The organism is Wenzhouxiangella indolica (assembly GCF_042310355.1).
GTDB lineage: Bacteria > Pseudomonadota > Gammaproteobacteria > Xanthomonadales > Wenzhouxiangellaceae > Wenzhouxiangella.
The window spans coordinates 1-57,671 of sequence record NZ_JBHJMR010000010.1 but is presented as its reverse complement, the minus strand read 5'-3'; the positions used below and the strand labels follow the sequence as shown (position 1 = coordinate 57,671).

Annotated in this window: 40 protein-coding genes and 1 tRNA gene (1 of these 41 running past the window's edge); 21 read left to right on the top strand and 20 right to left on the bottom strand. The window is 64.4% G+C overall.

What is annotated here, in order from left to right; translation table 11 throughout:
* The 12 genes from ACDC67_RS11355 to nuoN form a co-directional block, all read left to right on the top strand.
* A protein-coding gene (locus ACDC67_RS11355; RefSeq protein ID WP_376693234.1) for an NADH-quinone oxidoreductase subunit C crosses the window boundary here: on the top strand, nt 1-133 show its 3' portion. The gene continues 593 nt to the left of window position 1, outside the view; only the last 133 of its 726 coding nucleotides appear in the window; the start codon falls outside the window, past its left edge; the stop codon is at nt 131-133.
* Entirely contained in the window at nt 130-1,383 is a 1,254-nt protein-coding gene (locus tag ACDC67_RS11350) for an NADH-quinone oxidoreductase subunit D (RefSeq protein ID WP_376693232.1), read from the top strand. Before ACDC67_RS11355 ends, ACDC67_RS11350 begins: the two co-directional genes overlap by 4 nt.
* The gene (gene nuoE / locus ACDC67_RS11345) at nt 1,380-1,907 is read left to right on the top strand and encodes an NADH-quinone oxidoreductase subunit NuoE (RefSeq protein WP_376693230.1); all 528 of its coding nucleotides are present in this window, start codon (nt 1,380-1,382) and stop codon (nt 1,905-1,907) included. The genes ACDC67_RS11350 and nuoE overlap by 4 nt, the downstream gene beginning before the upstream one ends.
* A gap of 363 nt (nt 1,908-2,270) precedes the next feature.
* Complete coding sequence (gene nuoF / locus ACDC67_RS11340) at nt 2,271-3,566, top strand: NADH-quinone oxidoreductase subunit NuoF (protein WP_376693228.1); 1,296 nt, start codon at nt 2,271-2,273, stop codon at nt 3,564-3,566.
* Between the two features lie 247 nt (nt 3,567-3,813).
* Complete coding sequence (gene nuoG / locus ACDC67_RS11335) at nt 3,814-6,177, top strand: NADH-quinone oxidoreductase subunit NuoG (protein ID WP_376693226.1); 2,364 nt, start codon at nt 3,814-3,816, stop codon at nt 6,175-6,177.
* On the top strand, nt 6,174-7,193 hold the full coding sequence (gene nuoH / locus ACDC67_RS11330) for an NADH-quinone oxidoreductase subunit NuoH (RefSeq protein WP_376693224.1): 1,020 nt from the start codon (nt 6,174-6,176) through the stop codon (nt 7,191-7,193). Before nuoG ends, nuoH begins: the two co-directional genes overlap by 4 nt.
* A gap of 4 nt (nt 7,194-7,197) precedes the next feature.
* On the top strand, nt 7,198-7,686 hold the full coding sequence (gene nuoI, locus ACDC67_RS11325) for an NADH-quinone oxidoreductase subunit NuoI (RefSeq protein WP_376693222.1): 489 nt from the start codon (nt 7,198-7,200) through the stop codon (nt 7,684-7,686).
* Nucleotides 7,687-7,699: 13 nt separating this feature from the next.
* Nucleotides 7,700-8,302 carry an NADH-quinone oxidoreductase subunit J gene (locus tag ACDC67_RS11320; RefSeq protein WP_376693220.1) on the top strand — a complete coding sequence of 201 codons (603 nt, stop codon included), beginning with the start codon at nt 7,700-7,702 and terminating at the stop codon, nt 8,300-8,302.
* Complete coding sequence (gene nuoK, locus ACDC67_RS11315) at nt 8,302-8,607, top strand: NADH-quinone oxidoreductase subunit NuoK (protein WP_376693219.1); 306 nt, start codon at nt 8,302-8,304, stop codon at nt 8,605-8,607. The genes ACDC67_RS11320 and nuoK overlap by 1 nt, the downstream gene beginning before the upstream one ends.
* A gap of 200 nt (nt 8,608-8,807) precedes the next feature.
* On the top strand, nt 8,808-10,769 hold the full coding sequence (nuoL, locus tag ACDC67_RS11310; protein WP_376693349.1) for an NADH-quinone oxidoreductase subunit L: 1,962 nt from the start codon (nt 8,808-8,810) through the stop codon (nt 10,767-10,769).
* Between the two features lie 11 nt (nt 10,770-10,780).
* Nucleotides 10,781-12,292 carry an NADH-quinone oxidoreductase subunit M gene (locus ACDC67_RS11305; RefSeq protein ID WP_376693217.1) on the top strand — a complete coding sequence of 504 codons (1,512 nt, stop codon included), beginning with the start codon at nt 10,781-10,783 and terminating at the stop codon, nt 12,290-12,292.
* A gap of 170 nt (nt 12,293-12,462) precedes the next feature.
* Nucleotides 12,463-13,899, top strand: a complete 1,437-nt coding sequence (nuoN, locus tag ACDC67_RS11300; protein WP_376693215.1) for an NADH-quinone oxidoreductase subunit NuoN — start codon at nt 12,463-12,465, stop codon at nt 13,897-13,899.
* A 271-nt stretch (nt 13,900-14,170) separates the two neighbouring features.
* Here the strand turns inward: nuoN and ACDC67_RS11295 are convergent, their stop codons facing one another.
* The gene (locus ACDC67_RS11295; protein WP_376693213.1) at nt 14,171-14,665 is read right to left on the bottom strand and encodes a DUF456 domain-containing protein; all 495 of its coding nucleotides are present in this window, start codon (nt 14,663-14,665) and stop codon (nt 14,171-14,173) included.
* A 98-nt stretch (nt 14,666-14,763) separates the two neighbouring features.
* Here ACDC67_RS11295 and ACDC67_RS11290 point away from each other — a divergent pair, with 98 nt between their 5' ends.
* Nucleotides 14,764-16,080 (top strand): sensor histidine kinase, encoded by a 1,317-nt coding sequence (locus ACDC67_RS11290; protein WP_376693211.1) that lies wholly within the window; start codon nt 14,764-14,766, stop codon nt 16,078-16,080.
* 2 nt (nt 16,081-16,082) lie between these two features.
* Here ACDC67_RS11290 and ACDC67_RS11285 read toward each other — a convergent pair whose 3' ends face one another.
* Both ACDC67_RS11285 and ACDC67_RS11280 read right to left on the bottom strand, forming a co-directional pair.
* Complete coding sequence (locus tag ACDC67_RS11285) at nt 16,083-16,739, bottom strand: response regulator transcription factor (RefSeq protein WP_376693210.1); 657 nt, start codon at nt 16,737-16,739, stop codon at nt 16,083-16,085.
* Between the two features lie 4 nt (nt 16,740-16,743).
* Nucleotides 16,744-17,436: an HvfX family Cu-binding RiPP maturation protein gene (locus ACDC67_RS11280; protein ID WP_376693208.1), complete on the bottom strand. Its 693-nt coding sequence runs from the start codon at nt 17,434-17,436 to the stop codon at nt 16,744-16,746.
* Between the two features lie 736 nt (nt 17,437-18,172).
* On the opposite strand from ACDC67_RS11280, the gene ACDC67_RS11275 reads away from it, so the two are divergent.
* Complete coding sequence (locus ACDC67_RS11275) at nt 18,173-19,378, top strand: ATP-binding protein (RefSeq protein WP_376693206.1); 1,206 nt, start codon at nt 18,173-18,175, stop codon at nt 19,376-19,378.
* Nucleotides 19,379-19,450: 72 nt separating this feature from the next.
* Here the strand turns inward: ACDC67_RS11275 and ACDC67_RS11270 are convergent.
* Nucleotides 19,451-19,525: transfer RNA gene (locus ACDC67_RS11270), tRNA-Val, on the bottom strand.
* A gap of 142 nt (nt 19,526-19,667) precedes the next feature.
* Here ACDC67_RS11270 and ACDC67_RS11265 point away from each other — a divergent pair.
* Nucleotides 19,668-20,372, top strand: coding sequence for a YkgJ family cysteine cluster protein (locus tag ACDC67_RS11265; RefSeq protein WP_376693204.1), 705 nt, complete (start codon nt 19,668-19,670; stop codon nt 20,370-20,372).
* Between the two features lie 214 nt (nt 20,373-20,586).
* On the opposite strand, the gene ACDC67_RS11260 is transcribed toward ACDC67_RS11265, so the two are convergent.
* The 4 genes from ACDC67_RS11260 to ACDC67_RS11245 form a co-directional block, all read right to left on the bottom strand.
* On the bottom strand, nt 20,587-21,885 hold the full coding sequence (locus tag ACDC67_RS11260; RefSeq protein ID WP_376693202.1) for a YVTN family beta-propeller repeat protein: 1,299 nt from the start codon (nt 21,883-21,885) through the stop codon (nt 20,587-20,589).
* A complete protein-coding gene (locus tag ACDC67_RS11255; protein ID WP_376693200.1) occupies nt 21,878-23,485 on the bottom strand; it encodes a choice-of-anchor Q domain-containing protein in 1,608 nt (535 codons plus the stop codon). Before ACDC67_RS11255 ends, ACDC67_RS11260 begins: the two co-directional genes overlap by 8 nt.
* Before the next feature lie 286 nt (nt 23,486-23,771).
* Nucleotides 23,772-25,691, bottom strand: coding sequence for a choice-of-anchor Q domain-containing protein (locus ACDC67_RS11250; RefSeq protein WP_376693198.1), 1,920 nt, complete (start codon nt 25,689-25,691; stop codon nt 23,772-23,774).
* A 34-nt stretch (nt 25,692-25,725) separates the two neighbouring features.
* Nucleotides 25,726-27,441, bottom strand: coding sequence for a choice-of-anchor Q domain-containing protein (locus ACDC67_RS11245; protein WP_376693197.1), 1,716 nt, complete (start codon nt 27,439-27,441; stop codon nt 25,726-25,728).
* A 385-nt stretch (nt 27,442-27,826) separates the two neighbouring features.
* On the opposite strand from ACDC67_RS11245, the gene ACDC67_RS11240 reads away from it, so the two are divergent.
* Both ACDC67_RS11240 and ACDC67_RS11235 read left to right on the top strand, forming a co-directional pair.
* A complete protein-coding gene (locus ACDC67_RS11240) occupies nt 27,827-31,891 on the top strand; it encodes an ATP-binding protein (RefSeq protein WP_376693195.1) in 4,065 nt (1,354 codons plus the stop codon).
* Nucleotides 31,892-32,132: 241 nt separating this feature from the next.
* A complete protein-coding gene (locus tag ACDC67_RS11235; RefSeq protein WP_376693193.1) occupies nt 32,133-32,531 on the top strand; it encodes a hypothetical protein in 399 nt (132 codons plus the stop codon).
* Between the two features lie 12 nt (nt 32,532-32,543).
* Here ACDC67_RS11235 and ACDC67_RS11230 read toward each other — a convergent pair whose 3' ends face one another.
* From ACDC67_RS11230 to ACDC67_RS11220, 3 genes are read right to left on the bottom strand one after another with little or no spacing between them, the layout of a single operon-like run.
* Nucleotides 32,544-35,540, bottom strand: a complete 2,997-nt coding sequence (locus ACDC67_RS11230; RefSeq protein ID WP_376693191.1) for an efflux RND transporter permease subunit — start codon at nt 35,538-35,540, stop codon at nt 32,544-32,546.
* A 5-nt stretch (nt 35,541-35,545) separates the two neighbouring features.
* Nucleotides 35,546-36,679, bottom strand: coding sequence for an efflux RND transporter periplasmic adaptor subunit (locus ACDC67_RS11225; RefSeq protein ID WP_376693190.1), 1,134 nt, complete (start codon nt 36,677-36,679; stop codon nt 35,546-35,548).
* 12 nt (nt 36,680-36,691) lie between these two features.
* Nucleotides 36,692-37,318: a TetR/AcrR family transcriptional regulator gene (locus ACDC67_RS11220; protein WP_376693188.1), complete on the bottom strand. Its 627-nt coding sequence runs from the start codon at nt 37,316-37,318 to the stop codon at nt 36,692-36,694.
* Nucleotides 37,319-37,483: 165 nt separating this feature from the next.
* On the opposite strand from ACDC67_RS11220, the gene ACDC67_RS11215 reads away from it, so the two are divergent.
* Both ACDC67_RS11215 and ACDC67_RS11210 read left to right on the top strand, forming a co-directional pair.
* Nucleotides 37,484-39,742, top strand: coding sequence for a choice-of-anchor Q domain-containing protein (locus tag ACDC67_RS11215; protein WP_376693187.1), 2,259 nt, complete (start codon nt 37,484-37,486; stop codon nt 39,740-39,742).
* An 81-nt stretch (nt 39,743-39,823) separates the two neighbouring features.
* Nucleotides 39,824-40,573 (top strand): Spy/CpxP family protein refolding chaperone, encoded by a 750-nt coding sequence (locus ACDC67_RS11210; protein WP_376693185.1) that lies wholly within the window; start codon nt 39,824-39,826, stop codon nt 40,571-40,573.
* Between the two features lie 9 nt (nt 40,574-40,582).
* On the opposite strand, the gene ACDC67_RS11205 is transcribed toward ACDC67_RS11210, so the two are convergent.
* Together ACDC67_RS11205 and ACDC67_RS11200 are read right to left on the bottom strand one after the other, a co-directional pair.
* The gene (locus ACDC67_RS11205; protein WP_376693184.1) at nt 40,583-41,236 is read right to left on the bottom strand and encodes a 2OG-Fe(II) oxygenase; all 654 of its coding nucleotides are present in this window, start codon (nt 41,234-41,236) and stop codon (nt 40,583-40,585) included.
* The gene (locus ACDC67_RS11200; protein ID WP_376693183.1) at nt 41,229-42,227 is read right to left on the bottom strand and encodes a serine/threonine protein kinase; all 999 of its coding nucleotides are present in this window, start codon (nt 42,225-42,227) and stop codon (nt 41,229-41,231) included. The genes ACDC67_RS11205 and ACDC67_RS11200 overlap by 8 nt, the downstream gene beginning before the upstream one ends.
* 119 nt (nt 42,228-42,346) lie before the next feature.
* Between ACDC67_RS11200 and ACDC67_RS11195 the strand changes: the two genes are divergently transcribed.
* A complete protein-coding gene (locus tag ACDC67_RS11195; protein WP_376693181.1) occupies nt 42,347-43,552 on the top strand; it encodes a hypothetical protein in 1,206 nt (401 codons plus the stop codon).
* A gap of 49 nt (nt 43,553-43,601) precedes the next feature.
* Here the strand turns inward: ACDC67_RS11195 and ACDC67_RS11190 are convergent, their stop codons facing one another.
* The 7 genes from ACDC67_RS11190 to gltB form a co-directional block, all read right to left on the bottom strand.
* The gene (locus tag ACDC67_RS11190) at nt 43,602-44,834 is read right to left on the bottom strand and encodes a radical SAM protein (protein WP_376693179.1); all 1,233 of its coding nucleotides are present in this window, start codon (nt 44,832-44,834) and stop codon (nt 43,602-43,604) included.
* 155 nt (nt 44,835-44,989) lie between these two features.
* Nucleotides 44,990-46,132 (bottom strand): DUF6607 family protein, encoded by a 1,143-nt coding sequence (locus ACDC67_RS11185; protein WP_376693177.1) that lies wholly within the window; start codon nt 46,130-46,132, stop codon nt 44,990-44,992.
* A gap of 100 nt (nt 46,133-46,232) precedes the next feature.
* A complete protein-coding gene (locus ACDC67_RS11180) occupies nt 46,233-48,470 on the bottom strand; it encodes a TonB-dependent hemoglobin/transferrin/lactoferrin family receptor (RefSeq protein WP_376693175.1) in 2,238 nt (745 codons plus the stop codon).
* 74 nt (nt 48,471-48,544) lie between these two features.
* On the bottom strand, nt 48,545-48,679 hold the full coding sequence (gene hemP / locus ACDC67_RS11175) for a hemin uptake protein HemP (RefSeq protein ID WP_376693174.1): 135 nt from the start codon (nt 48,677-48,679) through the stop codon (nt 48,545-48,547).
* 257 nt (nt 48,680-48,936) lie between these two features.
* The gene (locus tag ACDC67_RS11170; protein ID WP_376693172.1) at nt 48,937-50,166 is read right to left on the bottom strand and encodes a DUF7453 family protein; all 1,230 of its coding nucleotides are present in this window, start codon (nt 50,164-50,166) and stop codon (nt 48,937-48,939) included.
* Nucleotides 50,167-50,287: 121 nt separating this feature from the next.
* Nucleotides 50,288-51,742, bottom strand: coding sequence for an FAD-dependent oxidoreductase (locus ACDC67_RS11165; RefSeq protein WP_376693170.1), 1,455 nt, complete (start codon nt 51,740-51,742; stop codon nt 50,288-50,290).
* A 174-nt stretch (nt 51,743-51,916) separates the two neighbouring features.
* Nucleotides 51,917-56,365, bottom strand: coding sequence for a glutamate synthase large subunit (gene gltB / locus ACDC67_RS11160; protein ID WP_376693168.1), 4,449 nt, complete (start codon nt 56,363-56,365; stop codon nt 51,917-51,919).
* A gap of 174 nt (nt 56,366-56,539) precedes the next feature.
* On the opposite strand from gltB, the gene grxD reads away from it, so the two are divergent.
* Nucleotides 56,540-57,442, top strand: a complete 903-nt coding sequence (gene grxD, locus ACDC67_RS11155) for a Grx4 family monothiol glutaredoxin (protein ID WP_376693166.1) — start codon at nt 56,540-56,542, stop codon at nt 57,440-57,442.
* Nucleotides 57,443-57,671: the final 229 nt, after the last annotated feature.

Genomic DNA, 57,671 nt, shown 5'->3' with positions numbered 1-57,671 from the left:
GGTTCGCTACGACGAAGACAAGGGCCGGGTGGTCTACGAGCCGGTCGAGATCGAGCCGCGGGTGACCGTCGCGCGCGTAGTGCGCCGCGACAGCCGCTACGTCGACGACAAGCTGAAGGGAACCGGGGCATGAGCGAGATTCGCAACTTCACCATGAACTTCGGGCCGCAGCACCCGGCTGCCCACGGCGTGCTACGGCTCATTCTCGAACTCGACGGCGAGACGGTCGTGCGCGCCGACCCGCACGTCGGCTTGCTGCACCGCGCCACGGAGAAACTGGCCGAGTCCAAGCCTTTCAACCATTCGATCGGCTACATGGACCGGCTCGACTACGTGTCGATGATGTGCAACGAGCACGCCTACGTCATGGCGATCGAGAAGCTGCTCAATATCGAGCCGCCGACTCGGGCGCTGTGGATTCGCACGATGTTCGACGAGATCACCCGCATCCTCAACCACCTGATGTGGATCGGATCCAACGCGCTCGATCTCGGCGCCATGGCGGTGTTCCTCTACGCGTTCCGCGAGCGCGAGAACCTGATGGACGTCTACGAGACGGTCTCCGGCACGCGCATGCACGCCACCTACTACCGCCCCGGTGGGGTCTACCGCGACCTGCCCGGCGAGATGCCCAAGGTGGCCGAGTCGCCGTGGCGCAAGGGCAAGGACCTCGCGCGGATGAACGAGTGGCGCGAGGGCTCGCTTCTGGACTTCATCGAGGCCTTCACCGACGATTTCTTCGACCGCGTCGACGACTACGAAACCCTGCTGACCGACAACCGCATCTGGAAGCAGCGCACGGTCGGCATCGGCGCCGTCACCCCGGAGCGCGCCCTTCAGCTGGGCTTTACCGGGCCGATGTTGAGGGGCTGCGGGGTCGAGTGGGACCAGCGCAAGAAGCAGCCCTACGCCAAGTACCGCGAAGTCGATTTCGACATCCCGGTCGGTAGCAACGGCGATTGCTACGACCGCTACCTGGTGCGGGTCGAGGAAATGCGGCAGTCGGCGAAAATCATCAAGCAGTGCATCGCCTGGCTGCGCGAGAATCCCGGCGAGGTCATCGTGCGCAACTTCAAGGTGGCGCCGCCGACGCGCGAAGAGATGAAGGACGACATGGAAGCGCTCATTCATCACTTCAAGCTGTTTACCGAAGGCTACTGCGTGCCCGAGGGCGAAACCTACGCCTCGGTCGAGGCGCCCAAGGGTGAATTCGGCTGCTACCTGATTTCCGACGGTGCCAACAAGCCCTTCCGCGTGCATCTTCGGGCGCCGGGCTATGCCCACCTCTCGGCGATGCACGAAATGGCCAAGGGCCATATGCTGGCCGATATTGCCGCGCTCATCGCGACGCAAGACATTGTTTTCGGGGAGATTGATCGATGACGGATCAAGCCACCACCAGTCCGGTTGCCGGTAAGGCCGAGCTGCTCAGCGATGAGACGAAGCAGGCGATCGACCATTGGCGCGCCAAGTTCCCGGAAGGCGTCGAGGGCCGGCGTTCGGCCATCATCCAGTCCCTGGTTGCCGCCCAGCACCAGAACGGCGGCTGGGTCAGTACCGACCTCATGGATGGCGTGGCCGACTACCTCGAGGTGCCGCCGGTGTGGGTCTACGAAGTGGCCACGTTCTATTCAATGATCGAGACCGAGCCGGTGGGCCGCCACTCGATTTCAATCTGCACCAACATTTCGTGCATGCTCTGCGGCTCCGACAAGATCGTCGAGCACGTGGAAAAGAAGCTGGGTACGCGCATCGGCGAGACCACGCCCGACGGTCGCATCTTCCTCAAGCGCGAGGAAGAGTGCCTGGCCGCCTGCGTGCGCGCGCCGATGATGATCGTCGACGGCCACTACCACGAGCATCTCACGCCCGAAAAGGTTGACGAGATTCTGGATGGGTTGGAATGATGGGTGGCTTCGGTGTGGCAAGTCGGTTGTCGAAGGGGAGTGCCGCTATGAAGGCTCTGGAATCGGGACTCGGGACTCGGGACTCGGGACTCGGAAGAACCATCCGAGTTCGAACGAAGGACCGAAGCGGCACCGATCGGAGCCAATGCGCCAGCAGTTCTGTGGCAAACATCAGTAGCGAGTCCCGAGTCCCGAGTCCCGGGTCCCGGCTTTTCGGCGAGTCCCGAGTCCCGAGTCCCGAGTCCCGAATCTTTAGCGAGTCCCGAGTCCCGAGTACCGGGTCCCGGCTTTTCGGCGAGTCCCGGATTCATCTAACGCCGCGCGCAGGGAAGTTGCCCGCCCCCACATCCGGAGGCACCCCCAATGGCTGAACACAACATCTGCTTTACGCATCTCGATGAAGATCAGTGCTGGACGCTCGAGGCTTATCGCAAGCACGGCGGCTGGCAGGCCTGGGAGAAGATTCTCAAGGACAAGACGCCCCAGGAAGAGATCATCGAGACGGTCAAGAAGTCGGCCCTGCGCGGCCGCGGCGGTGCCGGTTTTCCGACCGGGCTGAAGTGGTCGTTCATGCCGCGCTCGGCGCCGGGGCAGAAGTACCTGGTGTGCAACTCCGACGAGTCGGAGCCGGGCACCTGCCACGACCGCGACATACTGCGCTACAACCCGCATGCACTGCTCGAGGGCATGGCGATCGCCGCCTATTCGATGGGCGCGACGGTGGGCTACAACTATCTCCGCGGCGAGTTCCATCACGAGCCCTTCGAACGCGTCGAGGCGGCCCTGAAAGAGGCCTACGAGGCTGGCTACCTGGGCAAGAACATCATGGACTCGGGCATCGACATGGACCTGCACAACCTGCTCGGCGCCGGCGCCTACATCTGCGGCGAGGAAACCGCCCTGATGGAATCGCTCGAAGGCAAGAAGGGGCAGCCGCGCTTCAAGCCGCCGTTCCCGGCCAACTTCGGCGTCTATGGCCGCCCGACCACGATCAACAATACCGAGACCCTGGCTTCGGTGCCCGCCATTCTGCGCAACGGCGGCGACTGGTTCCTGGAACTGGGCAAGCCCAACAACGGCGGCTCGAAGATCTTTTCGGTTTCCGGGCATGTCAACAAGCCGGGCAACTACGAGATTCCGCTGGGCACGCCGTTCTCCGAACTGCTGGAAATGGCCGGCGGCATGCGCAACGGGCACGCTCTCAAGGGCGTGATCCCCGGCGGCTCGTCGATGCCGGTGCTGCCGGCCGACACCATGATGGATCTCACCATGGACTACGACGCCATCCAGAAGGCCGGCTCCGGCCTGGGCTCGGGTGCGGTGATCGTCATGGACGAGACGACCGACATGGTTGCCGCATGCACGCGCATCGCGCGCTTCTACTATGCCGAGTCCTGCGGCCAGTGCACGCCGTGCCGCGAGGGCACCGGCTGGATGTACAGGATGCTCAAGCGCATCATGGCCGGGCAGGGCAGGATGGAAGATATCGATACGCTGGCGTCGGTCACCACCCAGATCGAGGGCCACACCATCTGCGCCTTCGGCGAAGCCGCCGCCTGGCCGGTACAGGGCTTCCTCAAGCATTTCCGCGAGGAGTTTGAGTATTACGTGGAGCATGGTAGATCCATGGTTGCCGACAGCGTTGGGGAGGCGGCATGAGATTCGTTCTGGAATCGGGACTCGGGACTCGGGACTCGGGACTCGCCAAAAGGCCGGAACTCGGGACTCGGGACTCGGGACTCGCTACTGAGGTTCGCTACCGATCTGCAGACGGATTGGCTCCGATCGGTGCCGCTTCGGTCCTTCGTTCGAACTCGGGTGGTTTTTCCGAGTCCCGAGTCCCGAGTCCCGAGTCCCGTCGCCTCACGACCCCGATCAACCATTCGGAATACCGGACGCGCTGAACATGGCTACTGTCGAGAATCAACAGACCGACACGGTAACGATCGAAGTCGACGGTCACGAGCTTTCCGCCCGCAAGGGCGAGATGATCATCCAGGTGACTGACCGGGCCGGGATCGATATTCCGCGTTTCTGCTATCACCACAAGCTCTCGATCGCCGCCAACTGCCGCATGTGCCTGGTCGACGTCGAGAAAGCGCCCAAGCCCCTGCCGGCCTGCGCCACGCCGGTGGCCGACGGCATGAAGGTGTTTACCGAGTCGCGCCGCACCGTCGACGCGCAGCGCGGGGTGATGGAGTTCTTGCTCATTAATCATCCGCTCGACTGCCCGATCTGCGACCAGGGCGGCGAATGCGAACTGCAGGACCTGGCCATGGGCTACGGTCGTTCGGTATCGCGCTTTACCGAGCGCAAGCGCGTGGTGCGCGACAAGAACGTCGGTCCGCTGATCGAAACCGACATGACGCGCTGCATTCACTGCACGCGCTGCGTGCGTTTTCTCGAGGAGATTGCCGGTACCTGTGAGCTCGGCGGCATGAACCGCGGTGAACACCTGGAAATCGGCACCTTCATCGAACGCAACATAGAGTCCGAGCTGTCGGGCAACGTCATCGACCTGTGCCCGGTCGGCGCGCTGACCAACAAGCCCTTCCGCCATACGGCGCGCCCCTGGGAAATGCGTGCGCGCAAATCCATCGGCACGCACGACTGCCTGGGTTCGCACCTGTTCTATCACACGCGCGGGGCGAACATCATGCGCGCCGTGCCGCGCGACAACGAGGCCGTCAACGAGTGCTGGCTGGCCGACCGCGACCGCTACAGCCATTTCGGCCTGCGCGCCGACGACCGCCTGACCACGCCGCAGATCAAGGTCGACGGCCAGTGGCGGGAAGCGAGCTGGGAAGATGCCCTGACCGCAGCCGCCCGCGCGCTTACCGGCGCCGTGGAAACGCACGGCGGCGACGAGCTCGGCGTGCTGGTTTCCCCGCGGGCGACGGCCGAGGAGCACTACCTGGCCGCGTCCATGGCGCGAGCGCTGGGCAGCGAGAACGTCGACCACCGCCTGCGCCTGCTCGACTTCTCGCACCCGCAGGCCGGCCGGGGGCATCTCGACGTCCCGACGGCGAGCATTTCCGAATCCGACGCGATCCTGCTCGTCGGCAGCAATATCCGCCACGAGCAGCCGATTCTCGGCCATCGCGTGCGTACGGCCTGGCGCCAGGGCGGCGCGAAGGTCGCCGATCTCAACAGCGTTGCCTGGGATTTCCATTTCGACCTCGCCGAGCGGCTGATTGTGCCGCCGCAGGCCATGGTCGACACCTTCGCCCGCGTGGCCAGGGCCGCCGCCGACCTGACCGGCAAGAGCCTGCCCGGCGGCAAGCTGGGTGAGTATCTTGCCGAGCGTCAGCCCGAGCAGGAAGTGGTGCAGGTCGCGACCATGCTCAAGGATGCCGAATCCGGCGTGCTGGTGCTGGGCGACCAGGCGCTCAACCACCCGGAAGCGGGCTGGCTGCGCCGCATCGCCGAATGGCTGGCCGAGTCGCTGGAAGTCGCCCTCGTGGTGCTGCCCGGGCCGGCCAACAGCATGGGTGCCTGGACTGCCGGCAGCGTGCCGGGTCAGGGCGGCCTGCATGCGCGCGCGATGATCGAAAAGGGTCGCCAGGCCTACCTGCTCTGGGACATCGAACCCGACTTCGACCTGGCCGACCCGGCCGCCGCTCGGCGGGCGCTCGACGCTGCCGCCTCGGTCGTGGCCGCGACGACATTCGACAACAGCGTTCTGCGCGAAACCGCCGACGTGCTGCTGCCGCTCTCGCCGGTACCGGAGGTCGACGGCACCTGGATCAATGCCGACGGTCACCGCGAAACCCTTCAGGCCGTCGGTCGTGCGCCGCAACAGTCCCGCGCCGGCTGGAAGATCCTGCGCAAGCTGGGTGAGCTGGCCGGACTCGAAGGCTTCGACTTCGCGACCCTGGAAGCCGTGACCGAGCGCGTGCTGGCCAACGAGGCTGCGGCCCCGGCCCATGACGAGCCCGCCGACCCGGTTCTTGCCGAGGGCGACACGCTGTGGCGCACCGGCGAGGTGCCGATCTATTCCGGCGACAACGTGCTCCGGCGCGCGCCCGCCCTGCAGCAGACTACCCATGCCGATGCCACGGTTTGCAGTGTGCATCCGGCCACGGCCCGGCGTCACGGTCTCGAGAACGCCGAGCGCGTTCGCGTGAGCCAGGGCGAGGCCAGCGCGGAACTCGATCTCGTGATCGACGCGCGCGTGGCACCCGGTGCCGTCGGGCTGCCGGTGGCGACCTGCCCGGTTTCCGGGCTCGGTGCCGGCGGCGGCGAGATCAGCCTGGAGGTGTTGGCATGATGGAGCAGTTGCTGACCCTGCTGTGGACCATGGCGAAGATCCTGATGATCATCCTGCCGGTGACCATCGGGGTGGCCTATTACACCTATTTCGAACGCAAGGTGCTCGGCTACATGCACTCGCGTCGGGGGCCCAACCGCATCGGTCCCCTGGGCCTGCTCCAGCCCTTCGCCGACGTGTTCAAGATGCTGTTCAAGGAACTGATCGTTCCGACCAACGCCAGCAAGTTCCTGTTCCTGCTCGCGCCGCTGCTGTCGCTGGCGCCCGCGCTGGCGGCCTGGGCGGTCGTGCCCTTCGACGACTGGCTGGTGCTGGCCGATATCGACGCCGGATTGCTGATGATCCTGGCGCTGACCTCGATGGGCGTCTACGGCATTCTGCTCGGTGGCTGGGCCTCGAACTCAAAGTACGCCCTGCTCGGCGGCCTGCGCGCGGCCGCGCAGACGGTCTCCTACGAGATCGCCATGGGCTTTGCCCTGGTCGGCGTGATCGTTCTCTCCGGCACGCTCAACCTGACCGCGATCGTCGAGGCGCAATCGGGCAACATCTTCACCTGGTACTGGCTGCCACTGCTGCCGCTGTTCGTGATCTACTTCGTCTCCGGCGTGGCCGAAACCAACCGCGCGCCCTTCGACGTCGCCGAGGGCGAGTCGGAGATCGTCGCCGGTTTCCACGTCGAGTACTCGGGCGCGGGTTTCGCGGTGTTCTTCCTGGCCGAGTACGCCAACATGATCCTGATCTCGGCGCTGGCTGCGCTGCTGTTCATGGGCGGCTGGCTGTCGCCGTTCGCCGGTATTCCGGTCGTCGGCGAGACGATCCTGGGCGAGGGTGGGGTGCACTGGTTCCTGGCCAAGACCGTGGTGTTCTGTTTCCTCTTCCTGTGGTTCCGGGCCACTTTCCCGCGCTATCGCTATGACCAGATCATGCGCCTGGGCTGGAAGGTGTTCATTCCAATCACCATCGTTTGGATCATGGTCGCCGGCGTGTTCCGCGTGATGGGCTGGTTCGGAGGCTGATCTTATGCAAGCTGTCACCCGATATCTTCGTTCGCTGATGCTGCTGGAGCTCTTCCGCGGCATGGCGGTGACGTGGCGCTTCGGCGCCGCGCCCAAGTCGACCCTCAACTACCCGGAAGAGAAGACCCCCAAATCGCCGCGCTATCGCGGCCTGCACGCTTTGCGCCGCTATCCCAACGGCGAGGAACGTTGCATTGCCTGCAAGCTCTGCGAGGCGGTTTGCCCGGCGCTGGCGATCACCATCGAATCGCACAATCGCGACGACAACACTCGCCGTACGACGCGCTACGACATTGATCTGTTCAAGTGCATCTATTGTGGTTTCTGCGAGGAGTCCTGCCCGGTTGATTCCATCGTGCTCACCGATATCGGCGAGTACCACATGGAAGACAAGTCCGAACGCGTCGTCGACAAGCAGCAGCTGCTGGCGATCGGCGACCGGTTCGAGGACAGCATTGCCGCCAACCGCGCGCGCGACGCCCGCTTCCGCTAGGGATCCGACTGGTATGCCAATCATCGAAATCGTCTTTTACCTGTTCAGCACCGTCCTGGTCCTTTCGGCGCTCAGCGTCATCACGGTGGGCAACCCGATCCACGCGGTGCTGTTCCTGATTCTCAGCTTCTTCTCGGCTGCCTGCATCTGGATCCTGCTGCAGGCCGAGTTCCTGGCCATCACCCTGGTGCTGGTCTACGTCGGCGCCGTGATGGTCTTGTTCCTGTTCGTGGTCATGATGCTCGACATCAACGTGACTTCGGTCAAAGAAGGTTTCGCCCGTTACATGCCGGCCGGTGTCCTGGTGGCCCTGGCCATGGCAATCCAGCTCTTCCTGGTGATCTGGACGCGGGGCATGGAAGCCGTTCCGATGCCGGCCGCCGAGGGCGAGGGCTACAGCCACACCAGCGCGATCGGCGAGCTGCTCTACACCGAGTACCTTTACGCCTTCGAGATCGCGGCCGTGCTGCTGCTGGTGGCGATTATCGCCGCGATCTCGCTGACGCATCGCCGTCGGCCCGAAACCAAGTACCAGGATCCGAGCCGCCAGGTGCGCGTCAAACGCGACGAACGCCTGCGGGTAGTCAAGATGAAAAGCGAAGGGGAGGACGCCTGATGTTGACCCTGGCGCACTTCATTACCCTCGGCGCGGTGCTGTTTTGCATCGCCCTGGCCGGCATCTTCCTCAACCGGAAGAATGTGCTGATCCTGCTGATGTGCATCGAGCTGATGCTGTTGTCGGTGAACATGAACTTCATCGCCTTCTCGCGCTTTCTCGACGTACTCGACGGCCAGGTGTTCGTGTTCTTCATCCTGACCGTCGCCGCCGCCGAGGCCGCCATCGGACTGGCGCTGCTGGTGGTGCTGTTCAGAAATCGCCGCTCGATCAGCGTCGAGGACATCGCCGACCTGCGGGGTTGATTCGGGAAAAACCTATTTGTCCACAGATGAACACAGATGAACACAGATGGAAAAGAACAAGAAGGAAAAATTGAGTAGCGTCACGCAAATGTGTGCGTCCCCGGCGCTGACAGGTTGTTCTGTTTTTGATCTTTATCTGTGCTGATCTGTGTTCATCTGTGGACAATATTTGAATATAAATGGAATGACTCGTTGTGAGCATTGAAACCGTACTGCTGTTGATACCGCTGCTGCCGCTCGTTGGCAGTGCCGTGGCCGGCTTGTTGCGTCACCAGGTCGGTCGGGCCGGGGCGCACTGGATCACCATCCTGGCGGTGGCCGGTTCGGCCGTGCTTTCGGCTTACGTTGCCTGGCAGGTGTTCTTCAACGGCATGCCGACGATGGACTACACCGTCTATACCTGGGCGGTGGCCGACGGCATCCGATTCGAAGTGGGTTTCCTGGTCGACAGCCTGACCGCGCTGATGATGACCGTGGTGACCTTCGTGTCGCTGATGGTGCACATCTACACCATCGGTTACATGCACGATGATCCGGGCTACCAGCGCTTTTTCTCCTACATCAACCTGTTCACCTTCGCCATGCTGATGCTGGTGATGGCGAACAACTTCATGCAGCTGTTCTTCGGCTGGGAAGCGGTCGGCCTGGTTTCCTACCTCTTGATCGGTTTCTGGTTCAAGAAGGACACCGCGGTAAAGGCCAATCTCAAGGCATTCCTGGTCAACCGGGTGGGCGACTTCGGCTTCCTGCTCGGCATCGCCGCGATCCTGGTGTACATGGGTTCGCTCAACTACGGCGAAGTGTTTGCCCAGGTTCCGGCCGTCGAGGGCACGACCATCGCGCTGTTCGGCGACACCCAGTGGTCGGTGATGACGGTGATCTGCATCTGCCTGTTCATTGGCGCGATGGGCAAGTCCGCCCAGGTGCCGCTGCACGTGTGGCTGCCCGATTCGATGGAAGGTCCGACGCCGATTTCCGCGCTGATTCACGCCGCCACCATGGTGACCGCCGGCATCTTCATGGTTGCCCGCCTGTCACCCATCTTCGAGACCTCGGATGTGGCACTGAGCTTCATCCTGGTCATCGGCGCCATCACGGCGCTGTTCATGGGGCTCGTCGGCATCGTGCAGAACGACATCAAGCGCGTGGTCGCCTACTCGACCCTGTCGCAGCTCGGCTACATGACCGTGGCCCTGGGTGCCTCGGCCTACTCGGTGGCGATCTTCCACCTGATGACGCACGCCTTTTTCAAGGCGCTGCTGTTCCTGGGTGCCGGCTCGGTCATCATCGCGCTGCACCACAAGCAGGACATGCGCCAGATGGGTGGCCTGGCCCGCTACATGCCGATCACGGCCGCAACTGCCTGGATCGGCTCCCTGGCGCTGATCGGCTTCCCGTTCTTCTCGGGCTTCTTCTCCAAGGACCTGATCATCGAGGCCGTTCACTACGCCGATCGCCCGGGCGCCGGCTTCGCCTACTTCGCGGTCATGGCGGGTGTCGTGATCACCGCGCTCTACACCTTCCGCATGCTTTATCTCACCTTCCACGGGCCTACGCGCATGGATGATGAGACCCGCTCGCATGCCCACGAACCGCCCGCGGTCGTCACGATTCCGCTGATCCTGTTGGCCATCCCGTCGCTGGCCATCGGCTACTTCACGGTCGAGCCGCTATTGTTCGGCGGCGCGCTCTCGGACGCCATTTTCGTGCGCGAGGCCAACGATGTCGTTGCCAACAACCTCGCCGGCAAGTTCGAGCACGGTGCGTTCGCCTTTGCCCTGCACGGGTTCATGACGCCGGTGTTCTGGCTGGCCATGCTGGGCGTGGGTATATCGACCTACATCTACCTGTTCAATCCGGGCCTGGCCGGCACCCTCAAAGACAAGCTCCACCCGGCCTGGACCATACTCGACAGGAAGTACGGCTTCGACGAGCTGTGGCAGAAGGTGCTGGCCGGAAGCGGCCTGGGCATCGCCTCCGGCCTGTCGAAGGGCGGTGACCGCACCGTGATCGACGGCTGGCTGGTCAACGGTTCGGCTCGACTGGTCGGCCGCATGTCCGGCGCGTTGCGTCAGCTGCAGTCGGGCTTCCTGTTTCACTACGCCTTCGTCATGGTCGTCGCGCTGGTCGCGTTCGTGGCGTCGTTTGTTTTGCTCCGGTAAGGATTGCATCGATGTTGGATTGGCCCCTGCTGAGTCTGCTGACCTGGATCCCGATTGCCGGCGCCGTCGTCGTGGCCGCGCTGGGCCAGCGCTCGCCCGAACTGGTGCGTCCGCTGGCGTTGATCGTTGCGCTGGTGACTTTCGCCCTCTCGCTGCTGCTCTACGTCGGCTTCGACGCCAGCAGCGCCCAGATGCAGTTCGTCGAGAAGGCGGTCTGGATCGAAGCGTTCAATATTCACTACCACATGGGCATCGACGGGCTGTCGCTGCCGCTGATCATGCTCAACACGCTGATCTGCGTCCTGGTGATCGTCGGCGGCTGGCGAATCAGCGACCGGCCGCACCAGTACATGGCGGCCTTCCTGATGCTGCACGCGCTGATGACCGGCATGTTCGCCGCGCTCGACGCCCTGCTGTTCTACGTTTTCTTCGAGGCGATGCTGGTGCCGATGTTCCTGATCATCGGCATCTGGGGCGGACCCAACCGCATTTACGCGACGGTCAAGTTCTTCCTGTTCACCTTCTTCGGCTCGGTGTTCATGCTGATCGCGCTGCTGTGGCTGTACCTCGATTCAGGCAGCTTCGCCGTGGCCGACCTCCAGCAGCACGAGTTCGGCCTGGTGCCGCAGATCTGGGTGTTCCTGGCCTTCCTGATCGCGTTTGCGGTCAAGGTGCCGATGTGGCCGGTGCACACCTGGCTGCCCGACGCCCACGTCGAGGCGCCGACCGGCGGCTCGGTCGTGCTGGCGGCGGTGATGCTCAAGATCGGCGGCTACGGCCTGCTGCGATTCGCCCTGCCGATCGCGCCGGATGCGGCCGCTTACCTCGACTGGCTGGTCATCGCGCTGTCGCTGATCGCCATCGTCTACATCGGCTTCGTCGCGCTGGCGCAAAGCGACATGAAGAAGCTCATCGCCTACAGCTCGATCTCGCACATGGGCTTCGTGACCCTGGGCATGTTTCTCGCCTTCGCCATCTCCCGCAATACGGGTGAACTGACCGGGGCCGGGCTGGGCGTGTCGGGTGCGATGGTGCAGATGATTTCGCACGGATTCATTTCCGGGGCCATGTTCCTGGCCGTCGGCGTGCTCTACGACCGCGTCCACAGCCGTGAAATTTCGTCCTACGGCGGGGTGGCCAACACCATGCCCTGGTTCGCCATGTTCGCCGTGCTGTTCTTCATGGCCAACTCAGGCTTGCCGGGAACCTCCGGCTTCGTCGGCGAGTTCATGGTGATCCTGGCGGCTTTTCACGCGAACTTCTGGTTTGCGTTTGCCGCCGCCATGACCCTGATCCTGGGCGCGGCCTACAGCCTGTGGCTGGTCAAGCGCGTTTTCTACGGCGAAGTGGCCAACGACAACGTGGCCTCGCTCAAGGACCTGGACGCCCGCGAGTGGTTCATGCTGACAGTGCTGGCCGTGCTGACCCTGGCGCTCGGCATCTGGCCCTACCCGCTGATCGAACTGATGGAGCCCTCGATCCAGAACCTGGTCGAGCACATCGTGCAATCCAAAATCAATTAATTCGTCCACAGATGAACACAGATGAACACAGATTGAAAATGAAAATACCCGCGGGGCGGCTTTGCACAGCAACCGTGAGGGGCCTGATTCGCCGTGGCCCGGCCGGGAGTGCTTGAGCTCTTTATCTGTGTGCATCTGTGGACCAATAGAAACAGACAAGTGATGACGACATGACCATTGCCGAACTGCAACTGGCGCTACCCGAGATCTTCGTGCTCAGCATGGCCTGTGTGATCCTGCTGGCCGACCTGTTCATATCCGATGAACGGCGAGGGCTCACGCACACGCTTGCGGTGGTCACGCTGGTCTTTGCCGCGATCCTCAGCCTGCGCCTGATGATGGCGCCCGGCGAGGTGGCCTATGCTTTCAGCGACACCTTCATTCGTGATCGATTCGGCGATGTGCTGAAGGTGTTCTGCTACTTGATCCTGATCGGCGTTTTCATCTACGCCAAGCACTACCTTCGGCAGTTCAACCTGTTCAAGGGTGAGTTCTACACGCTATGCCTGTTTGCGCTGCTCGGCACCATGGTGCTGATTTCGGCGAGCTCGTTGCTGACCGTCTACCTCGGCCTGGAACTTTTGACCCTGGCCAGCTATCCGCTGGTCGCGCTCGATCGAAAGAGCCTGCAGGGTTCGGAAGCGGCCATGAAATACTTCGTGCTCGGCTCAATGGCCTCGGGTCTGCTGCTGTTCGGCATGAGCCTGATTTTCGGCGCCACCGGCAGCCTCGACCTTACCGCGGTCAATGACGCCCTGGCCGCCGGCATGGGCGAGAGCATGCTGCTGTCCGTGGGCCTGGTCTTCATCGTGCTCGGCATCGCTTTCAAGCTCGGCGCCGTGCCGCTGCACATGTGGGTGCCGGACGTCTATCACGGCGCGCCCCTGCCGATCACCCTGTTCCTCAGTTCCGTGCCCAAGCTGGCCGCCGTGGCCCTGGCGATTCGCCTGCTCGACAACGGCCTGATCGAGCTGCACGGCGACTGGCAGGGCATGCTGATCGTGCTGGCGGCCCTGTCGATGGTGCTCGGCAACGTGGTCGCCATCGCCCAGACCAACATCAAGCGCATGCTCGCCTACTCGACCATCTCGCACATGGGTTTCGTGCTGTTGGGCCTGCTGCCGGCCACCCAGCAGGGCTATGCCGCCGCCATGTTCTATGCCATCGTATACGCCATCATGTCGGCCGGTGCCTTCGCCGTGCTGATCATGCTCTCGAACAAGGGTTCGGAAGCAGAGAACCTGGACGACCTCAAGGGCCTGGCCAAGCGCAACCCCTGGCAGGCGCTGATGATGCTCATGCTGATGTTCTCCCTCGCCGGGATACCGGTATTCGTCGGCTTCTTCGCCAAGTGGCAGGTGATTGCCGCCGCGCTTTCGGCCGGCTTTACCGGGCTGTCGATCCTGGCCGTGATCACGGCAGTGATCGGCGCTTTCTACTACCTGCGCGTGGTCAAGCTGATGTACTTCGACGAGCCCGAAGACGCCACGCCGGTCACCGCACCGGTCGATTTTCGCGCCGTACTGACCGTCAACGGCGTCACCATGCTCGGGCTGGGCGTCTTCTCCGGCGGGCTGATCAGCCTCTGCGTTTCTTCGTTCGTTTAGAAGAAGGGTTCAGGTTTCAGGGTTCAGGTCGACTCCGGTCATCAGTGAAGCGCCCGCAAACCGCGAGGCTTGCGGACTACGCACGGCGCCTTTTCTTCACAAGACAGGAAAGTCGCTCTCTCTGAGCGAGGACCTCTATATCAAGCCTATTAGACCCGCCAAGCTCTTGAACCCGCAACCTGAACCCCTTTAGCCTCTTCCTGAAACCTGAAACCTGAAACCTGAAACCTGAAACCTGAAACCTGAAACCTGAAACCTGAAACCTTAAACCTTAAATCCACCACGCCAGGGCAAACCAGATCACGATTACGACGCCGATGGCGGCACCGGCCACCGTGCCGACCATGACGCCGATACTGGCGCCCACGCCCGCGCGCAGCGATGCGTCCAGGCCGGCGCGACCGGCCATGTGACCCAGCACCGCACCCACGAAGGGGCCGAGCAGGATCCCGAGGATGCCGAAGAACAAGCCCACGAGCAGGCCGAGGGTCGCGCCCAGAATGGCGAGCCGGCCCGCACCGAAGCGTCTGGCGCCCTCGGCCGTGGCGATGAAGTCGACGAGCACCGAAAGCGCCGTCAGCGTGGTCAGCCACAGCAGCGTCCACCAGCCCACGCGCTCGAATCCGTCGAGCCAGGCCATCAGGACCAGCCCGAGAAGGACGATCGGCACCCCGGGCAGGATCGGCAGGATCGTGCCCGCCAGGCCGATGAGCACCAGCAAAACGGCCAGCATCCAGGCCGGCCAGACCAGCAATTCCCAGCTCAACCACTCCATTTCAGTTTGCCTTTGCGTCCAACCGCGCCCATCATAGGCTTGCAGATCGGACTTGTCACAGGCTTCCTTCGATGACCGCGAGGTGCAAATTGGACGATCGCGTTGCTCAAGCCACCAGCCTCGATTCCGGGAACGCCAAGCAGGCATCGAGTCTTCGCTGGCGCGTCGAACAGATGGTGGCGATGATCAATGAAGTCACCGCGCCGCTGACCGGCGGGGACTACTTCCGGGCCCTGGTCACGCGCCTGGCCCAGAGCCTGGACGTCGAGGCCGCGCTGGCGACGGAGTGTCTCGAGTACCCGGAGAATCACGTGCGCACGCTGGCCTTCTGGGAAGGCGAGGATATCGCCGAGAACATCGAGTTCGACCTGGTTGGCACGCCTTGTGAGGAGGTCATCCACGGCGGCGCTTTCTGCTTCTACCCGGACGACCTGTCAAAGCGCTTTCCGCAGTGGGCTGCCGAAGAAGGTGGGATGGAGAGCTTCATCGGCATCCCGGTGCTCGCGCCCAGCGACGGCCGCACCCTGGGTCATATCGCGGTCTACGGCCGCAAGCCGATGACCGAGGATGCCGTGGTCGAGTCGATGTTTCGCATCATTGCCGCGCGCGCCGGCGCCGAGATCGAGCGCCTGCAGGCCGAGCGTCAACTGCGCGACAGCGAAGCCCGGGCGCGCCAGCATCTGACCGAGCTTGCGCATGTTTCGCGGCTGGGTTCGATGGGCGAGCTGGCCTCGGCGCTGGCGCACGAGGTCAACCAACCCCTGACGGCCATAATGACCTACTGCAGAACCTCGCTGCGCATGCTCGAGCAGGGTCGGCTGTCCGAGGCCGATCTCCACAAGGCGATGAGCAACTCCCTGGCCAGCGCCGAGCACGCGCGCGAAGTGGTCAGCAAGCTGCGCACCTTCATCCAGCGCGGTGAGATGAAACCCCATCCGGTGCCAGCCGCGCATCTGCTGAGGGAGTGCCGGGTTCTGCTCGAAACAGAGGCTCGGCACCACCACGTGCGCCTGAGCCTGTCCGCGCCCGAGGACTTGCCGAGCGTGCGCGTCGATTCAGTGCTGATCCAGCAGGTGGTGTTCAATCTCGTGCGCAACGGGATCGAGGCCATCAACGAAAGCGACACTCCGGATCGTGCGCTTTCAGTAAGGCTTACGACCGAAGGCGACTCGGTCGTGGTCCGGGTCTCCGATACGGGCAAGGGCGTCGACGAAGCCCTGCGCGAGACATTGTTCGATCCCTTCGTTAGTACGCGCAAGCAGGGTCTGGGTATCGGCCTGTCGCTTTGCCGATCGGTGGTCGACCGGCATCAGGGAAAACTCTGGATCGAAGACAGCCGGGAACCGGGGGCGATTTTCTGCTTCAGCCTGCCGGTCCACCATATGGCAGCGCCGGCCCCGGACTGAGACTACAGCAGCCAGTCGCGGTAGCTGTAGCTCGACAGCACCATCCGGATCATTTCCGAGCTGTTGCGCGCGCCGACCTTGTCGAGCGCGTTGGCGCGATGGATTTCCACCGTTCGCACGCTGATGTCGAGATCGTCGGCGATGATCTTGTTGAGCTTACCCTCGAGAATGCCTTCCACCACCTGCCGCTCGCGCGGCGTGAGCGAGATGATCCGGCGCTCGATTTCGTCGCGCTCGACTTCGTTTTCCCGCTCGGCCTGGTCGATCTCGGTAGCGTTGCGTATCTTTTCGATCAGCAGCTCGTCGTCGAAGGGCTTCTCCAGGAAGTCCAGCGCGCCGGCCTGTACCGCTCGCACGGCCGTGCTCACGTCGGCGTGGCCGGAAATGAAGATGACCGGCAGCCGGATGCCGCGCTCGTTGAGCGCCTGCTGCGCCTGCAGGCCGTCCAGGCCGGGCATTCGCACGTCGAGCAGGATACATCCGCGGTGTTCGGGGGTGATCGCGTCGAGCAGCTCGTCGGCCGAGGCGCAGAGCCTGTAGTCAAGTCTCTCGGAGTCGAGCAGGAAGGCGATCGCCTCGCGCACCGAGTCATCGTCGTCGGTGACGAAAACGCAGGGGGCGCGAGCACGATCGCTTGCCTTGGATGTTCTGGCTGTCATCAACTCAGTCGCTGTCGCCGTGAGCGGCGGGCTGGCTGGTCATTCTGGCACGAATGAACAAGGCAGCCGCAACCACGGCCAGTACGATGCCCCACGACGGGATCAGCCAGACCGTGACCAGCGCCAGGATGAGCGCGGCCAGCGCAAACGCCGTTGGATCGGCTATCGGCTCGAGCGCCCCGGCACTGCCGGTCAGTCGCACGATCAGGTGATCGAGACTCAGGCGCCCGCCACCTGAGAACAGCAGCGGAAGCAGCATGGCCATGAAGAGCAGGGGAATGCGGTAATTGCCCCGGAACTCGCCATCGTCCATCACCCGCGAGACCGAGTAGCCTTCCCACAGTTGGCCCAGGCTGGCCCAGGATTCCGGCCAGTGCACCGCGGCAATCGCCACAGTCGTGATGATCAGCAACACGAACGCAAAAAAGCGCGTGAACAGACCCAGAAGCAAAGCCACGCCGGCCGTCAGTTCGCCCAGAGTGACCAGCATCCAGTTCATGTCGGCCGGTAGAACGCCGAAGGGAAAGGGGAAGTCCTGGTTGGCAAACCAGCCGGGCGCTTCACCCAGGCCGGCCCCCAACTTGTTCTGGCCGGCGCTGAAGAACTCGTAGGCCAGCAGAAGTCGAAGCCCCAGTGGTGCCAGCCAGAGACCGGCGCCGTCAAGGCGATTTCGAAAGACTAGGACAGCGTTGATCATGCTTGGGCTTCCCTTTGGGTATGTCGTCGAGGATGACGACATCCTAGGCGGGGTAGTGGTGCGGGTCATTACGCAATTGCACGTAAGGAATGGATCGAGTCTGCCGTCCCAGGCCCGTATTCCATGGAAGAACGGGAGAGCTGGGGCACCCAGGATCCGAGCGAAGGACTGGAGGAAGACATTGCGCTCTTGTCGCTAAACGAGTCCCGCCCGCGGAGAAAGGCACGGCGCACACAGCAGCTGACGCAATAGTGGAAGCAGGGCTCTTCTTCGCTGATCAGGTGACTGCGCGGATAGGTCCTGGAGACAGCCCGACCCGGAGAGCCAGTGCTGTGAAGTAGCGGATTGTCGCGCCCTGGAGTAGCAGATATCCTACAAATGGTGGGTGTCGTCGTTCTCCCTCGTTTTCCAGTCCATTTGCAGCCTCACATAGCGTCCAGTTGCATCCTCAAGCGCCGGCCAATTGTATCCAGGACCTACTTTGTTCACGGGCCTGGGCTGTTGCCGCGGCGTCTGGAGTGGAAACTCCCGGGACACGCCCTTCATCCAGCGTTGGCCCAGATCGGCCGCTTTGAGCATCAGGGCTTCGGCCGAGCCGATCGCGTGATGGTAGTGGTTCTCGGTCCTCTTCACCCGCCGCCATCATTCGTGCGAGTGGCTGTGACTTAACCCCGTTGTTCAATGCCGGGCATACGTAAGATTGACGTACTCATTCTATTGAGTAAAAATACTCAACATGATGAGTAAATCATTCGAAGTCTTTCAGCGGTCCCAAGGCACCGAGCTTTCCCGTCGCCTGGCAGAGCCGCGACGATGGATCCAGATCGTCACCGGGGCGCGGCAGGTGGGCAAGACCACGCTGGTTCAGCAGGTGACGGATGCGATGGATTTGCCCGTGCGATTCGCCAGCGCCGACGAGCCCTCTCTGAGGGACCGCGATTGGCTCGTATCCCAGTGGGAGGCAGCCCGGTTCGAGTTGGCTGAGGCTGGCGGGATCCTGGTCATCGACGAGGTCCAAAAGGTCGAGCAGTGGTCCGAGGTCGTCAAGAAGCTGTGGGACGAAGACAGCCGCAAGGAGCGCCCGCTCAAGGTGGTGCTGCTGGGCTCGGCGCCGCTCTTGCTTCAACAGGGCCTGACCGAGAGCCTCGCGGGACGTTTCGAGACGCTTCACCTGCCGCACTGGTCCTTTTCGGAGATGCGCCAGGCTTTCGATTTTTCCCTGGAAGACTATCTGTATTACGGCGGGTACCCCGGTGCCGCGCCGCTGGCCGGTGAGCCTGAGCGCTGGCGCCGCTACGTTCTGGATGCCCTGGTCGAAACCACGATTGCCCGCGACGTCTTGCTGCTGACCCGGGTAGACAAACCGGCGTTGATGCGTCGTCTGTTCGAGCTCGGTTGCCGATTTTCAGGGCAGGTGCTGTCCTACACCAAGATGCTGGGGCAACTGCAAGACGCCGGTAACACCACGACGCTGGCCCACTACCTGGAACTGCTCGAGGCGGCCGGCATGCTCACTGGCCTGCAGAAGTACGCCGGCAACGCTGTGCGCCAGCGCGGGTCCAGCCCGAAACTGCAGGTATTCAACACCGGGCTGATGACCGCCATGTCCGGTCTGAGTCCGGAGCAGGCCCGCGCCGATGGCGAATTCTACGGTCGACTGGTGGAGTCGGCGATCGGCGCCTACCTGGTCAATGAGGCCGCGCGTGGCGTCTGCGAACTGTACTACTGGCGCCAGGGCGACCGGGAAGTGGATTTCGTCGTGCGGGCCGGGCAACGCCTGTACGCCATCGAGGTCAAGAGCAGCATCCGGCGCGATGCCCTGTCGGGAGTGGCTGCTTTCCGAAAGGCCTTCGAGCCGGACCGAAGCCTGCTAATTGGTGCTGACGGTATCGACCTGGCACAGTTTCTTTCACGCCCACTCGAAGACTGGGTCGATTCGTGACCATGAAGACAATGAAAACAAAAAAGCCCATGACGATCATGGGCTTTTCACGGCCTGGCGGCCTGTATTCGGTGGTGGGCGATGCTGGGATCGAACCAGCGACCCCTGCCGTGTGAAGGCAGTGCTCTCCCGCTGAGCTAATCGCCCGAAGACCGGCTATTTTAGGGTGGATCGGGGCCAAGGGCAACCACTGCGGGATCTGGTCCGGGGTGCCGCACCGTTTCCGATTTGCGGCCCCGGCCGGTGTTAGCATTCGACCTTTCATCGATCGATTGCCATCCCTGCAGGAATGAACGATTCCAGCCATACCGTCGGCGGCGCCATCCGGATGCGGGTGGCGCAGGATAGCCTCGAGGAGACGGGCCGTGCCATGGTCTCCGGCCCGGGACGGGGCCTGCGCCAGGCCCGGCGCGTGGCCGAGTCGCAGACGCGTCGCCTGCCGGCCGAAGATCGCGGGCCGCTGGCCTGCCAGGCCGGCTGCGACTTCTGCTGCCACCTGCGCGTGATGGCCACCGCGCCCGAGGTGCTCGCGCTGCTCGATTTCCTGCTTGAGAACCTCGACGAGGCGGCATTCGCGGCCTTCGAACAGCGTCTCGGCGAGACCGACCGCCGGTTTCGCGATCTGTCCGCCGACGAGATTCTTCGCACCAATATTCCCTGTCCGGCGCTCGTCGATGGGGTCTGTAGCGGCTATGCGGCGCGTCCGCTGAATTGCCGTAGCTACCACTCCACCTCGCGGGCGGCCTGCGAGGATTTCTTCAACCACCCGGAGGACTTCGACCGGGATCATCCGCAGATCAAGGCGCTTGCACACGTGCATCAGGGTGCGCAGGACGGCTTCCTTTCCGCGCTCGAGCGCGCCGGCTACGATGCCCGCCAGTACGAGCTCGTCACCGCCCTGGCCGAAGCGCTGGATGATCTGGAAACGCGCGAACGCCTCGAGGCCGGCGAGACGGTTTTTGAGCGTCCTCTGGGAATCCCATCCGGGTCGTGATCCCAGTGGGCCGGGGCGAACCCGGATGCGCTCGGGCACTATGCGGCGGGTCACTTGGACCCAAGGATCGAAGCATTGGTGCAAGCGGAAGCGTCTGATGATGCGATCTCAATGCCCCTGCGCCAGTCATTCTCGAAGACGTCGCCGAAGATTGCCAGCGCCTGGTAGGTCACCGCGCCCGGACAGGGTTCGAGTCCGGCCCGGTCGCGACTTCTCAGTCAATTGCAAACCGGTCCGCGAAAATCGGATCCAGTTGCAGGGTCGTAGCATTGAAGTCGTCGCTTACCCCGCCAATATCGAGCGTTAGTGTGGTGGTGGTGTTCTGGCTGTCCGCGGTGATCTGGCGCACGGCTACCGCGTCACCGTTGCCGACCGTTGCGGGATCGGATGTGTAGGGACCATCATTGATCGAGTACTCGCAGGTCGCGCTACTGCACCCGATGATTGAAATCGGACTGTCGGTACTGATGCCGCTGACGGTGATGGTGTTTGAGACTGCTTCGGCGTTCGTTTCAAGATCGAACTGGTCCTCAAAGGTGAATGCATCGGGGATCATGTCTGGAGGCGTTCCGATGAATTTCCCCAGAACATTGGGCGCCTCGCCGACATCGACGGCTGTGACGACGAAGTCGCTCTTTGTGTCGATCACCGAGACGTCGTCACTGCCGTTGTTCGATGCATACACACGACTGCCGTCCGGCGATACGGCAATCCCGGACGGTATGGCGCCGACCGCAATGTTGTCGACGACATCATTGGTTGTGGTGTCAATGATCGAAATTGAGTTCTGGCTGCTGCTAGCCGCATAGATTCGAGTGCCATCCGGAAGTGATGCAATGCCGAGGGGCGACGACGTGGCAATGCTGTCAATCACGGCATTGGTGGCCGTGTCGATTACCGAGATGAAATTGTCATCGAAGTTGGATACATAAACCCTGGAACCGTCAGGAGTCACCGCAAGGGCGATGGGGCGCGCCCCGACCGTTATGGTCTCCACGACCGAGTTGTCGGTCGTGTCGATGATCGAGATGCTGTTGCCAACGGAGTTGGCCACGTAGACCCGACTGCCGTCCGGCGCAATGTCGATACCCATTGGCGATGCGCCCACGGAAACGGTATCGGAAACGGTGTTGGTACCCGCGTCGATGACCAGCACGGTTCCAAGACCAAGGTCGGAGGCATATACCCAATCGCTGTCCGGGCCGACCACAACGCCCAGGGGCGCGCCGGCAACCGCGATGGTGTCGGAAACCGTGTTGGTTGCGGTATCGATCACCGATATGCTGGCACCATCACGGTTGGCCACATACACTCGGTTGCCTTCCGGTGCCACGGCGGCCCCGATGGGGGCGTTTCCGACATCGATCGTGGCAGCAACCGACTGGTCGGACGTATCGATGACCGAGACCGTGTTGTCGCTTTCGTTCGTGACATAGGCAAACGGCGTTGCCGACAGCGAGGCCGGAAAAGTGCTGCACAGAACAAGCAGCAGACAAGCAGGAACCCTATTCATCCTCGAAGCGGTCTGCGAAGATTCCGTCGCTGAAGAACTCGAAGGCGCCGATATCGCAGGCGCTCGAGCCCGGCCCGGGGCGGGGGATGCCGCGCTGATCAAGGTCAATGCTGAAGTCGGCACCGCAGTCACCCGCGGCGTCGATGGCCACGCTGTCGGCGCCCAGCGCGTGGGTCAGCGTCGGGCCGCCGTTGTCGGCCAGTGGCTGCAGGTCGATATCGGCCAGGTTGGTGGACGTACCGGTGCAGCTGTTGTCGGTGGCCAGGGTGTTGGAATGGTTGTCGGCCTGGGCATTGCAGGCGGTTTCGCCGGCCTCTGCCTGGAAGATCATGCTGTTGTTCAGGGAAAGTTGGTCGCTGGAATCGCTACTTCCAAAGTCAATCCCGTCGGCGCCAGCGCCTGCCGCATTGAAGGCAACCGTGGTGTGAGTCAGGTTGGCGGAGGCACCGCTTACCCGGATGCCGGCCCCGGATTCCCCGGACGAGTTGCCGGAGACCGTGCTGTTGACGAGCTCCAGACTCGCCTCTCGGGAATTGATTCCGCCGCTAGGTCCATCTGCCGAGTTGCCGGACACAGTGGTGTTGAGCAGTGTGAGGCTGCCGACTTGGCCACTGCCACTAATTAGCTCGAAGTACAAACCACCGCCGCTTCCCTCGGTCGCTACATTGCCGGAGATTGTGCAATCAACTAGATTGAAATCGCCTTCCCCGAAGAAGATTCCGCCTGCCATGACTGAGTCTTCCTGGTCCTCACCTTTTGAAGCAGTATTGTCAGTAACGGTGACTCTGGTCAGCAGTCCACTCTCCGCATCGAATTTCGCACCGCCGCCTGACCCGCCTGAGTTGCCGGAAATGATCACATCCGTCAACTCTACGGTGCCGCCCAGGATGCTGATGTTCAGCCCACCGCCACCGTTACTTTGATTGGGCGCATACGAGGCCGAATTGTTGGAAACAATGCTGTTGCTGATGACCGCTGAAGCAGAGTCACCGAATACGGAAAAACCGCCACCATATCCCCGGCTCGAAATCGTGTTCTCCGAGATCGTGGTCCCGGACATCGCGAGGTTGCCGTCATACACACGAAAACCGGCCCCGGTACCGACCAACCCCGGGTCGATCGAGTTTCCCGTAATCGTGGAATCGGTGATCGTCAGATCACCGTCGAATACGCTGAGTCCACCACCGGCTGCAACGATACCACTTGTGCTCGCCGCATTTCCTGCAACCGTGACGCCATGGAGCTCGACATCGCCATAACGGGCATAGACGCCAGCGCCCCCGGTCTGGCTTGGAGTTGCTTCGGTTGTATTGTTGGAAACCGTTACGTGATTCAGATTCAGATCGGCAAAGTACACATGGACCGCGCCACCCGGTGTACCCGATTCGAACCCGTTGGTCAGGGTCATCCCCGTCACGTCGACCGCAAACTCGCTGGCAGTCGCGCCTTCGATGAACAACAGCCGCGACTGGGCATCACCATCGATCACGATGCCGCCGGCATCGTCGGCCACGGGTCCGGTGATCGACAGATCATCGGTAATCTCGAGCTGACCTTCGGCGAGCGTGATCGTGGACTCGGCCAGGCTCGGGTCGAACACGATTTCGTCGAGGCCCGAACTGCCGGAGGCGCAGGCATCGAAGGCCGTGTCGGTGTTGGCCGACTCGACGGCGGCGCGCAGGGTGCAGGCGCCCGGGGAAGTGCCAAGTGCACCGTCGGCGCTGGAGTCCACGGTGATGGTGGCTGCATGCGCGATACCACCCCCGAGTGCCAGAGACAGCGCAATGGCCCGGGCAAGCGGGTGAACGGCGGGTGTGCGATCGGGTGTGTGGGGTTGCTTGGATCTATTCATTGTCGACCTCGGCGTCGTGGGTCATTAAAAGCATCTAGTTCTCGAAGCGGTCTGCGAAGACTCCGTCGATAAAGAACTCGAAGGCGCCGATATCGCACGCGCTCGAGCCCGGCCCGGGACGGGGGATGCCGCGCTGGTCAAGGTCGATGCTGAAGTCGGCACCGCAGTCACCCGCGGCGTCGATGGCCACGCTGTCGGTGCCCAGCGCATGAGTCAGCGTCGGGCCGCCGTTGTCGGCCAGTGGTTGCAGGTCGATATCGGCCAGGTTGGTGGACGTACCGGTGCAGCTGTTGTCGGTGGCCAGCGTGTTGGTGTGGCTGGTGGCCTGGGTGTTGCAGGCGGTCTGGCCCACTTCGGCCTGGACGATCAGGCTGTTATCGAAGAACAATTGGCTGCCATGAATACCGTCTGCGCCGGAATCCGCGGTGTTGTTGGCAACGGTCGAGTGAACCAGGCTGAGCTGGGCAGCCTGTATGCCGCCACCGGAGGCCCCGGAGGAGTTACCCGAAACCGTGCTGTTTCGAAGCTCGAAACTGGAGCCCTGCGTGCCTCCGAGTCCGTGAATCCCGCCGCCGTATGATGCGGCGGAGTTTCCCGAGACCGTGCTGCCGATCAACGATACCTGGGAGCTGAACCGGGCGGACAGACCACCTCCGACTTGTGGCCTCGACGAGTCAGCAAACTCCGAAGTGGTGTTGTTGGAGATCGTGCTGTTGATAAAAGTGACCGATGATCCATCGATGAACACGCCGCCGCCCCTTCCTGCACTCGTATTCCCGGCAATGGTGACGTTGGTTAGAATGGCGTTGTCCGCGGAAGCAAAGCCAACTCCGCCACCATAGCCAATGCCATCGGCCATCGAATTGTCGGTTATCTCCACATTGGTCAATTCAATGTTGGGTCCGCTGAGACTCAGCCCACCACCACCACCGAAGTCGTTGTTATCAATATCAGTCACGTTTCCCGAGAAAACACTGTCGGATATGATTGCGGAGCCAGTCGCGCGCATTTCCATTCCGGCTGTGATACCCAACGCAAGCGAATTCCCGGAGATCGTGCTATCGGTCATTACCAAGTCACCTTCAGCATATAGTCCACCTCCCCTGGTGAAGACATCTGATATCGACGCATTGCCGGAAACTGTCGTGCCGGTAAGCGTAATTTGACCGTCAACCATGAATACGCCAACTCCAGTGGAGTAGATCCCACCACCAGGCGCCATCGTGTTCTCTGAGATCGTGGAATCCGTAAGTGCAAGGTCTCCATTCATTACCCAGATCCCGGCACCTTGCGCAGCCGTGGATTCCGGCTCCAATGAGTTGCCGGAGATGCTGCTGTTGATGACATCAACATTGCCGTAGCGCGCATACACACCACCTCCGTAGGAGTCCGACCCTTCCGTAGAATTGCCGGAGACACTGGTATGGTTCAGCGTCAGGTCGGCGCGGATGGCATGGATACCACCGCCGGTTTCGTTATCGTTTGTCGTGTGCCCGTTGGTCAGGGTCATCCCCGTCAGGTCGACCGCAAACTCGCTGGCCGTTGCGCCTTCGATAAACAACAGCCGCGACTGCGCATCGCCATCGATCACGATGCCGCCGGCATCCTCGGCCACGGGTCCGGTGATCGACAGATCATCGGTAATCTCGAGCTGACCTTCGGCGAGCGTGATCGTGGACTCGGCCAGGCTCGGGTCGAACTCGATCTCGTCTAGGCCCGCGCCGCCGGAGGTACAGGCATCGACGGCTGAGTCGGTATTGGCCGACTCGATGGCGGCGCGCAGGGTGCAGACACCCGGGGAAGTGCCAGGTGCACCGTCGGCACTGGAGTCCACGGTAATCGTGGCCGCATGCGCCAGCCCACCCCCGAGTGCCAGCGACAGCGCAATGGCTCGGGCAAGCGGGTGAACGGCGGGTGTGCGATCGGGTGTGTGGGGTTGCTTGGATCTATTCATTGTCGACCTCGGCGTCGTTGCTCATTAGAAGCATCTAGTTCTCGAAGCGGTCTGCGAAGACTCCGTCGATAAAGAACTCGAAGGCGCCGATATCGCAGGCACTCGAGCCCGGCCCGGGACGGGGGATGCCGCGCTGGTCAAGGTCGATGCTGAAGTCGGCACCGCAGTCACCCGCGGCGTCGATGGCCACGCTGTCGGCGCCCAGCGCGTGGGTCAGTGTCGGGCCGCCGTTGTCGGCCAGTGGTTGCAGGGCAATATTGGCCAGCCCGGTGGCCGTACCGGTGCAGCTGTTGTCGGTTGCCAGGGTGTTGGAATGGCTGTTGGCCTGGGCATTGCAGGCGGTCTCGCCCACTTCGGCCTGGACGATCAGGCTGTTGTCGAGGGATAGCTGGGATTCGGAGACAAAGTCTGACGGAGGGGCGACGTCGATGCCGTCAGCGCCGGAAGCCGCGGTGTTGTTGGCAATCGTGGTGTGGACCAGCGCAGCGTTGCTGCCATCTGACAGGTGAATCCCGCCGCCTTCATTGTTACTGAAATTGGAGTTTCCAGACACTGTGGAGTTGTGCAATAAAAGATCAGCGGATACGGCAGCTATTCCTCCACCTCGCACTCCGTGATCGGTACTCTCGTTGCTGTTGCCGGATATCGTGGTGTTATTGATGGTGGCGTCGGCAAAGAGCAGTAGCAAACCGCCACCACCGCTTTCGTCGCCACCGTGGTTTCCAGTTGCGGAATTGTTGATGATCCTGCTGTCGTTCAGGGTGAGGTTCGTCCCCTGTACCCAAAGTCCGCCGCCGCCCCTTGCGGCCCAGTTTCCCTCGATTGTCAGGTCGGTGAGAATCATGTTGCCACTCCTCAGCCATACACCACCTCCACCGGTGCTGCTGCCGCTGGTGGAGGAATTGCCGGTGACGACAACGTTGGTTATCTCGACATCCGGGCAGAGAATAGACAGGGCGCCACCGCCGCCGTCTATTGTTGTATTGTCCGAAAAGTTGCTGTCGAGAATGGTCGTTGTCTGACCTGTACCGGTGCTTATAAATAAGCCTCCAGCGTCGGATCGATCGGAGTTTCCGGAAACGGTGCTTCCAATCATGTAAAGACTGCCGTTACCGCTCACATCTGACCCCAGAGCTGCACCGCCCACCGAAGAACCAGCCGAGTTGTCGCTGATCGTACTGTTGATCAGATCCAGATTGCCATCTGGCACCCATAATCCGCCGATATGCCTGTCAGTGGAGTTCCTGATCACTGCACTGTGGGTCAGGCTGAGATTTCCGTTTCGAACGATCATTCCGCCCGCCGAACTAGACGCATCCTCAGTCGCACTGTCGGAAATCGTGACGTGATCCAGGTTGAGGTCGGCGAAATTCACATGCACTGCACCGCCCTCACTGCCTGACTCGAGCCCGTTGGTCAGCGTCACCGCCATCAGATCCACCGCAAACTCACTGGCCGTTGCGCCTTCGATAAACAACAGCCGCGACTGGGCATTGCCATCGATCACGATGCCGCCGGCATCGTCCGTGACCGGTCCGGTGATCGACAGGTCATCTGTGATCTCGAGCTGGCCTTCTGCGAGCGTGATCGTGGACTCGGCCAGGCTCGGGTCGAACACGATCTCGTCGAGGCCCGGGCTGCCGGAGGCGCAGGCATCGAAGGCCGTGTCGGTGTTGGCCGATTCGATGGCCGCACGCAGGGTGCAAGCGCCCGGGGAAGTGCCGAGTGCGCCATCGGCGCTGGAGTCCACGGTGATGGTGGCTGCATGCGCGATACCACCCCAGAGTGCCAGCGACAGCGCAATGGCTCGGGCAAGCGGGTGAGCGGCGGGTGTGCGATCGGGTGTGTGGGGTTGCTTGACGCTATTGAATCTTGTCATGGTCGCCCTCGGCCTCGTCAGTCATTCAATGCCCCCTGTTTCTCGAGGCAGATCATGCCTTTTGGCGGCTGGAGGCCGTTAGCCTGAAAAGCTCGAATCCTGTTCCGTTTGGTCCAGAGCGCATTCGGACCAGATGGAACAGCATTTGGACCGAAAGGAGTAGTCGGCGCTTTTCATTGGCGCTATGGTCTGGGGCACCATGGTCCGTCCGGCTGACATTTCTGTGCGATCTCCATTGCAACTGGTGGGGTTTGTGATGTCGCTGTGGCTGGCGGCCAGCGCCGCTGCGGAGGTGGACCCGGACTACGTGACGAGCACGCTGACCGTGGCCGACGGTTTGCCGGTCAACGCGACCAATGCGGTCCGGATCGGTCCCCAGGGCTATTTATGGGTGGCCACCTGGGACGGCCTGGCGCGCTATGACGGGGTCAATCTCGAGCGCTATCGCACCGACACGCATCCTGAACTGCCCTCCAATCGCCTGATCGACCTGGCCGTGGATGCCGACGGCGTGCTGTGGTTGTTTGCCGAGAACCAGCGCATCGGCCGGGTGCGCGAAGGTCGGGTGAGTGCGCTCGATGAGGATACGGCACAGTCCCTGGGCGCGGTGCTGGCCCACCGGATCGACCAGCGTGGTCGGCTGTGGCTGGGCACATCCCGGGGCGTATTCCTGGCCCGGGACGGCGCGCTCGAAGCGGTTTGCCGCGTCGATGAATCGGTGCGCATTCAGGATCTGGCGCCGGGGCCGGGCGGGACGGCGTTTCTGGCCACAGCCGACTCGGGTCTGTTGCGCTGTAAAGACGAGGGGGTCGAGCCTGTTTCCCCGATCCTTGAACAACCGCCGACCATGGCCTCGGTTCATTACCTTGACGGCTCGGTCTGGGTCCTCGATGGCGAAGGTGTGCACCGTATCGACGATGGCAGGCGGCACACGCTGAGAACCTGGTCGGAGACCGGGCGATCGGGGCTGACCTGGGGACGTCTCGAAGTCGTTCGGGGCCGCCCCTGGGCACGCACCGAAGAAGGGGTGTTCACCCTGGATGACGAAGCGTTCAGATCGGTATTGCCCGCCGCAGATGTAAGTGGCTGGATCCCGGGGTTTACCCGTGTGGGGGAAGACGAGGATGTCTGGCTGGCCCATGGCAGGAGCGTGTATCTCGGCGGTGAGCGGGTTGCGGAACTCGAACACAAGATCAACGGATTCGAAGTTGCCGGGGATGGCACCGTGTGGCTGGCCACGAACGGCGGCGGCGTGGTGCAGCTGCACCGCCGGATCGGCCGGGTTTTTGCCGACATGCTGCCCGCGGCGGGAAGGAACCTGTATGCCGTGGCGCCGTCCCCGACAGATCCGGACAGGATCTGGCTTGGCGGTGTGCGCAGTGGTTTGATGGTGGTCGAGGACGGGCGAATCCGGCAGTATCCCGAGACCGGCCTGGAAGCCGACGACGGCAGTATCTGGGCCATTCTCGAGGATCGCGATGGCCGACTCTGGCACGGCGGCACCCTGTTGTGCCGACGCCTGTCGGACGATTCCTGCGACCTGACCGACCTGCCACCTGAGCTGGTGGCCACCGACGGGCCCGGGCGCGAGATCCGACTTCTGATGCAGGATCGCTCGGGGACGATCTGGATCGGTGCGGGCGCCGGCCTGTATCGCCATGAGAACGGACGCACGCGCCGCATCGAGGCCTCGCCGGCAGCCACCATCCGGGCCGGACTCGAGCGCGACGACGGCTCCATCTGGTTCGGAAGCAACGGTGCCGGGCTGTTTCTCTGGCGCGACGGACAATTGCACGAGGTCGCCGGCGAATCCTCCGGCGACGAACGGCTGATTCGCAGTCTGTACGAGGACGACCTGGGCGTGCTCTGGGTCGGTACGGAAGACCAGGGGCTGCTGCGCCTGGAGCTGGATGACTCCCGGGGCGAGGGCGCGCCGGTAATCATCGGCCAGCGCCAGTTCGGTCCGCAGGAGGGCCTGTGGGACAACGTCATCCACTATGTCGGGGAGGATGACCGGGGGCGGTTGTGGATGAACAGCAACCGCGGCATATTCTGGATCGAACGCGAGCGACTGGATAGCTACCCGCCCGGCTCGGACGAGCGCCTGCCGGTGGTCGGCTATGGCGAAGCGGACGGCCTGCTCAGTCGCGAGGGCAATGGTGGCGCCCACAATTCAGGCCTGCTCGACGACGATGGAGGCCTGTGGCTACCGGGCCAGGCCGGACTGGTGCATATCGATACCACTCGTGTGGAACGGGACGCGCGGCCGCCGCAGGTGGTGATTGAAAGCGCGCGGTTCGGTGAAGATCAACGCCGGGTCCAGCCCGCGGAAGTCCAACTGCCGGCCGGCCGGCGCGACCTGGCGGTGAGCTATGGTGCGGCGCTGTTCCGTCACGGCGAACGCGCACGTTTTCGTTATCGCCTGGCCGGGTACGACGACTGGCAGGAGGCCGGGCGGCGGCGCGAAGCCTTCTATACCAATCTGCCGGCCGGCGAGTACCGGTTCGAGGTCATGGCCGCCAGCGCCGATGGTGTCTGGAGCGAGCAGCCGGCGACGATGACGGTGCAAGCGGCGGCGCGCTACTACGAGCAGCCGTGGTTTCTGGCGCTGGTCGTGCTGATGCTGGCGGGCCTGGTGGTTGCGGGCTGGCGCTGGCGCCTGGCCGGCCTCAAGGCGCATTCCGAGCAGCTCGAGCGCGAGGTCGATGAACGCACCAGAGACCTGCATCGCGAGCAGGAAGCGACCAGTCAGGCCCTGGCCGAGGTGGCCCGCCAGGCTGATCGTTTGCGCGAACTGGACGCGGCCAAATCGCGTTTTTTCACCAACCTGAGCCACGAACTGCGCACCCCGCTGACCCTGATCGTCGGTCCGGCCGGACAGACCCTGGAACAGTTTCCGGCCATGGAGCCGGCCAGGGTCAAGGACAAACTGCGTGCCATCCGTGACAATGGCGAACGGCTGCTCGACCTGGTCAACCAGATCCAGGCGCTGTCGCGGCTGGAAGCCGGCTATCGCCCCCTGAAGACGGCCGGTGGCGACCTGGCCGCACTCTGCCGTGAACTCATCGGACGATTCACGCCCATGGCGGGACAGCGGGATATGCAGCTGATCGGTCCGGCGGCGGATTCAGTGTGTGTCTGCGAGTTCGATCACGACGCGCTCGACAAGATCCTGGCCAATCTGCTGGGCAACGCGCTGCGTCATTCGCCCGACGGTGGTCGCGTCGCGCTGAGCCTGCGAACGGTCACGGGCGGGGTGGTCGCCAGCGTGGCCGACGAGGGCCCCGGCATTCCACCCGAGCGGCTCGACAAATTGTTCGATCGCTTCTACACCGCCGATCACGAAGGCGCCGGTTCCGGTATCGGCCTGGCGCTGGCGCGCGAACTCGCCCACCTGCACGGCGGTGATCTCACCGTCCGTAGCTCGATGGGGCGGGGCAGTGTATTCAAGATGGTCCTGCCAGTGGAAGTCGAGCGCTGGCAGGAGGGCGCATCCGGCGAACCCGAGCCGACGCCGGAACTGACCCCCAGCGGTGGTGTTCCGGTCCTGCCCGACGAGGAGCGCACGACCGTTCTGGTTGTGGAAGACGAGGCAGGGGTGCGCGATTTCGTGATTGACTGCCTGGCGGCCGACTACCGGGTGCTGGCCGCCGACAATGGCCTTGCCGGCCTGGAGACGGCCCGGCGCGAACTGCCCGACGTGATCGTCTCCGACATCATGATGCCGACCATGGATGGCATCGAACTCGCGCGGCACCTCGCCAGCGAACCGGCCACGCGTGCCCTGCCGGTCATCCTGCTCACCGCCCGGACCACGACCGAGGATGAACTGGAGGGGCTGGCATCCGGTGCGGTCGACTACCTGACCAAGCCGTTTGCACCCGAGATTCTCCAGGCGCGTGTGCGGCGCATGCTGGGTTTCGCCCGCCGGTTGCGCGAGCAGCTGCGCATCGAGCGCGTCGATCGGGCGCGGCTCGCCGAGAGCGATGAGGACACGCCGGACCTGACCGCCCGGCTGGAGCGCCTGGTGCTGACCCGCCTGGACGATGAAACGCTCGATGTCCAGCATCTGGCCGAGGCGCTTCACATGAGCCGCAGCCGGCTCAAGCGCGCCATGAACAAGGCCGGCCTGCCGCCACCGGCGACTTTCGTTCGTAACCTGCGCCTGCGCGAGGCCGCTTATTTGCTCGAACGTCGCCGGGGCAATGTCAGTGAAGTGGCTTATGCGGTGGGCTTTGCCAGCGTGTCCCATTTCACGCGCCGCTTCCGGGAGTATTTCGGCACCACGCCGTCGGAGTATGCAAGCCAGCATTCGGTTTGATACGTTTATCCAGAATCAACGTTTCCGATACTCGGCCCGGTCAACCGAGATGGTCAGTATCGGAGGGTTGAAGTCCGTGACGAGACCACGGCCTTCCGCTCAGTCTATTCTCCGAGGAGTGTGTTTCTGCCTCGACCGGCGACTACGGGTCGACTGGCTGCACTCGACTCCGGGCGTTGCTGTCGGGATCGATGGTCGGAATCCGTAGTTTTATTGCAAATCATGTTCAGGAGGCAAACTGATGTCCAAGCGAAACCTGCTGTTGCTCTTTGTGGTGATGTTCTGGCTGATCGGCTGTGCCACCACGGCTCCCGTGCTGGAAAGCCCGCGCCAGGTCAGCGTGCCGGCCGCGGCGGATGCCGGGGATGTTGAAGACGCGGTGATCGACGCCCTGCGCACGCGGGGTTGGGCGGTTGCCGAACGCAGTGACGGTCGTATCGTGGCCGATCTGAACGTGCGCGCCCACTTCGCGCGGATCGACATTCGCTACGACGCGGACTCGGTGACGCTCGAGTACGTGGATTCGCGCAACCTCGAGTACGAGGTCGTCGAGGGTGAAGAGCGCATCCACGGCAATTTCAATAGCTGGATGACCAACCTGGTCAATGACATCCAGCGCTCCCTGAGTTTCGTCGAATAGTCTCGCCGCCGCCTACCTGTTCTCGGACTCGATCAGTCGGTAGGCGGCGGGAATCACCACCAGGGTCAGCAGGGTCGCGGCCAGCAGGCCGGAAATGATGGCCCAGGCTAACGGCGGCCACAGCGTTGACTGGGTAAAGGTCAGCGGCAGCAGGCCGACGATGGTCGTCGCCGTGGTCAGCAGGATCGGCCGGATCCGGCGGCCCACGGCGCCGGCGACGGACTGCTCTACCGTCAGGCCTTCGCCGCGGTTGGTCTGGATGACGTCGATGAGGACGATGGCGTTGTTGACGACGATGCCGATCAGGGCGACCACGCCCAGCATGGCGGTAAAGCTGAACGGCTGGCCCGAGAGGATCAGGCCCGGCACCACGCCGATGGCCGCCAGGGGCACCGTCAGAAGCACCAGCCCGACCAGGCGGAAGGAGTTGAACTGCCACAGCAGGAAGCCGATCAACATCACGACGCCGATCGGCAGCGAGCTGAACAGCGCGCTGTTGGCGCTGTCGGCCTCGGCCGCCGAGCCGCCCTGTTCCATGCGCACGCCGGACGGAAGCTCGAGTTCGTCGAGCCGGGGCTGCAGGTCACTCACCACTTCGTTGTAGGTCACCGCTTCGGTCGTCTCGGCCAGCACCGAGGTCATGCGCTGCAGGTCGCGGTGGTGAATCACGGCCGGCTCCAGGCCCAACTCCACCTGCACGAACTGATCCAGCGCAACCGGACCTTCGGCGGTGGGGACCTGCAGCCCGGCCAGTGCGCGCTCGGGCATTCCCTCGCCCTCGGGGCTTCGCAAGCGGATCGGCACCGGTTCGCGGCCCTCCCGCCAGGTCGAGATCCGCGTGCCGAAGCTGGCCTGGGCAAGCACGCGGGCGATGTCGGAGCGGTTGATGCCGTGGCGTGCCGCTTCGGCGTCGTCGATGGTGAAGGTCAGCGTGGGCATGCCGTCGCCGAGCTTGTGGCGCACGTCGCGTGCGCCGGGCGTGGTGCGCACCTCGGCCATGACCTGCCGGCTGGCGCGTGCCAGCTCGGCGGGGTCCTCGCCGTAGAGCAGCACCTCGATGGGCGCGTCCACGGGCGGGCCCTGGCCGAGCCGGTGGGCGACGACCTGGGCATCGGGAACGCGTTCGGGCACGAAGCGGTCGATCCAGTCCATCACGGCCGGAAGCCGGGAGTCGTCGTCGGTGACCACGACCAGGCGCGCCAGGTGCGGTGAGCGCGGAATCTCGATCAGGTTGTAGAAAAAGCGCGGGCCGCTAAAGCCGGCGAAGTGATGGACGGCCTGTACGCCGTCGATGCCCTCCATGGAGGCAGCCAGGTCGCTGGCCTTCAGCGCGGTGTGCTCCAGCCGCGTGCCTTCGGCGAAATACAGGTCGACGATGAGCTGGTTACGGTCGGTGCTGGGGAAGAAATCGCGCTGCATGAAGCCGCTGATGCCGAGCGCGCCGATTACCAGCAGGGCGGTGACGGCCATTACCGGCCAGGGCCGGGTCACGGCGATATGGCCGAGGCGCCGGCCCACATTCTCGAGACCGGCCGAGGTGTTGCCCTCGCCGGGCTTGAGCACCGCGGCGGCGACCGCCGGGGTGACCAGCACGGCATAGAGGTAGCTCACGACCAGGATCAGCATCACCATGATCGGAATGCCGCGCGTGAAGTCGGCGGTGTCGCCGGTCGACAGCAGCAGCGGCGTGAAAGCCGCCAGGGTGGTGCCGGTGGCGGCCGCCAGCGGACCGGCCAGGTCGGCCACGGAGGCAACGGCCGCCTGGGTCCGGCCCTTGCCGCGGTCGAGATGCCACTGCAGGTTCTCGACCATCACGATGGCGTTGTCGACCAGCATGCCCAGGGCGATGACCATGCCGGCGATCGCCATCTGGTGCAGCACGCCGCCGCCCATCGCGTAGACAGCCAGGCCGCTGAGGGTGACCACGGGCAGGAGCGTGGCCACCACGAAACCCAGGCGGGGCCCCATGGTCAGCAGCAGAACGATGGCCACCACGCCCACGCCGATCAGCAGCGATCGGCCGAGTTCGGCGATGCGCTTTTCCACCCACAGCGGCTGGTAGAACATCTCGCGAATCTCCAGCGGCGCGTAGTCCGGGCGGAGCTCGTCGACGATCGCGCGCGCATCGCGGCCGAACTTCACGGCGTTGAGACGGTTCTCCGGGATGACGATGCCGAGTCCGATGGCCGGCTCGCCGTTGAACCACATGCGCTCGACCGCCGGTTCTTCGGGGCCGAGCTCGATGCTGGCGATCTCGCTCAGCGGCACGATCTGGCCGGATTGGGTGCGAATCGGCGTCTCGGCGAGTGCGGCGATGTCGTTGAAGTCGGTTTGCGGGCGCAGGATCAGGCTGCGCCCGCCGCTGGCCAGCGTGCCGCCGGGCATCACCCGGTTGCGCTCGGTGAGCTGATCGGCCAGGGACTGCATGTCGATGCCGGCGGCCATGCCCTGCGCGTCGTCGAGGCGCACCACCAGCTGTTCTCCCGGATGGGCGAGCAGGTCGATGCGACCGACGTTGGGGATGCGGAACAGCTCGCGCTTGAGCTCGCGTGCGGCATCGAGCAGTTCCAGCAGGTCGTCGGAGCCGGTGACGGCCAGGACGATGCCGTGGGTTTCCATCGAGCGATCCTCGATGGCGGCCGGGCCGGCGCCGTCGGGAAAGCGCTGCTCGGCGCGCTCGACGGCCACGCGAATGCGGTCCCAGACCGCGTCGGTGTCGTAGACGTGCTGGTGCATGCCCACGATCAGGTGGGCGAAGCCCAGCCGGGCGGTGCCGCGAATTTCGTTGACTTCCTCGACGCCGGCGATTTCTTCCTCCAGCGGGTCGAGCACGAGGCGCTCGATCTCGGCCGGCTCCGCGCCCGGCCAGCTCACCTGGACATTGCCGTAGCGAAAGGGAAAGAAGGGGTCTTCCTGGCGGTCCATGCCCAGCCAGGCGGCCAGGCCGATCACCGACAGCATCACCACGCCGGTGAGGATCAAGCGCCGCCGATGCAGTGCGGTCTGCATGAACTTCATCGCAGCACCCGCACCCGCTCGCCGTCGAGCAACTGGCCGTGCCCGGCAATGACCACCTCGTCGCCGGGCTCGAGTTCCCCGTCGACGCGCACGCGCCCGCCGTCGAGTTCACCCGGGATGACGCTGACCAGTTCGGCGCGATCGTCGCTCAGCCGGAAAACGTGCGGCAGGCCTTCACCGGTGTCGATCAGGGCATCGAGGGGCACGGTCAGTCGCTCGCCGTTGGTCCAGGACAGCTCGACATGCACGGCCTGTCCCGGCGACCAGTCGGGCCAGGCGGTCTCGGGCAATTCGACGACGGCGGTGGCGGCCCGCCCGGGAGCGGGCAGGCCGATCTCCCGGATTCTTCCGCTCAGTTGCGGCCCGCCGGCGAGCCGGCGCACCGATACGGACTGGTCCACGTCAATCGATTGGGCCTGGCGGGCCGAAAGATCGACGGCCACTTCGAGCTGCTCGGGCGCGCTGATCGACAGGATCGTCTGGCCGGGACTGACGAATTGGCCCGGTTCGACCGGCAGGGCGACCACGCGCCCGGCGAAGGGCGCGCGGATGGTGGCTTCAGCGAGCTGCTCGCGCGCCTCATCCAGGCTGGCCTGGGCCTGGCTGCGCGCCTGGCGGGTGGCGTTGCGCTGGGCGCGCACCCGGTCGAGCTCGTCGGTCGATATCAGGCCGCGTTCGTGCAGGTTGGTCAGGCGCTGGGTTTCGCGTTCGAGGCGCTCGAACTGCTCGTCGAGCTCCCGAACCCGGGCCTCGGCACCCGTTACGCCGGGCATCAGCGCCGGGTTGTTCAGGATGGCCAGGGCCTGTCCCGCGCTGACCGGTTCGCCGCGCTGCACCAGGCGTTCGGCCAGCAGGCCGCTGTGCAGGAAGGCCAGGTCGGCGCGCTCGACCGAGCGGGTCACACCCGGCAGGCGAAGCCGCACGGGCGGCTTGCCGTCCTCGATGGCGGCGACGCGAACCGCTTGCCCGGACTCGGGCGGCTGCCCTTGCGCGTCCGGCTCGCCGGAGCAGGCGGCGGTGCCCGCAATCAGTCCGATCAGGGCGAGGATGGAGAATAGGCGCCGGGCCGCAGACTGCAAACTGGCCGGCCGGTCAGTTATCGGGTCGTGGATGAAGTTTGCGAGGTTCATGATCGATGGGTCTCAGTTGCCGTCGGATTCCGGACTGGGCGCCCTGGGCGCCAGGCCGTCCATGAAGATCTTGAGGAAATCGTCGAGGTACTCGTCATCGCTGCCGATGCCCTCCCAGTTCTTGTGCTGGGGTCGCACCTCGAACCACTGCGAGCAGGCGTGGATGAACACGGTAACGACGTGGGTCGGGTTGACGTCGGAGCGCAGCAGCCCGGCCTCCTGCGCCTCACGCACGCGGCGCGCGCCGAGGGCCACCAGTTCGGCGTCCATTTCGTTGCAGGCCGTGTCGCCCTCGAGGTGCATCCAGGTGAACAGCCGCACGACCTTGGGGTTTTCCTGCAAAAAGCGGAAGTAGCGGATGACGCCGTTGCGCAGTAGTCCCGAATCCGGCGTTTCGGCGCCTTCGAGCTCGTCCTTCTGGCCTTCGTAATAGCGCGCGAAGGCAGCTTCCTTCACGGCATCCCACAGGCCTTCCTTGGTGCCGAAGTGATGGTGGATCAGGCTCTTGGTCACGCCCGAGCGCTCGGCCAGCTCGCGCATGCTCACGGCGGCGAAGCCGCGGTCGACGAACAGGTCGAAACCGGCCTGCAGGATGCGGGAGCGGGTGAGTTCCGGGTCGCGGGTGGCGGGATCGTTCATGCTGGCGATTCTATCATTGACTGACCGACCGGTCAATTAGACGCACTTGTTTCGCCTTCGAAAAAGTGAAAAAAATTTCGGCACAGGCTGTCATGTTTCGGCCGGAATTTACGTAAAAGCAGGCACGAGCAAAGAAACTGGCCAGTTTTCCAGGGAGGTATTGGCGTGAGCAAGTATCAAACAACGACCAAGTACGAGTTTCGTCAGAACATCAAGCCGAAGATCGCACCGCTGACGGCGGCGGTCAGCGGCGCGCTGGCTGCCGGTTCGCTGCAGGCGGCCACCATCACGGTCGACACGCTCGACGACGGTCTGAGCACCGGGCAGTGTTCGCTGCGTGCGGCGCTTTACGCATCGACGACGAACAGTGATTGGGACGGGTGCCCGGCCGGAGAGTCGGGCCAGGATGCGATCGTCTTCGCTTCCGGGCTGAGCGGAACGATCACGCTCGGTACGGACGGCCTGTACTTCGATGGCTCCACCCTGCCGATCGGGCAGTCGGTCAGCATTGACGGTGACAATGACATCACCATCCAGGGAACCGGCGACGCGCCGGTCTTCTACGCCAAATACAACGATGACGCGGATTACAACGCGGACACCGTGCAGATCGCCCAGGTCACGATTACGGGCGGCGGCGGTACGCGAGGCGGCGGCATCCTTTCCTATGCCAATTCCCTGCAATTGTCCGATGCAACCATCGACGGGAATGTCGTTTCAGAGGCCGGCGGCGGCGTCTGGCACGAACCCTATAGTGGCGCCGGTGAGCTGCTGATGCTCGCCGCGCAAATCTCCGGCAATACGGTCACGGGTACGGCCGGTTACGCTGGCGGTGTCGGCGTGCGCATGCCGGTTCAATCGGACATCCAGATCTCGAGCAGCACTTTTTCCTCCAACGCCGTCGTCAATGGCGGTGGCGGGGGTCTGCACCTCGAACTGAACGACTATGCCTACGTCGATATCAAGTACAGCGATTTCGAGAACAACGCAGCCAAGTACGGCAATGGCGGTGGCATCCAGGCCGACCTTGGCTATGCCACGGTTGATCTCAGCGACAATACCTTTTACAGCAACGATGCCTACTACAGCGGTGGTGGGCTCTACCTGCTGGAAGATCAGAATGCTTTCCAGCAGGCGGACATCTTGCTCGAGAGCAACGAATTCAATGGCAACAGCGCCGGATCAACCGGCGGCGGGGCATCGATCAACGTCCTGTACGGTGATGAAGGCACCATTTCCGATCCGGTCAAGTTCGTCGAGTTCAGCGGCGATCACCAGTTCAGCGGCAACGAGTCCGCCACCGGCGGGGGCGGGCTCTATCTGAACCTGGACGACACGGTCCCGGGCACCCTCGACGGGGTTACCTTCTCCGGCAACAACAACGATTCGGGTGGTGGCGGCGGCCTGCTCGCCCAGGTCAACGCCTCGGAAATCACCTTCCAGAACTCCTCGTTCGACAACAACGCGACCTACAGCGGCGACGGCGGTGCGGTCCGCGCCGTCGTCACCGACGGCGCCTTCTACGGCACCGACGTTTTCGTGGGCCAGAACGAGGCCCAATCCGGAGGCGGCGGCGGGTTCCAGGTCGTCGCCAACAGTTCCGATTTCGGCTTTGAGTATTCCGCGTTCTCCAACAATGTGTCCAGCGGCTGTGGTGGCGGTCTTCGCTTGACCGGCACGCCCAACGAGGCCGGCGTGGGCCACTCGATCTTCTACCAGAACCAGGCCAGTTGCGGTGGGGGCATGAGCCTGTTCGCGAGTTCGGCGGAGAACGTCCTGGTCGAGGTCAAGTACAATGAAATGAGCGGCAACTATGCCAACTCCGGGGGGGCCACGGGTGGCGGCGCCATTTTTGCCGACTTTGGTTCGGGTAGCCAGGTGTTTCTCAAGAACTCCACGGTTTCCGGTAACGGTTCGGCCAACCTCGGCGGCGGTGTTCGTTTCAGGGGCGACATGTCGGCCGAGATCAAGTACTCGACCATCGCCAACAACTATGCCTACGAATACGGCGGCGGGGTCTACAACAGCCTGACGACCTGCAACATCAGCAATTCGATCCTCGCGGGCAACGAGAACCAGACCGGGCTCTACCAGGATCTGCGTGGTACCGAGGACTGCGGTGTTTCCGACTCGCTGCTGGCCGGGGCCAAGTACTCCGACTACGTCGACAACGGCGGCAATATCCTGGACACCAACCCATTGCTCGAACCCCTGGCCAATAACGGTGGCAACGCCGGCTGGACGCATGCCCTGCAGGCCGAAAGCCCCGCCATCGACGCCGGCAGCGCGGGCAGTTTCGCGCCCGACTACGATCAGCGTGGTCCGGGCTTTCCCCGTGTCGTCGGCGCGGCGCTCGACATGGGTGCCTACGAGGCTGCCTCGCAGGCGGACGCTATCTTCAGCGATCGCTTCGAGCAGCCCTGACCGGCGCCTTTCCGCCCCGCCGTTTCGGCGGGGCGGATTCGTGATTATCATTGAAGCTTTGACGATTCAGGAGTGGTGACAATGCTGCGTAAGACCTGGTTGCTACTGGTGGCCGTGACTGTGCTTGCGGGCTGCAACTCGCAGGATGACTCCGACACCGCGCCGGCTTCGTCGCCGGACACGGCGGCAGCCGAATCCGCGCCGGAAGCTTCGAGTTCGGAGCAATCGGGAGCGGCCGAGCGGCCGGTCGAAGAACTGTCCCGGGAGGACCTGCGGGCGATGGCGGATGACCCCGAAGCCATGCAGGAGCTGATGCGCGATCCCGAGCGTCGCACCGCCCTGCGAGAGCGCATGCGCGAACTGCGGCGGGAGCGCACGGATGATCCCGAGCGGCAGGAGCGAAGAGAGGCTATACGTGAACGAGCCGAGGCGTTCCGTCGGGGCGAAGGGGAGTCCGGGGATGGCCAGGCTCTTCGTCGAGGAAGCCGTGCCCCTTGGTGGGAGGACGAATCCATTGCCGGTGCGCTCGAGTTGTCCGACGAACAGACGGCGCAGATTGCCGAGGCGCACGAAGCCTTGCAGGCCACGGCCAGGCAGTCGCGGCAGGAGCTGGTGCAGGCGGCCGAGAACCTGCGTGAGGCCCTGCAGGCCGACGACCGCGAACGGCTCGAGGCGTTGATCGACAGCCGGGTGGCGGCGCTCGATGCGCGTGCGCGCGCCGAAGCCGAATGGATGAGGCAGCTGCTCGATACCCTCGACGAGGCGCAGATGCGCAAGCTGGCCGAGGAGCGGCCGGAGCTGCTTCCCAAGCTGTTGTCTCCGACCCGCTGATTCGCGCTTCTACCTTGCGGGATCGACCTGCCCGGCGATGGAAGCGTTGAGCCGGAACCACCCGGCGATGCTGGTGCGATCGGTGCGGGAAGGCAGAACTTCGTGCGGGACTTCCTCGCTCAGGAAAAGCACAAAGGTTCCGGCGCGCGGTTCTACCGTGGTCAGGATGCGCTCCTGGTCCTCGCCGTAGATCACCAGCTCGCCGCCGTCTCCCGGCCGCCAGTTGTCGGTGAGGTAGGCGACGGCCGAGACGAGGCGGTTGGCCGCACCGCGAAAGCTGTCTAAGTGCTTGCGGTATAGGCCGCCCGGTGGATAATGCGCGTAGTGAGCCTCGAACTCGAACAGACCGAGAAAGAGTTCGCGATTGAGCGCCAGGCGTAGTTGTTCCATTCGCTGAATGAATCGCTCCTGGACGGTGCGCTCGCGCGTTAGCCAGAAGACGCGGTCGCTGCGAATGCTGCGATCGACCTGGAAGTCCTTGTCGCGGCCGATGCCAGCGCGATGCAGCCTGTCGGCTCGCATCAGCTCGTGCAGGTCGGCGCGCAATTGCTCGACGAGACTTTCATCGAGCGCATTCTCGCCCACCCACCAGCCGTGCCGGCGAAGCCCTTCGGCGGCGGACTCGAATGCATCTCGGTCGAGCGGCAGACGCCCGTCAGACATGGGCCAGGCTCAGCGGCGGCTCGGCCATTTCGCCCAGCTGTTCGCGCAATTGCCCGATCACGTTCTCCCAGTGGCGTTCTTCGCCGAACCAGGGGAAGGCGGCCGGAAAGGCCGGATCGTCCCAGCGCCGGGCGAGCCAGGCCTGGTAGTAGATCATTCGCAGGGTGCGCAGCGCCTCGATCAGGTGCAGCTCTCGCGGGTCGAAGTCGTGGAAGCGGCGGTATTCCTCGATCAGCCAGCCGAGCTGCTGCTCGCGGTCGATGCGTTCACCCGAGATGAGCATCCACAGATCCTGCACGGCCGGCCCGGTGAGGCAGTCGTCGAGGTCGACGAAATGCGCCGTCTCGTCGCGCCAGAGGATGTTGCCGGGGTGGCAGTCGCCGTGCAGGCGGATGCGGCGAACGGACCCGGCGCGCTCGAATGCGGCGGCTATGCTCTCGAGCAGATGTTCGGACAGGGTCGAAAAGGCGTCTTCGAGATGCGCCGGCAGCCATTGATTGTCGACCAGCCAGTCGACCGGTTCGCGGCCGCGTTCGGCCACGGTCAGCTCGGGGCGGTAGTGGAATCGGCTCGCGGCGCCCACGGCGTGCATGCGCCCGAGCGTGCGCCCGAGAACGCGCAGGGTCGCTTCATGCGCCGGCTCCGGCGCGTGGCCACCGCGGCGGGGAAAGACCGCGAATCGGAAGCCGGCATGGCGATGCAGCGTCTGGCCGCCGATGCTCAGCGGCGCGACGACCGACAGTCCGGCATCGACCAGCTCCAGGCTGAAGCTGTGCTCCTCCTCGATGGCCTCGTCGCGCCAGCGCTCGGGACGATAGAACTTGACCACCACCGGCGCCTCGTCCTCGAGCCCGACTTGCCAGACGCGGTTCTCGAAACTGTTCAGGGCCAGCAGCCGGCCGTCGCTGTGCAGTCCCAGGGCGTCGACGGGATCGAGCACCACCTCGGGGCCGAGGTCATCGTAGGGTCGCGCGGTGTCGGTACCGCTCATGAGCGGCTTGCGGCGCGCGGCCGGTGGGCGGGTGTTCCGTCATGTCGTATGATGCGATGCATAGGATACTGTGGGCTGGTTTCGGGTTTGGAAGATCTCTTGCCGATGAGGATTGTGTCATGAATCTGCGGGCAGCCTGGTCGCTCGCGGCGCTCGCGCTCCTGTCGATGGCAGCGGTTGCCGACCCCCCGCCGGACGATTCCGGCGATGCGAGCGATGCCGAACAGAAGAAGGCCGAGCGCAAGGCGACGCAGCAGCGGCTGATGGATGTTTCCTGCCGCGACGAAGACGGTCGGCCGGAGGGCTGGCTTGATTTCACCCACTCCTACCTCAGCCGGCGCCTGTGCGAGCCGGCCGCCTGGTTCGACGGCTTCTTCGGCGACCCGCGCACGCTCGAAGAGAATCCCGTGGGTAGTTTCATCCGCCTGCGCAACGCCGCGCGCTGGGACCAGGACGAGGGCTGGCAACACCGCGTCTCGGTCCGGGCCAACCTGATCCTGCCGCGCCTGTCCGAACGTGTACGTCTGCTGGTCGCCCGCGACGAGGACCTGGAGGGCGACTTCGCTGACACCGGCGCATTCGACGACCCGGAAAACCGGACCCGCCTGGGCCTGCGCTTCCTCGCCAGCGAGCGCACCCGGAGCCGGTTCGACATCGACGGCACCGTGCGCGTGAGCAGCGGCTCGCTCAATCCCCGTATTCGCGGCCGGTATCGCTACATCCGCGGGCTGACCGACCGCACCCTCGGCCGCGTGACCCAGTCGGCCTTCTGGGAGCGCGAGGACGGCTTCGGTCTGACCAGTCGCCTGGACTGGGAATGGCTGCCCGACCGGGACCGCCTGCTGCGCTGGAGTGCCCGGGGCACCTGGTCGGAGGCCTCCGACGGCATCGACTGGCGCACGGGCCTGGTCTCGTTCCGGCAGCTCGATACACGCAGCGCCATCCGGGCCGAGGTGGGCGCCTGGGGCTACACCGAGCCCCGCTTCGAGACCGAGGAATACTTCGCGGCCGTGCGCTATCGCCGCCAGTTCCTCAGGCACTGGCTCTACTACGAGATTCAGCCCGAGCACGCCTGGCCCAAGGACTTCGACACCGGCGAGCGCCGCAGCGACTGGCGCCTGACTTTCACCCTCGAGATCCAGTTCGAAAACGAGCGCTCGCGCCGTCATCGACTGCGGCAGTATCTCGACGACGAAGGTAACCTCGAAGCCTGGGAGGATGAACCGATTCCGGTCGACGCGCCCGGCGATCGCGTCGAGGATCCGGTGCTGGATGATCCGGAAAATGGCGAGCCGGATCCCGAAGAGGATGCCGGCGGGGGCTGATTCTAGTGGGCCATGCGGCTGAGTGTTACCTAATTAGCCGCATGGCCCACTAGCCGGCTGCAGCGGACCTTGGTGCAGCCTGGTGCATCGCCATCTCCCGAAAGGGTGCGAGATTGCCGAGAACGACGCTCGGCCGGGCCAGCGCAGGATCGCGCATGACCTCGAGGAACTGGTCGAATTCGGGGTGGTCCTCTTGCCAGATGCACTGCAGCTCGAACACCGAGCGCGACCAGGTGCCCCAGTCAAGCACTTTCGAGAAACTGGCGTAGTCCGCGCCCATGGATTCGGCCAGCTCGACGAAGGCCGGCATTTCGCGGTAATTGGCCTGCTGCACCACGAAGTCCAGCCGCAGCTGACCCAGTTCGCCGCGGCGCCGGAACTCGCCCAGGGCGCGCACGTTTTCCAGCAGCGATGCCCAGTGGCCGCCGCGTCGCGTGACCGCGTAGGTCTCGGGCCGCGCCGCGTCGAAGGAAACCAGCACCGTGTCGATATTGCGGTGGATGCGGTGCATTCGCCGCCAGTTCTTGGGGGTGAGCAGCACGCCGTTGGTCTGCAGGTTGATGCCCAGGTTGGGAAAGTCCTTCCCGTCGATGCTGAACAGGAATTCGCGGAAGATGCGCGAGGCGAACGGGTCACCGGAGCCGGTCACGTTAACGTGGAAATGCCGGTCGCTGGGCTCTGCAAACAGGGTGTGCTCGATCTCGTCCTGCACCTTGCGCAGCTTGGCCAGCGTGTCGCCTTCGGTATGGTTGATGCGGTGCGTGCGACAGCTGGGGCACCACAGGTTGCAGGAAGCGTCGTTGCACAGGTTGACGAACCAGGGCAGGGCGTCGAGCCGAGTCACTCGCTGGTCGATGATGCGCCGCAACTCCGGGTCCTCGCGCGCTTGCTCTATCGTCGGCAGGGTGCCGCCCTGGATGGCCGGGCACACCCCGTGGTTGCAGTGCCGAAAGCTGCCGTCGAGGATGCCGGCGCGAATGGCCTGTGCCGATCTGGAATTCCAGGCTTCCTCGAAGCTTTGCGTATTGAGGTTGCCCGCGGCCGTGGGTAGCCAGGCGGAGCAGCACAGGTGGACTTGCCCGCCTTCGTAGACGTCGAATTGGCGAAACGGGGCAGCGCAGAACCGCCCTTGCAGGTCGGCGCCGCGACCGGAACTGCGTTGCAGGGCGAGCGCACCGACGCTGGATTGCTGTCCCAGCAGAACGGGTGAGACTTTGCGCCAGATCGCGCTGCCCACCCGGCGCGGGAACTGCCAGCCGCGCCGGTCCAGCGAATCGTCCATGTCACGCGCCAGCCGCCATAGCGACCCTCGCATCCGCGTACCGATACCGGCCATGTCAAACGCCCGTTGAATTGCTCGACCCCTCGATGCCCGAGAGGCTAACACCGGGGGAGCTTGGCGACAATGCGCGACAGGCCGGGCGCGGCGTCGGCCGTTCAGTCGCTTGCGGGCAGGGCCTCGACGTGGGTCTCGAACAAGCGGTCGATTCGGGTCTCCAGTTCCCGATCGTCGAAGTCCCGGCCATCGGCAATTTCGCCGGCCAGGCCGAAGAGCGTCATCATCATCGACTGCCCGTCGACCTCGCTTGTCAGCTGCAAGCGGTCGTGCGCCTCGAAGTGCTGTGCCCAGCTGTTGCGAACCATCGCCCAGAAATCGGCCGTTGCCCTCCAGTATTCATCCCCGGCGCCGAAATCGAAGCCTTCAACGCGCTGGTAGCGGTTGACGCCCGTCTCGCGCGCCAGGAAGGGCTGGTCCGGATCGAGCTCGCCGCTGTCTTCGATCAGGGCCTTGAGGTTGTCCTGCTCGTGGGTCCAGCCCGTGGGCAGTATGGTGTGGCGGTTGCTCCCGATCAGCAGGTCGTAGTCGTCGCGTACGCTGAACTCGCGACGCGGCAAGGGACGGCGCGTCTCGCCGCCCTGCCAGACCGAGTGCGTCGGGAAATGCCGCCACCGGCCGTGGGACTCGTAGCGGGGCGAGTCGTCGACCTGGAAGACGGCCTGCGTCCAGCTTCCTTCGACTCGATTCTCATCGAGCGTCGTTCGTTCCCAGATGCCGTGACCGACGTGCTCGTGCAGGTCGGTGTCCTCGTAGCGCCAGTCCTGGCGCCAGTGCTTGGTCACCATCGGGTCGCTCAACTCACCGTCTTCTTCTTCGATCACCATCACCAGGATGTGCTGCAGGCTGATGAACTCCGGCTCGTCGGCCAGCACGTAGACGTATTCGGTCGCCCAGGATCGATAGGGTTTCGCCGGCTCGAATCCGGGCGCGAAGCCGACCGTCTCGAGAAAGTCGAAGCTCACCCGGTAGGCGCCGGCCATCGCCAGTATGGCCCGCCGGTCGCGCTCGGTCTTGTCCAGGCCGTCGGCTCGCAGTTGCTGCCAGGCTTCGGTCGGCTCGGTCACGGCGTCCGGCTTCGGGCCGGTCGTGGTCCCGCCGCGCGGCGCCATGTCCGAGATGTCGATGAAGGGCCAGGCGAATACATAGTCGACGCCCTCATCGCTGGTGTCTTCATAGGCATGGCCGGCAACCGAGACGGTTCCAAGAAGCAGCGTGATGACGAGAAAGTTGAAGTGGCGCATGGTTCAGGTCTCGTTGTTGGATGAAGAAAACTGCGCCCCGGGCGGGTGAGGAGAGTCAGGCAGACGGCTGTGCCCGGGGCGCAGGGTAAACCGGTTCGTTCTACATCTGCCAGGTCAGGCTGACGCCGGCGTTGAAGCCCGGCCGGGTGAAGCGGTCCAGGCCCGGGTCGGTGGCCGAACGGCCGCGGACCGTCGACCAGGACCAGACCTTGCGGTCGGTGAGGTTGAACAGGCCCAGGCGCAGCTGCGTGGCCTCGTTGAGCCGCCAGCCGGCGAGCAGGTCGACGGTGAGGTGGCCGGGGGGCTGGAAGTGGGCCGGGTCGGCGACGTCGTCCTTGCCGTCGACGGCGGTGGCCACCAGTTCGATATCCAAGGGCAGGCTGTCGGGCAGCCAGCGCAAGCCGACCACGCCCGTCAGGGGTTCGATGCTGTTGAGCGGGACGTCGGCGGACAGGTCGTCGCCCCGGGACCAGGATGCCGCGCTTCGCAACTGGAAGTTGTCCAGGGTGGGCGCGAGGCTGCCCAGGTTGAGCGTGGCGGCCGCCTCGATGCCCTCGATGCGCACGTCGGTGAGGTTCTGCGACTGGAAGACGATCAAGCCCGTCTCCGGGTCCATGCCCAGGCTCACGAAGCTCTCGATGAAGTCGTCGTAGTCGTTCCTGTAGGCGGCCAGGCTGAAATGCCCCCAGTTGCCACGGCCGCGCAGGCCCAGCTCCCAGCCTTGCGATTCTTCCGGCTCGAGATCCGGGTTGGGGATCGCGGTGTAGCCGAATTGCAGGTTGGTGAAGCCGACGTTGACGTCGTTGTACGGCGGCGAGCGGAAGCCGCGGGCGTACTGGGCAAACAGGTCGAGCCGGTCGGTCACGGCGTAGATGGCGCCCAGGCGTGGGGTGACGCTGGTCTCGTCGACCGAGGCCGGCTCGAATCCGGGGTTGTCCTCGACAAAGATTGCATCGGGCTCGGGTTCGAGGTCGTAGTAGTCGACGCGTACACCGGGAATCAACTTGAAGCGTGGGTCGAAGGCTATGCGATCTTCCAGGTACAGCCCGGCTTCCAGGCTCGTGCTGTTGGGGAAGTCACGCACCGGAAAATCGTCCGGACCGACCGTGGTGCTGGTCGAGCCGCCGGTCAGGTCGCGCTCGAAGCCGTCGCGCATCTGCTCGGTCCTCGTCTCGAACACCTCGAAGCCGCCGACCAGGTCGTGTTCGACATTGCCGGTCGAGAAGACCCAGCGGGCGGTGGCCTCGGAGCCCAGAATCTGCTGCTCGAACTCGGCCCGGCGGAAGCGGTGGACCGGCGAGGGCTGGCCGTGGACGATGGTGGTTCGATCCTCGAAGGTGTCCTGTTCGGTCAGGGCGTCCTGGTGGTAGATCTTCCAGGAGAAGTGATCGGCCCAGCCGGGTTCGCGCGCCTGGTAGTCGAGGCTGATGCGCTGGCGGCGATTGCCGTCGTCGCCGCGCAACGAGGACGTCTCGACGATGTAGGGCATGCCGTAGACGGCCGAGAAATCCTGGGTGCGGACCAGGTTGAGTACCTGCGTTTCGCTGTCGGTTTCGTTGTGCTCCAGGGTCAGGCGCCACTGCCTGTCGCTGCCTTCGTCGAGCAGCAGTTTCGCCAGCAGGTTGCGACCGTCGTAGTCGTGCGGATTGGGCCGGGTGCGCGTCGGGCCGGTGCCGCCGACATCGCCCTGGTTGTCGAGTTCGCTGCCGCTGCGCTCGACCCACTGGATGGAGCCGGACAGGCGTTCACCGCGGGCGGCGAGCGTGCCCGAAGCCACCCAGCCCTCGTCGGCGCTGTAGTAGCCGCCGCGTGTCCGGGCGGTGAAATCACCGCTCGAGTCCGCCAGCCAGTCGGCCGGGTCCCTGGTGGTCAGGGCGACCACGCCGGCCAGTGCACTCGAGCCGAAGAGGCTCGAGGCCGGACCGCGCAGGATTTCCACCTGCTTGAGCGAGTCGGTGTCGATGAAGTTGCGCGAGGCGTTGGAATAGTCACCGATGGCAAACCCGTCCGGAACACGCACGCCGTCGACGGCCACCTGCACCCGGTTGCCGCCGAGGCCGCGAATCTGGAAGCCGGCCAGGCCGAAGCGCTGGCCCTGGAAAGGCACGGTCACGCCGGGGATGTAGCGCACCATGTCGCGAATGCTCTCGCTGAGCGTGCGCTCGATTTCCTCGTCGTCGATGACGGTGACCGGTGCGGCGATCTCCGCCACGGGCCGCTCGCTCTTGGAGGCGGTGACGGTCATCGTTCCCAGGTCGGTTGAATCGGTGTCGGCGATGGCGACGAGGCTGGCCGAGAGCAGCACGATCGCGGTCAGCCGGCGAATGAAACAGGTCATGGACTACTCCTGATCGGTCATTCGGGTTGGCTGGCCGCGGTGCGGCTGGCTGGCCCAGTTGTCGGGTTGATTGCTTACTTGGTCAGAATCAGCTTGCCGTTGCGCGTGATTCGCAGCAGGTAGATCGCTCCGTCGTGCTCGAGCCGCAACTGCCCGTCCTTGCCCAGCAGCTCGCGGACCGGCAGGGGCCTGGCCTTGCTCGAGTCCACCGGGGCGGACGGAGTGGACGGAGTGGAGCCTGGATCACGCATATGCAAATAGTAACGATTCGCGTTTGCGTTGGCAAGCCCCGGCTGATTGACTTTGTCTTGCGGACCGCTTGAGGGTCTCGATCGAGCAGGCGCAATTGCCGCACAACGTCGAGGACGATCGCGCGACTACGCTCGCATGGCTCACTAGCGGACAAGCGCTACGGTGGCGAGGCTCGCCCGGAGATCGACTCCGGGCCAGGCCTCAGGGCCAGACCTCAGGGCGCGGCTTCGAATCGATCGCTGAAAATGGGGTCGGGGAGTTCGGTCTGGCCCGCAACGAGGAAAACGCCGCGGCCATAGCTGGTCGCCGAATCGTCGGGGTCGGTCAGCAGGGAGACGAAGGCGATATCACCGTTGCCATTGACGGCCGGGGCGCCGCCGAAGTTCGGTCCGCCGACCTCGTCGGGGCTTTCGAGGCGCGCCGGTCCCAGGTCCGTCGTCACGATATCGCCGTGCCGGGCGACGAGTGTCAGGTTCTCGCCGTCGGCCATCCAGATACCGCGCTCGCCTGTACTGTCGAAGGCGCGGAAGACGACGACGCCGGCGTCGTTGATCTGTGGTGCGAAGTACTCGATCTCGCCGAGCTCACCGGTATCCTGGCGGGCGTACTCGGTCCACCCGGACTCGTCGGCCACGATGACTGCGGCACCGCCCTCGGCGAGACTGGCCACCACGGCCACCTGGCCCACGCCGTTGAAATCGATGCCGTTGTTGAAATTACTGAACGGGCTTTCCGTGTCGAGGTTGTTGTCTTCGAGCAATACGCTGACGTTGCCCGATGCGTCGGCGATCACGACCTGGTTGGTCGACAGGCCCTGGTAGGCGACCTTGCCGGCGATCAGGCCCTGGTCGTTGAAGCTGGGCGTGAACAGCCAGTCGTAGTCGCTGGTGCCGTCGGCGCTGCTGTCGGCGAGGTGAACGGTCGCGGCATCGTCGGCGTAGCTGACCCACGCGTTGCCCGAACCGAATCCGGCGCGGTAGGCGACGCCGCCGCTGTCGTTGATCTGCACGCTGCCCCAGCTGTTCGAGCCCAGCGGTGCGTTGGTGTAGAAGTCGAAGGTGCCGGTGGCGGCGTCGTAGCGCATGACGCCGTTCTGCGAGGACTCGGCGCGGCGCCAGACGATGTCGCCGTCGGCATTGATATCGGCGTCGGAGTACAGGCTGGAATCGTCCGGGGACTCGGCGACGATGCCGCCGCCGTCGGGGTCGCCGGACCAGATGCCGGCACGGAACGCGGGCGCGACGGCCCCGATGTGCAGGGCAACCTGCTGTTCGTCATTGAGCGTGGGCGTGGCGCTGTTCCAGCTCGACCCGACCGGGATGTTGAGGGACGAGGTCGGTCCGCTTCGCATCAACAATTGGGCATCGTCGAGCTCAGCGGCGCTGCTGGGAGCCCAGAGTATCAATGCGGCCAGGCAGGCCGCGCCATGGACGACTATCCGCATGATGGCACCTCCGGTAATCGATGACAGTTCCGAATCACTGCCCAGAGGATAACGATTCGCAGCCTCGGTTGCCTTGAAACACGTCACAGAACCGACCGGCAGGTCGCCGGCGCGCTGCCGTTCAGCCGGCCGCCTGTGCCACTTCGTGCTGGGCCGTGGGCGCTTCGACGCCGAGCCCCGCGAGGATGCTCTGGGCGGCTTCGCGGCCCTCGTAGACGGCGGTGACGACCAGGTCGGCGCCGCGCACCATGTCGCCGCCGGCGTAGATCTTCTCGTGGCTGGTCTGGTAGTCACCGCGGCCGTTCGCCGCGACGACCAGTCGGCCGTCCTCGTGGGTTGCCACGCCGGCGGCGGTCAGCCACTCCGGCGGGTTGGGGCGGAAGCCGAAGGCGATGATGACCGTATCGGCATCGACCACCTGCTCGCTACCCGGGACGGGTTCCGGGCGCCGGCGACCGGCCTCGTCGGGATCGCCGAGCTGCGTTTCGACCAGCCTGACGCCTTCGGCCCGGTCGCTGCCGACAATGCCCACGGGCTGGCGATTGAACAGGAAGTTCACGCCTTCATCCTTGGCGTTCTTCACCTCGCGCCGGCTGCCGGGCATGTTCTCCTCGTCGCGGCGGTAGGCGCAGGTGACTTCCTTCGCGCCCTGCCGGATGGCCGTGCGCACACAGTCCATGGCAGTGTCGCCGCCGCCGAGGACGACCACGCGCTGATCCTTGAGGTTGACGTAGTCGAAGCCGTCCAGGGGTTCTTCGAGCACCTGGCCGATATTGCCGATCAGGTAGGGCAGGGAGGCGATGACGCCCGGCAGGTCCTGGTTGTCCAGGCGGCCGTCAACGTACTTGTAGGTGCCCATGCCGAGGAACACGGCATCGTAGTCGGCCAGCAGGTCATCCAGCGCGACATCCTTCCCGACTTCCACGCCCAGGTGGAAGCGAATGCCCATGCCTTCCATGATCTCGCGGCGCGTCTCGACCACGTGCTTTTCGAGCTTGAAGGGCGGAATGCCGTAGGTCAGCAGGCCGCCGATGCGCGGGTACTTGTCGTAAACATGCGCTTCGACGCCGTTGCGCACCAGTCGGTCGGCACAGCCCAGGCCGGCCGGGCCGGCGCCGATGACCGCCACGCGCTTGCCCGTGGGCACGACTTCGGACAGGTCGGGCCGCCAGCCCTGCTTGATCGCCTCGTCGGTGATGTACTTCTCGACCGAGCCGATGGTGACCGCGCCGAGGCCGTCGTTGAGCGTGCACGCGCCTTCGCACAGGCGATCCTGCGGGCAGATACGCCCGCACATTTCCGGCAGGGCGTTGGTCTGGTGACACAGGTCGGCGGCCTCGAACAGCCGGCCCTGGCGCACCAGGCGCAGCCAGTCGGGAATGTAGTTGTGCACCGGGCACTTCCACTCGCAGTAAGGGATGCCGCAGTTGATGCAGCGCGCCGACTGATCCTCGGCACCTTCTTCCTCGTACTGCCCGTAGATCTCGCCCCACTCGCGCACGCGAATCGGGATCGGCACCTCCTCGGGGTCGGTGCGCGGGCTTTCGATGAAATGCAGCAGGCTGGGGTTTTTCATAAACGGATTATTGGTCCACAGATGAACACAGATGAACACAGATAGAAAAAACAGGCTGAATGGAAGGCTTCGCGAGTTGTTGGCCGTCGTAAGACACAAAGGCCGGCATCAATCCGCTCAAGAAGTATCCGTGTTTATCTGTGTTCATCTGTGGACAAAAAGGTTTTGAATGCATCATGCCGCGTTCCTCAGTGACGCAATCAGGTCGTCGAGGTCGGCGGCCTTCGGTTTGACCAGCCAGAACTTGGGCAGTATGCGGCGGAAGTCGTCGAGGACTTCTCCGGCTTGCCGGCTGCCGGTCAGTTCCTGGTGGCGCATGATCAAATCGCGCAGGTGGTGGACGTGGTTTTCCATGCTCTCGGGGGCGATGTGGTGGATGTCGATCAGCTCGTGGTTGTAGCGGTCGACGAAGCCCCGGTCCAGGTCGAGCACGTAGGCGAAACCCCCGGTCATGCCCGCGCCGAAGTTGATGCCGGTCTTGCCCAGCACGACCACGACGCCGCCGGTCATGTACTCGCAGCAGTGATCGCCGGCACCTTCGATCACGGTCACACATCCGGAATTGCGCACCGCGAAGCGTTCGCCGGCCTGACCTTCGGCGAACAGCTCACCCCCGGTGGCGCCATACAGGCAGGTGTTGCCCATGATCGGTGTGGTGGCCGCCGTGTAGCGAATGTTCGATGGTACGCGCAGCACGATGCGGCCGCCGGTCATGCCCTTGCCGACGTAGTCGTTGGCCTCGCCGGTCAGGGTCAGTTCTAGACCGCCCGCATTGAAGGCGCCGAAGCTCTGACCCGCCGTGCCGGCCAGGTCCAGCGCGATGGGGCTGTCGTGCATGCCCTGGTTGCCGTGGGCGCGTGCGATGGCGCCCGACAGGCGCGCGCCGATGGAGCGATCGCTATTGCGGATGGCGTACTCGAAGCGCCCGCCGAGGCTTTTCTCGACCGCTTCGGCCGTGTCGGCCTCGATGCGCTTGGCCAGTTCGCCCTTGTCGTGCGGCGGATTGCGCTCGGCGATGCAGAATCGCTCCGACCCGTTCTCCAGCCCGGTTTCGGCGAGCAGGGGCGAGAGATCGAGGCGACGCTGGCGCTCGGTCAGGCCCTCGATGCGTTCGAGGTACTCCGTGCGCCCGATCAGGTCTTCCAGGTTGGCCACGCCCAGCTCGGCGAGAATGCTGCGCACGTCCTCGGCAACGAAGCGGAAGTAGTTCATCACCATCTCGGGCAGGCCGATGAAGGTCTTTTTCCGCAGCGTTTCGTTCTGCGTGGCCACGCCGGTGGCGCAGTTGTTGAGATGGCAGATGCGCAGGTACTTGCAGCCGATGGCGATCATCGGCGCGGTGCCGAAACCGAAGCTCTCGGCGCCCAGGATGGCGGCCTTGACCACGTCCAGGGCGGTTTTCAGGCCGCCGTCGGCCTGGATGCGCACCTGGCCCCGAAGATCGTTGGCCATCAGCACCTGGCGGACCTCGGACAGGCCCAGTTCCCAGGGCGCGCCGGCGTACTTCACCGAGGTCAGCGGGCTCGCGCCGGTGCCGCCGTCGTAGCCGGAAACCGTGATCAGGTCGGCGTAGGCCTTGACCACGCCGGCGGCGACCGTTCCGATCCCGGGCTCGGAGACCAGCTTGACCGAGACCAGCGCCTTCGGGTTGACCTGCTTGAGGTCGAAGATCAGCTGCGCCAGGTCCTCGATCGAATAGATGTCGTGGTGCGGCGGCGGCGAGATCAGGCCCACGCCGGGCGTGGCGTAACGCAGCCGGGCAATCAGCTTGTCGACCTTGTGTCCGGGAAGCTGGCCGCCCTCGCCCGGCTTGGCGCCCTGGGCGATCTTGATCTGGATGACCTCGGCGTTGATCAGGTATTCCGGCGTGACGCCGAACCGACCGGAGGCGATCTGCTTGATCTTCGACATCTTTTCGGTGCCGTAGCGGGCCGGATCCTCGCCGCCCTCGCCGGAGTTCGAGCGCGCCCCGAGCCGGTTCATGGCGATCGCCAGGGCTTCGTGAGCCTCGGGCGAGAGGGCTCCCAGGCTCATGCCGGCCGAATCGAAGCGCTTGACGATGGTCTCGACCGGTTCGACGTCGTCGACGTCGATCGGCTCGTTGGCGCTGGTCAGCTTCAGCAGGTCGCGCAGGGTGGCCGGCTCGCGCTCGTTGACCAGGCGTGTGAACCGCTCCCAGGCGCTGCGATCGTTATGCTGGGTGGCCTGGTGGAGCGCGACGACCACGTCCGGGTTCCAGGCGTGGTACTCGCCGTGGTCGACGTAGCGGAACAGCCCGCCGTGCTCGATCGGCACGCGCGTCTCCCAGGCCCAGCGCGCGAGCTTGCGCTGGTCGTCGTGCAGGTCGGAAAAGGTCGCCCCCTGGATCCGGCTGATGGCGCCGTTGAAGCACAGGTCGACGACCTCGTCGGACAGGCCGACGATCTCGAACAGCTGCGAGCCGCGGTACGAGCCGACGGTCGAAATGCCCATCTTCGACAGGATCTTGTAGAGCCCCTTGCGGATGCCGCGGCGATACGCGCGGCCGAGCTGCAGGGCTTCGTTGCGCGGGTTCTCGAACTCCCCGGCCGTGGCCATCGCCTGCAGGGTCTGGTAGACGAGGTAAGGGTAGACGGCCGTGGCGCCAAAACCGATCAGGCAGGCGAAGTGATGCGGATCGCGCGCCGTGGCGGTTTCCACCACCAGGTTGCACAGCGGCCGATGGCCGGTTTCGAGCAGGTGATGATGGATCGCGCCGGTCGCCAGCAGGGCATGGACGGGCAGGTGATCCTTCTTCAGGTACCGGTCGGAGATCAGCAGGATCAAGGTGCCGCGCTCGACGGCCTCTTCGGCCTGGCGGCACAGGTCGCGCAGGGCCTCGTCCAGCGGCTGGTCGGCCGGGACGTTGAGGTCGAGGAATTCCGACGACAGTCCGAACTGCGGTGTGTTGATCAGCTGCCGCAGCTTGCGCTGCGACAGGACCGGGGAGTTGAGCACGACGCGGTCGGCCAGGTCGGGGCCGGGCTCGAACACGTTGCCCTTGCGGCCGATGCCGGTCTCGAGCGACATCACGATCTTTTCGCGCAGGCTGTCGATGGGCGGGTTGGTCACCTGCGCGAACTGCTGGCGGAAGCAATCGAACAGCGAACGCACCTTGGTCGAGAGTACCGGCATGGGCGTGTCGTCGCCCATCGAGCCGATGGCCTCGGACTGGGTATTGGCCAGCACGGCGATGACTTCGCGCCGCTCCTCGCGCGAGAGATTGAACATCTTCTGGTAGCTGGCCAGGGTGTCGGCGTCGAAGGGTTCGGCGGCCATGTGCACATCGACCAGTTCGGAGTCGAGGTACTTGACCCCCGACTTCAGCCAGTCCTGCCAGGGATGCAGGTTCTTGAGCTGTTCGTCGACGCCGCGATGATCGAGCAGTTCGCCGGTTTCCAGGTCGGCGACCAGGATCTGTCCCGGGCCGAGCCGGCCGCGGGCGGCAACCTGTTCGACCGGCACGTCGACCACGCCGGTCTCGGAGGCGACGATGAGTCGATCATCGGTGGTGCGCGTCCAGCGCGCCGGTCTCAGCCCGTTGCGGTCGAGCGCGCATACGGCGTAGCGGCCGTCGCACATGACCAGGCCGGCCGGACCGTCCCAGGCTTCCTGGTGGAAGGCGAAGAATTCGTGGAAGGCTCTCAGGTCGGCGTCGAGGTTGTCGGCGGTCTGCCAGGCCGGCGGAATCAGGATACGCACCGCCTGCGGCAGGTCCATGCCGCCGGTGACCAGCAGCTCCAGCATGTTGTCGAGCGAGCTCGAGTCCGAGCCGCGCATGCCCACCGGCGGATCGATCTCGCCCATTTCGGCGAGCAGCGGCGAGGCGAGCAGCCGGCGCCGGGCCCGGGTCCAGTGGCGGTTGCCGCGAATGGTGTTGATCTCACCGTTGTGTGCCAGCATCCGGAAGGGCTGGGCCAGCGACCATTTGGGCAGGGTATTGGTCGAGAAGCGCTGGTGGAAGACCGCCACCGAGGTGGTCATGCGTTTGTCGGCCAGGTCCGGGTAGAACGTCGCCAGGTATTCGGGCATGACCATGCCCTTGTAGCTGATCGTCCGAGCCGAGAGGCTGGCGATGTACTCGGGCCGGTCGCCGCGGGCCTGCTCGCAGCGGCGGCGCGCCAGGAACAGTCGGCGCTCGAATTCGTCGGCATCGATGTCCCCGGGTGCGTTAACGAAGACCTGCTCGATGCGCGGCAAGGTCTGGCGGGCCGTTTCCCCGCAGGCGGAGGGATCGACGGGCACGCGGCGCCAGCCGGCAACGCCGAGATCACGCGCGGCGATCTCGGCCTCCAGCAGCGCCTTCTGGTCGTCGGCCCGCTCGTCGTGCTCGGCCAGGAAGACGGTGCCGACGGCGAAGCGATCGGCCAGTTCGATGCCGGCTTCTTCGGCGGCGGCCCGCAGGAAGCCGGTCGGCAGCTTCAGCAACAACCCGCAGCCGTCGCCGGTCTTGCCGTCGGGGGCGACGGCGCCGCGATGGGTCAGGCGTACCAGGGCCTGGACGGCGTCGGCGACGGTGTCATGCGTGGCCTGGTCGTCCAACCGGGCAATCAGCCCGAAGCCACAGGAATCCTTTTCAAAATCAGGATGATGAAGGGTCTTCAATCCATTCTCCCGCCCCGCATGCCGGTGCGGGGCATACGTTAGCGTATGTTCAGCGAACCCCAGAGCATACCGTTTTCCACAAGCCCATGCGTCAAGAACGCCTGATTAACCTTGATAGTGGCGTGATCAAGCCCAACAATCAATGACATCACTCAATCCGCAGGTAGTATTCGCATGTCTCTGGACCCCGCCGTTCGCGAAATGATCGAGTCGCAGATCGCCTCCCACCGTGTGGTGCTCTACATGAAAGGCAGTCCCAAGATGCCGCAGTGCGGGTTTTCCGCCAAGACGGCCGGCATCCTCGACCAGCTGCTCGACGGCGACTACGCCAGCTACAACGTGCTCGAGGACGAATCGATTCGCGAGGGCATCAAGGTTTACGGTGACTGGCCGACCATCCCGCAGCTGTATGTCGACGGCGAGCTCGTCGGCGGCAACGACATCATCGGCGAGATGTTCAACACCGGCGAGCTGCACGAGATGTTCGGGCTCGAAAAGCCAGATCGCACGCCGCCGGAGATCACCATCACCGACAAGGCGGCCGAGAAGATCCGCGAGTTCCTCGAGGCCTATCCCGGCAACCACCTGCATTTCGCCATCGATGCCGGCTGGGATGCGCAGTTCCAGGTCGGACCGAAGCAGGGCGCCGAGATCGAGACCGAGTCGAACGGCATCACCGTGCTGATGGACCTGGCCAGCGCCCAGCGCGCGCGGGGTGCGACCGTCGACTGGGTCGAGACCGTCTCGGGCGAGGGCCTCAAGCTCGACCTGCCGGGCGCCCCGGCGCCGGTCGAACAGATGACGCCGGCCGAACTGCAGCAGCGGATCAACTCGGGCGAGCGCCTCCGCATCATCGACGTGCGCGGTGAGGCTGACCGCAAGGACAAGCCGCTGGACTTCGCCGAGCCGCTCGATGCCGACCTGATGGCCGAGTTGAAGGACGGCGACCCCAACCAGCCGCTGGTGTTCGTCTGCAACGTCGGCCAGACCTCGATGCAGTACGCCGAGCACTACCGCAAGCAGGGGTACACGCAGGTCTACAACCTCGAAGGCGGGGCCCAGGCGATCCTGGGCTGAGGAGCCGGGAACCGGGGCTCCGGGGTCGGGGCGGCTTTGCCTCGGGATGGTGTTTTGGTGCTTTGGTGGGTGCTGGGGCTCGGGGGAGGTTGGTGCCACCGGGCGGTTTGGGGGCCTCGACACGTCAAAGGCGTTTCGCCCGCCTGCTTCGCAGGCTGATGGCGAGTACCTTTTTCTCCAGAGCAAGAAAAAGGCACCAAAAATTGCTCTTCAAAGTCAAAGTCCAACG

Excerpts from the sequence above, each read along its gene's own strand:
- ACDC67_RS11350 (WP_376693232.1), top strand. The coding sequence starts at position 130 with ATGAGCGAGATTCGCAACTTCACCATGAACTTCGGGCCGCAGCACCCG.
- nuoE (WP_376693230.1), top strand. The coding sequence starts at position 1,380 with ATGACGGATCAAGCCACCACCAGTCCGGTTGCCGGTAAGGCCGAGCTG.
- nuoF (WP_376693228.1), top strand. The coding sequence starts at position 2,271 with ATGGCTGAACACAACATCTGCTTTACGCATCTCGATGAAGATCAGTGC.
- nuoG (WP_376693226.1), top strand. The coding sequence starts at position 3,814 with ATGGCTACTGTCGAGAATCAACAGACCGACACGGTAACGATCGAAGTC.
- nuoH (WP_376693224.1), top strand. The coding sequence starts at position 6,174 with ATGATGGAGCAGTTGCTGACCCTGCTGTGGACCATGGCGAAGATCCTG.
- nuoI (WP_376693222.1), top strand. The coding sequence starts at position 7,198 with ATGCAAGCTGTCACCCGATATCTTCGTTCGCTGATGCTGCTGGAGCTC.
- ACDC67_RS11320 (WP_376693220.1), top strand. The coding sequence starts at position 7,700 with ATGCCAATCATCGAAATCGTCTTTTACCTGTTCAGCACCGTCCTGGTC.
- nuoK (WP_376693219.1), top strand. The coding sequence starts at position 8,302 with ATGTTGACCCTGGCGCACTTCATTACCCTCGGCGCGGTGCTGTTTTGC.
- ACDC67_RS11305 (WP_376693217.1), top strand. The coding sequence starts at position 10,781 with ATGTTGGATTGGCCCCTGCTGAGTCTGCTGACCTGGATCCCGATTGCC.
- nuoN (WP_376693215.1), top strand. The coding sequence starts at position 12,463 with ATGACCATTGCCGAACTGCAACTGGCGCTACCCGAGATCTTCGTGCTC.
- ACDC67_RS11285 (WP_376693210.1), bottom strand. The coding sequence starts at position 16,739 with ATGACAGCCAGAACATCCAAGGCAAGCGATCGTGCTCGCGCCCCCTGC.
- ACDC67_RS11280 (WP_376693208.1), bottom strand. The coding sequence starts at position 17,436 with ATGATCAACGCTGTCCTAGTCTTTCGAAATCGCCTTGACGGCGCCGGT.
- ACDC67_RS11275 (WP_376693206.1), top strand. The coding sequence starts at position 18,173 with ATGATGAGTAAATCATTCGAAGTCTTTCAGCGGTCCCAAGGCACCGAG.
- ACDC67_RS11265 (WP_376693204.1), top strand. The coding sequence starts at position 19,668 with ATGAACGATTCCAGCCATACCGTCGGCGGCGCCATCCGGATGCGGGTG.
- ACDC67_RS11260 (WP_376693202.1), bottom strand. The coding sequence starts at position 21,885 with ATGAATAGGGTTCCTGCTTGTCTGCTGCTTGTTCTGTGCAGCACTTTT.
- ACDC67_RS11250 (WP_376693198.1), bottom strand. The coding sequence starts at position 25,691 with ATGAATAGATCCAAGCAACCCCACACACCCGATCGCACACCCGCCGTT.
- ACDC67_RS11240 (WP_376693195.1), top strand. The coding sequence starts at position 27,827 with ATGTCGCTGTGGCTGGCGGCCAGCGCCGCTGCGGAGGTGGACCCGGAC.
- ACDC67_RS11235 (WP_376693193.1), top strand. The coding sequence starts at position 32,133 with ATGTCCAAGCGAAACCTGCTGTTGCTCTTTGTGGTGATGTTCTGGCTG.
- ACDC67_RS11230 (WP_376693191.1), bottom strand. The coding sequence starts at position 35,540 with ATGCAGACCGCACTGCATCGGCGGCGCTTGATCCTCACCGGCGTGGTG.
- ACDC67_RS11225 (WP_376693190.1), bottom strand. The coding sequence starts at position 36,679 with ATGAACCTCGCAAACTTCATCCACGACCCGATAACTGACCGGCCGGCC.
- ACDC67_RS11220 (WP_376693188.1), bottom strand. The coding sequence starts at position 37,318 with ATGAACGATCCCGCCACCCGCGACCCGGAACTCACCCGCTCCCGCATC.
- ACDC67_RS11210 (WP_376693185.1), top strand. The coding sequence starts at position 39,824 with ATGCTGCGTAAGACCTGGTTGCTACTGGTGGCCGTGACTGTGCTTGCG.
- ACDC67_RS11205 (WP_376693184.1), bottom strand. The coding sequence starts at position 41,236 with ATGTCTGACGGGCGTCTGCCGCTCGACCGAGATGCATTCGAGTCCGCC.
- ACDC67_RS11200 (WP_376693183.1), bottom strand. The coding sequence starts at position 42,227 with ATGAGCGGTACCGACACCGCGCGACCCTACGATGACCTCGGCCCCGAG.
- ACDC67_RS11195 (WP_376693181.1), top strand. The coding sequence starts at position 42,347 with ATGAATCTGCGGGCAGCCTGGTCGCTCGCGGCGCTCGCGCTCCTGTCG.
- ACDC67_RS11190 (WP_376693179.1), bottom strand. The coding sequence starts at position 44,834 with ATGGACGATTCGCTGGACCGGCGCGGCTGGCAGTTCCCGCGCCGGGTG.
- ACDC67_RS11185 (WP_376693177.1), bottom strand. The coding sequence starts at position 46,132 with ATGCGCCACTTCAACTTTCTCGTCATCACGCTGCTTCTTGGAACCGTC.
- ACDC67_RS11180 (WP_376693175.1), bottom strand. The coding sequence starts at position 48,470 with ATGACCTGTTTCATTCGCCGGCTGACCGCGATCGTGCTGCTCTCGGCC.
- ACDC67_RS11170 (WP_376693172.1), bottom strand. The coding sequence starts at position 50,166 with ATGCGGATAGTCGTCCATGGCGCGGCCTGCCTGGCCGCATTGATACTC.
- ACDC67_RS11165 (WP_376693170.1), bottom strand. The coding sequence starts at position 51,742 with ATGAAAAACCCCAGCCTGCTGCATTTCATCGAAAGCCCGCGCACCGAC.
- grxD (WP_376693166.1), top strand. The coding sequence starts at position 56,540 with ATGTCTCTGGACCCCGCCGTTCGCGAAATGATCGAGTCGCAGATCGCC.